This is a genomic window from Bacteroidota bacterium, assembly GCA_019637975.1.
Taxonomy (GTDB): Bacteria; Bacteroidota; Ignavibacteria; order UBA10030; family UBA6906; genus CAADGV01.
In genome coordinates, this window is record JAHBUR010000021.1 from 1 (window position 1) to 57671 (window position 57671).

Sequence of the window (57671 nt, forward strand, 5' to 3'; positions counted from 1 at the left end):
TGCGATGGGACTCGGTTATGGATTGCTGGAAGAATTCGATTTCGAAGACGGGATTCCCAAGCAACTCAATTTTGACGAGTATTTGATTCCCACATCCATGGATGTTCCTCCTATCAAAGCAGTTATTGTTGAGAACGAGGATGCCGCCGGTCCCTTTGGCGCAAAATCCATCGGCGAGCCGGCAAACGAAATTGCTGCACCCGCGATTGTCAATGCAATCTACAACGCAACAAGAATCCGTGTGTATGAGTTGCCAGCGAACCTTGAACGAGTGTTGCTCGGACATAAGCTGACAAGAAAAGGCGAACGAGGTTCTGCAAAGAAAGCAGCGGAAGAAACGTGGACAGAGGCATCCTGTAAAATCCGCCACGAGGTGAAGAACGAATGAAAGCGTTCGGCTACATTCGCGCATCAACTCTTCACGAAGCCATCGGCATACTGGCACATCACTCGCCGAATGCCTGCCTGCTTGCCGGCGGCACGGATTTGCTGATTGAATGGCGTCGCCCATCCGGACACGTTCCGGCAACCGTCATCGACATTTCAACGGTTGCAGAATTAAAAGGAATCGATGCTCAAAATGGAAGCGTTTCGTTGAAACCTCTGACCACGCATGCAGAGCTTGTGAGATCTCCAATCGTTCGCGAGCACGCTTCACTTCTCGCTTCAGCGGCTGGTGTGATTGGGTCTCCCCAGATTCGCAACCGGGGAACAGTAGGCGGTAATATCATGAACGCTGCTGCGTGCGCGGATACTGTTCCTCCGATGATTGCGCTCAATGCGGAGGTCGTACTCCAATCCGCTAGCGGAAAACGGACGGTACCCCTGCAGGAGCTTTTCCTGAAACCATATGAAACCGCCGCACGACACGACGAGATTCTCTGCGAAATCCGGTTCGAGAAACTGGCGGCGAGGGCTCGTTCCTCATTCATAAAATTAGGAAGGCGCAATGCCCTTTCCATCTCGCGGCTCAGTGTTGCTGCTGTCGTCGCACGCGATGAGGCAGGTGTCATTACGGATGCGCGCATTGTTCCCGGCGCAACGTTCCCCCGATGGCGAAGAGTTTTTGAGGTCGAAAAGATGCTGCTTGGCGAAAAGGCTACGGCAGAGTTGTTCAAGGCGGCAGGCCGGAAAGTCTCCGAGTTGATGATTGCCGAAACAGGCCGCCGGTGGTCAACAGAATACAAAGAGCCGGTCATTGCCGTGCTTGTGCAAAGAGCGCTGGAGCAATGCTGCAGATGAACACCATCACCGTCACAACGACAATCAACCGTCGCAACTACACTCTCAACATCAGTCCAAATCAGACTCTCCTTGATGTTCTGAGAGAAGAACTGGGACTGTCGGGAACAAAGCGAGGCTGCGAGATTGGCGAGTGTGGTGCCTGTACAGTTTTGATGAACGGGAAAGTCGTTAACGCCTGTCTTGTTCTCGCTCCGCAAATGGATGGACAAGAGATTCTCACGGTTGAACGATTGGCAGAGGGAGAGCGGCTCCATCCATTGCAGGAAGCATTCCTCGAACATGAAGCTGTTCACTGCGGCTTCTGTACACCGGGCATGTTGCTGAGTGCAAAGGAATTGTTGGATGAGAATCCCAATCCCACAGAAACAGACATCCGCCTTGCCATTTCCGGGAACCTCTGTCGTTGCACGGGCTATGTGCAGATTGTGGAGGCAGTCGCCGCCGTTGCGAACAGTCAGTTGACAATTGATCGTTGAACGTTGGACATTGATCGTTTCATAAGGAGCAGAATGCAACTCACTTTTCAACAAGGCCGTACCGAAGCTGAACGCTGCTTGTATTGCTTTGATGCGCCATGTACGCAGGTCTGTCCCGTCCACATAGACATACCGAAGTTCATTGCGATGATCAAATCCGGAAATCTTATCGGGGCGGCAGAGGTTGTCAGGACATCGCACGCCTTGGCAAACATTTGCGGCAAAGTCTGTCCCGAGGAGATATTCTGCCAGTCTGTTTGTAATCGTATGAAACAAGATTCTCCGGTTCGGATTCGTGAGTTGCATTTCTTCGCAACGCAACAGGAATGGAAGGAGGGCTACTCCGGCACACTGCCTTTTCCAAAGAATGGAAAATCGGTTGGCGTCATCGGCGGCGGACCTGCAGGGCTTGGCTGCGCGTTTGAGTTGGTCAAGATGGGCTACGATGTTCATGTGTACGATGCAAAAGGCTTCGGCGGTGTTCCGCAAAACAGCATTCCGACGTTTCGCCTCAACGATGATGAACTCCGCAGTGACATCGAGTTCCTCTCACCTTTCGTTCATTCTCATCAAAAGATGATAAACACTGAAGCCTTTGAGAACATTCGCAAGCAGCACGACGCAGTATTTATCGGAATTGGTCTTGGGCTCGATAAGCCGCTTGGAATTCCGGGCGAACATCTCCCCGGCGTTGTGCCCGTTCTCCGGTTCCTTGAGCGTGCCAAGAGGAACGCAGCTCGTATCGGCAAGCGTGTTGTGATAGTCGGCGGCGGCAATGTCTCTCTCGATGCTGCGGCAACAGCCAAACACCTCGGCGCCGATGAGGTGATCCTTCTTTACAGAAGAAGTGAGATGGAGATGAAGGTATGGAAAAGCGAACTTGAAGAGGCAAAGAAGCACGGCGTGCAAATCCAATTCCTGACAATTCCTATTGAGATTGTCGGTGAAGAACGCGTGGCCGGGGTACTTTGTCGCAGGACTAGACTTTCCGGGCAACGCGATGCCTCCGGCAGGCCGATTCCGGTTGAGATTCCCGGATCGGATTTCGATCTCGAAGCCGACTGCATAATCATTGCTATTGGGCAGGTTATTCAGGCGGATTTTGTTTCTCTCTTTGAAAGAACGCCTCAAGGGTTCATCAGGGTAGATGAAGGCTTTCGTACTTCGCTTGACGGAGTGTTTGCGGGGGGAGATGCTATTCAAGGAGAGGGGACAATCGTACAATCTGTCGCGCACGGAAAGACAGCGGCTCACGCAATCCATGACTATCTCACTGCCGAGACGCGGAGGGAACAGAGATGAATACCAGCAATATTGAACTCTACGCAGCAAGAGACCTATCGTACAATTTTCTGGAATTGCGATTCGAGAATCCCTTCATTCTCGCCGCTGCTCCTTCAACGGACAATCTGGAAATGGTTCGTCGTGCGTTCCAAATGGGATGGGCGGGAGCAATCCTAAAGACTACCTCGGTTGAAGGAACTCGTGTTGACCTCGCCTATCCGATGATGAGCACGTTCAATCACGATGGGAAGAAGTTGTTCGGCATGGGGAATATCGATCTGATTTCCGAACATCACATCGACAAGGTCGAACACAACGTCCGAATCCTGAAGAGAGAGTTTCCCGAAAAGATTGTTGCCGCAAGTATCATGGCGGGACGAAAAGAAGATTGGCAGCGCCTCGTCGAGCGTCTTGAATCGGCCGGAGTGGATTTCATCGAATGCAGTTTCTCGTGTCCGCAAGGGAACATCGGCGAAGACCCCGGCAAGATGTTGGCGCAAAGTGTTGCTGCAACTGAACTTACAGCCCGATGGGTCAAGGAGGCGGCAAAGCGAGTTCCGATCTCCATCAAGATTACGCCGCATGTTACAGACATCGTCGAAATTGCGCGAGCAGTGAAGAGAAGCGGTGCCGACGCCATTACAGCTTCGAATTCGTTGCAAGCGCTGATGGGCATTGACATCAGAACGTTCGTGCCGTATCCGCAACTCGGCGGCCGCTCAACGTACAGCGGAATGACGGGGCCGGCAATCAAGCCCATCACGCTCAAGACAATCTCCGAGATTGCACGCAATGTTGATATTCCGATTCTCGGGACTGGCGGTGCGTCCACGTGGAGCGACGCGGTGGAATTTATGGCGGTTGGTGCAGGCGTCGTTCAATTCTGCACCGCAGTGATGCATCATGGTTTCCGTATTATTGATGATTTGAAAAGCGGGATGTCGCACTATCTCGACGAAGTGAATTTCGGCTCCGTGACGGATATCTGGCGCAAAGCGTTGTCCCATCTTGCTACACACGATGAGTTGGCGCGACGAACAGTTTGCAGTTCCATTAACGAGGCGTTGTGCATCGGATGTGAAAACTGTTACGTTGCGTGCCGCGACGGCGGACACATGGCCATTGACCGGCGGCCGGACAAGGTTCCTGTTGTTGCGGAAGAGCGGTGCGTTGGCTGTGGACTGTGCGAGTTCGTTTGTCCGGTGGAGGGGTGTATTGATATGAAAGTACTATCAATTGAACATTGACAATTAGCCGTTGACCATTGATCGTTGGGCCACGGGCAAACGCTCAATGGTTGACGATCAACGGTCAATTGTCAATTACAGTATCATTTGCGATTACCAGTTCAGGAGAACAATGTCATCCATCATCAAACAAATCAATCACGAAGTCGTTCACAAGACGGCAAAACGTTGCCGCGAACGCGGTATCACCATTCCAACTTTCGCGCAAATGCGAAACCCGGCTCTCATTCCTCAATCCGTCACCAAGCAACTCGCGGGCATCGGTTTGTGGGATTTGAATCCGCTGAATCTTTTCCGTATCACGTGGAAAAACGATGTGAAAACGGGACTCTTCGGAGGGGTCAACTATCTTGAGATTCCGCAATGCATCACCGGCGTCAAGGCCCGCATCGTCGGGCTCGTCGGCAAGTATTTTCCGACGGGGGCGCACAAAGTCGGTGCAGCGTTCGGATGTCTCGTGCCGAGGCTTGTGAGCGGCGAATTTGACCCGACCCGCCACAAAGCGGTGTGGCCGTCCACCGGTAACTTCTGTCGCGGCGGCGCGTTCGATTGTGCGCTGCTCGATTGCACAGCCGTCGCAATCCTCCCCGAAGAAATGTCGAAAGAACGATTTGCATGGCTGAAGGAAATCGGTGCCGAAGTGATCGCAACACCGGGCTGCGAATCGAATGTGAAAGAGATCTATGACAAATGTTGGGAGTTGAAGCGTGATCCCATCAATGTCATCTTCAATCAGTTCGAAGAATTCGGAAACCCGATCTGGCATTACACTGTTACCGGTCCGGCAATCGAAGAAGTATTCGATGGACTACGTGAGGAGAAGAAACAACCTGCGGCATTCATTTCCGCTACCGGCTCGGCGGGGACAATTGCAGCGGGTGACTATCTGAAAAAGCAATTCCCATCACTCAAGATCGTCGCCAGCGAAGCACTGCAATGTCCTACGCTGCTGATGAACGGCTTCGGCGGACACAGGATCGAGGGCATCGGCGACAAACATGTGCCGTGGGTGCATAACGTACGCAACACAGACGCTGTCGCCGCGATTGACGACAACGACTGCATGCGCGTGCTGCGTCTGTTCAATGAACCGGCGGGGCGGGAGTATCTCAGCTTCTGTGCTGTCAACAAGCACGTGATTGACAATCTGCCGCTGCTCGGCATTTCGAGCATCGGGAATCTGCTGGCGGCCATCAAGACTGCAAAGTATTTCGAGTTGGGTGAAAACGACGTTGTGTTTACCATCTTCACTGACTCAATGGATCTGTACAAGTCTCGCGTCGAAGAGTTGCGAGAAGAACAGGGAGATTACACCGTCGTGCAAGCGGCAAAAGATCATGCCGCCGTTCTCGAGCATCAGGGAATTGACTACTTCAAAGAACTCACCTACTACGACCGGAAAGCACTCCACAACTTGAAATACTTTACGTGGGTCGAGCAGCAAGGTCGGACGGTCGAAGAACTGAATGCGCTATGGGAGCCGGAGTTTTGGCAGAAGATGTTTGAAGAAGAGGTTGTTGTTTTTGACAGGATGATTGAAGAATTCAATGCAAAAGTCGGGATAATGTAATTCCATAAGGGAGAAAGCAAAGCATGTACGACAAAATTCTGAAAGCGGCAAAGAAGAACGAACGTCATGTGACAAAGTTCCTGCGTGATCTCATCGCCATCAAGTCGCTCAGTTCACAGGAAAAACAGGTCATCTACCGCATCAAAGAAGAGATGGAGAAATGCGGGTTTGACAAAGTCACGATTGACAAGATGGGAAATATTCTGGGACGCATAGGCAAAGGCAAGCATGTCATCGCCTTCGATGCGCATGTTGACACGGTTGATGTCGGCAATCCGGCAAATTGGAAAGTCGATCCGTTCAAAGGGGCAGTGAAGGACGGCATCATTTATGGTCGTGGGGCATGCGACATGAAGGGCGCGCTTGCGTCAATCGTTCATGGCGGGAAACTCATCAAACAATTGGGATTGGAAGATGACTACACGTTGTACGTCGTCGGCAGCGTGCAGGAAGAGGATTGCGACGGGTTGCCGTGGCAGTACATCATCAACGAAGACAAGCTGCGGCCGGAATTCGTGGTCATTACCGAGCCGACAAATCTCTCGATCTACCGCGGACATCGCGGCAGGATGGAAATCGAAGTACGCACGAAAGGAATTTCATGCCACGGCTCTGCGCCTGAGCGCGGCGTGAATGCCGTCTACAAAATGGCACCGATCGTGGCGGACATCGAGAAGTTGAATGAACGGCTGAGGGGCGAGCCGTTCCTCGGCAAGGGTACAGTGACAATTTCAGAGATTCGCTCCACTTCGCCATCACTGTGCGCCGTTGCTGATTCCGCAACGATTCATCTCGACCGGCGACTTGCCGCAACCGATACGATGGAATCGGCGGTGCGTGAGATTCAAGAGTTGCCGAGCGTGAAAGCAGCCGAAGCGGAAGTTGTCGTGCTCGATTACGCTGTCCCAAGCTGGCGCGGACTCGCTTATCCAACCAAGAAGTACTATCCAACATGGCTGCTTCCGGAAGATCATCCGTTGCTTGATAGCGGCGTGAAGACGTATGAAGAGTTGTTTGGGGAGAAGCCACATGTCGGCCGCTGGGTCTTCAGCACGAACGGCGTAGCAGTGATGGGCATGCATGGCATTCCCTGTATCGGTTTCGGACCGGGGAATGAAGTTTACGCACACATGGCGACGGAACAGATTCCAATAGAACACTTGGTAAAAGTGAGCGCGTGGTACGCGGCATTCCCGAAAACGTACCTTGGGAAATGTGATTGAGCGATGAGAAAAGAAAACCACGAAGACGCAAAGACGCGAAGTGATTGTTGAGGTCATCCTTTGTGGAACTTTGTGCCTTCGTTGAAACTACTTTGCAAGCAAATAGACAAAACGTTAAGGTGAAGAAGTATGGCTGCCAAACTCCAAAAGCTCCCGAATACTGTCCGAGGACAAGATTACATTGAAACCAAAGACTGGTCGGTCAAAGAAATCGAACTTGCGCTCAAGACGGCGGACAATCTGAAGAAGATGTTCAGAAAGGGAAAGCCGCATCGCTATCTTCCCGACAAGACGGTGTTTCTGTTCTTCTTTGACAAATCTACCAGAACACGAAACTCGTTTGAAGCCGGGGCAACGCAACTCGGCGCTCATGCACATTTCATTTCGTCGGAAACGTCGCAGGTTGCGCACGGCGAGTCGCCAAAGGACATGGGCATTATTCTCTCAAGCTACGGGCACGCAATTGCAGTCCGGCATGACCTTGTACCCGGCGAGGGAAACAGCTACATGCGTAAAGTGGCGGATGCAGCAAACGTTCCGGTGCTGAATATGCAGTGCGATATTGACCATCCGTTTCAGGTTCTTGCTGATCTGATGACGATTCGGGAAGAATTCGGCAAGAACTTGCGCGGGAAGAAAATTGCCGTCTCGTGGGCATATGCGCCAAGTTATGTCAAGCCGATGTCAGTGCCCCAAGGATTGATTACGCTGATGCCGCGTTTCGGACTCGATGTCGTGCTCGCCCATCCGCCTGAGTACACGCTGATGAAAAGTGAAGTTGAGTACGCAAAAAAAGCGGCGGCAGAAAGCGGAACGAAGTTCGAAATCGTTGACGATATGGATGAGGCATTTAAGGATGCCGACATCGTCTACCCGAAGTCATGGGGCATTGAGTCGCTCTTCCACAATCCGAATGAAGCGTTGGAGATTTCCAAGAAGTATAAGAACTGGATCTGCGACGAGCGACGCATGAGTTTGACGAAGAAGGACTCGATCTACATGCACTGCCTCCCTGCCGATCGCGGCTACGAAGTGGTTGACTCCGTGATTGACGGGCCGCATTCCCGTGTGTTTCCCGAAGCGGAGAACCGACTGCATACGGCGAAGGCGATAATGGCGCTGACGATGTAGAATATTGACAATTGAACATTGATAATTGGAAATTGATCGTTAAAGCGGGCCCCACGCCAACGGTTAACGGTCAATGGTCAACTGGTAGAAATGAGAATATGGTGGAAGGTATTGTACTCGCAGCAGGCTCCTCCTCACGGGCAGGATGCTTCAAGATGGAGCTTCGGCTCGGCGACAAGACGTTGATCGAGCGAAGCATTGAGGGGATGTATGGTGTTTGCTCGCGTATTATCGTAGTGGGCGGATATCGTATTGAACGAATCCGCCAATTGCTTTCATCCTATCACAACATTGAAATTGTCGAGAACAAGAATTGGCAAAGTGGGATGTTCGGTTCGGCGAAAGCCGGCGTACGACACGTCGCCACCGAAAGGTTCTTCTTGCTGCCTGCCGATATTCCGCTTGTCCCGCAAAAAGTGTATGATGAATTGGCCCGACATCAGGCCGGGATTGTCGTTCCTACGTTCAATGGCAGAAAGGGACATCCGATATTGCTGAGCCGGACGATAATTCATGATATTCTTGCAGAACCCGACAACTCCTCACTGCGACATGTGATCCAACGAAAAAGCTGTAAACTTGTTCCTGTACAGGATGAACACATCCTTCTGGACATCGATTCGATGAGTGACTACGAGGATGCGATAAAACGGTTTTCCGTTGATGCTGTCTCGATGGCAACGAAAGAACCACAATGAATGTAGTTTGGGAATGCAAACATTTCGACAAGCTCACGCCCGCTGAACTCTACGCCGCATTGCGTTTGCGCAACGAAGTGTTTGTAGTAGAACAGAACTGCGTCTTTCAGGATGCCGACGATAAAGATCAGGCAGGATGGCACGTTATGGGGTGGCGCGACAATATGTTGGTGGCGTATGGCAGAATACTACCTCCCCAGATCTCATTTACCGAAGCATCAATCGGGAGAGTCGTGACATCGCCGCTTGTTCGGGGTTCGGGCATGGGAAGAGAACTGATGCGAAAATCCATCGAACATCTGTACGCCATGTTTGGCAAGGTGCCAATCCGTATGGGCTGCCAACTGTATCTGAAGAAATTCTATGGGTCATTCGGCTTCAGGCAGGCGAGTGACATCTATCTTGAAGACGGCATAGAACATATCGAGATGTTCCATGATTAGCGTGAAGAAGATCAACGCAACAACGTTTGAAGTGTTGTAGACAACGCAACGCGAACAGCACACACCGTTACGTTGTCCACACACTACTATCAGAAACTCACAAACGGGCAAACCACACCGGAGGAGTTCATCACCAAGTCATTTGAGTTTCTCCTTGAGCGGGAGCCGAATACAAGCATTCTCCGCTCGTTTGATTTGCCCGTAATCGGGAAGTACTTTCCGGAGTATGAAGAGACAATGATAAGGGGATGAATCTCCATCTCCATCCCTCCTATTGATCAGTCTGCTCCGTTGAGCCAAGCCCTTCGCCCATTTGTTCAGCACTCTGCAACACCTTCAGCCCGTATTTCTCGCTGATATCCAACGGCGGCATGGGTCCGTCAAGAGGTTTCAGATCCCGCACGTACCAGTCGTACCAATCAAGTGTTCGATGCATAACGTCGATGCGGCCCGGCTGCCTCGTGTTGCCATGCTGTTCGCCGGGATACTGAACAAGGCGTACAGCGGGATGTCCGTTCACTTTCATCCTTCGGAACAATTCAACACTTTGCGTCGGGTGAACGCGTGTGTCCGCCAATCCTCCCATAATCAACGTAGCGGTTTTGCTTTTGTGAGCGTGGTAGATCGGGCTTCGTGCAAGGGCTTCGTTCCACATCTCTTCGATATGTTTTCCGGCATGAACGTAGTATTCTTCCCACGGAATATCCGTTGTCCCAACCTTGCTGATATTGTTGCTGATGCCGACGAACATGCAGACAGCACGGACAAGCGAAGTGTAATAGGTTGCGAACCACGCCGATGCAAATCCGCCGTACGACCCTCCTCCCAGTCCGACGCGCGTCCGGTCAACAATTCCCTGCTCGGCGAGATAATTGATTCCATCGGCTATATCGTCGAATTCCTTTCCGGCGGCATCGCCGTAACCCATTGCGGCAAACTCAACGCCATACCCCGTACTCGCCCGATAGTTGGGGTAGAACACGACGTAGCCTTTGTTGGCAAGAACATGCGCCGGCGCGCCATACGTCGAGAGCCATCCGTTCGAATAGTGAGCTTCCGGTCCGCCGTGCACAACAACAATGAGCGGATATGTCTGACCTTTGCTGTAGCCGACGGGATGTATGACCAGCCCTTCGATTTCCAATCCGTCTCTCGCACTGTATCTGACAGGTTCCTGCTTGCCGAGCGATCGCTCCGACAACCATGGATTGTGAGAAGTCAGCCGGGTAAACGATTTTCCATTCCAATTGTATACTTCCCCCGGCATTGACGGCGACTCACCAACGCAGGCAATATGTTTCATCCCTTTTGTAAATGACAACCTGTCGAAAACCACCCCAGCTTTTTCGGAATGCAGAACAACCGTCCGTTGCTTCCCGTTCAAAGGCGTTGTGCTGAAGGTGGTTTGAATACCTTCGGCAGCGCGATATGCAACAGTGTTGTTGTCTTTCCAATCAACCCAGCTCACGTGACCGCGGAATCGGGGCGGAGTCAGATTTGTCGGGTTCCCTCCCGCAACCGGAATGACAAACACCTGGCTTTCCTTATGATCACCTCGGGTCAATGCGGCATTGTACGCGAGATATTTGCCATCGGGACTGAACGCGTAGTTACCCAACTTGCCCGGATTGTCTGTGAGTTGCCTCTTCGCTTTCGATGCAATGTCAAGAAGGTATATCTTTTGGAACATGTACTCATGATCGACCAGATTTTGAGGACTGCCGCCAAACGCTATCGACGCCCCGTTAGGCGAGTACTCAAACGCCCACACTGTTATATCATCCGTAAGTTGTTCCGGCTTGCCCGATTTTCCTCCACCCTCCACCTCGACTTGATAGAGATTGCGATGTTTCAGGTTCTCCTCAAAAAACACAAACTCATATCCCGCATCTTTCAGAATCTTTTCCCGTTGCGTCGGAGGAGCAGGCGCCACATATGCAAGTCGTTTCCCGTTGGGACTCCACTTGTATGTCGTTATCGATGTTGCGGCATCCGTGATCTTGACTGGTTCGCCGCCGGCAATCGCCACCATCCACACTTGCGTCTGTTTCTCCCCCGCGCGTCGTGAGAGAAACGATACGGCAGACATGCCGGGACGCCATGCAAGCGAAGAGGCTCTTTCTTTCCCTGTAACAAGCGGACGGATTTCTTTTGTAGATGTCGAAACAAGGAACAACTCAAGATACGCCGTGCCCGCCTCCTCGTTCGCTTCCCGTTGTGATTCAACTGTATAGGCAATCCAGCTGCCATCGGGACTGATTGCAGTACTGGTAACCCGCTTTGTGTTCATCACGTCTTCCGGCGTAAACGGCTGCGATGCTGATGCTGTGCCAATCACAAGCACGTGCACTATGATCGAAAAAATGAGAGTTCTTTTCATGATATCGATGCTTCCTTATATATTTAGTCTGATGACTCGGATTGAAATGGCGGGTTATACAAAAGGTGATTGTGTAAGCAATATTCGCCGCACCGAAGAAGGGATTGGAAATAGGCTAAGAAACTGTCACCGGAGCGGGACTTGGTAAGATGTTTGGCAGTAGCCTTAACGGGAATCGAACCCGTATTTCGGCCTTGAGAGGGCCGCGTCCTAAACCGTTAGACGATAAGGCCAACGTATTCCTTTGATTGCTGCCCCGTAAGGATTCGAACCTCAATAAGCAGATCCAGAGTCTGCCGTCTTGCCATTAGACGACGGGGCAAATTATCGTGTAAAAATCTAAAGAAAACGGCAGGTAAAGTCAACCAGCACCCCGATTGCCCGTTCAAACGTGACGCACTTCACTGTTTCTTAAGGTGATTCTCTGTTTCGTTGATTCGGCTAACAGATTTGGGACTCTTTCATCAATCATCAATAGAGTTGCGATTCCAATTCTCAAATGCTCCACCGAATTCCATTGAATCGGGATCCGGCTTTCAGGCATGATGAAGTTAGCGACCACACAGTTCAGGGGAAATCTTACAAACAAAGAACCCGTCTTAGAGGGACATCCAAAGAACCTCTTATTCCACAAATGAGGAGATTGTAGATGGATTGGATACGCATTGCGCAGGGACTCGTGTTTCTCGGTGCATCATTCTTGGTCGTTGTGGTGGGTATGCGCGGCATTGACCCAGAGGCAATCTCGCTCGATCTGGTGTATTCAGCGCTATATCTCGAATCGGGTATGCTCGCCCTTCTTGCTTTTTTGTACATGTTTACCAATTCGAGCGAACCGAACAAGGCAAAAGCCCTGCGAACGACCATCACTGAGATTGATGGATCATTGAAAGCGGTTGTGGAAAACCTCAACGCCAACGGGCGAAACAGCCTGCCGCCGGGAGTCATGGACCAACTTTCCGAAATCAAAGGAAGAGTCGGCTACATGAAAGGGATTATCAACTAATGACAGATATGCCGGCACCAGGTGTCTCATGAGACAGTCTTTCCTCATCGTCTACTTTGTCCTATATCTTGTTGCAGTTGTTGCACTGCTCGCTGGGTCCGGAGGAGGCAGAATCCCATGCGCGCAACTGGCGGACAGTATGTCTGTTTCGTTGTCCGAAGATATCTACGTCACAGCCCCGCGCATAGTACAAGTACAGTTGTATCGACTCAAGATGGGGAGCATGATCGTCGAAGGGCGTCCGCAAACAACGAGTATCCCTGTGTATGCAACCGGCTTGGTGTCGCCACAGGAACGTGAGAAGATCATTTACCAGGTAACAGCACACGGAAACGCGCCTCTTCTCGAATGTGTGACGGACCCTGAAACGGGCATCGGGCTCATTGCTCACCGGTTCACACAAGTCGGAAAATTCCGCTATACAATTACCGGCGAGGTCGATCGGCACATTCCCGATAAACTCCCGCTCTGCGTACGGGAGATTCTCTCCGGCTTGCAGGGAAAAATGCTTACAAGCAGTACCGACATTGAAGTGATAGTTGAATACGATTATATCGAACCGCCAATCCGATGAAAAGAATCCTGCTTGCATGTTTGCTGACGGCGAGTCTGATCCCTCCGCTCGCACTTTCGCAGAAACCAGATTTCCGCCGTGAGTTCAATTTGACCTTGCTTGTTCATCGCGACACCATATCGGCGCTTGCCGGAGAGTATGTCACACTATCCGATCCGGAATGGGATTGGCGGACTCCACCTACATGTACGATTCTCGTGTACCGCAGGGATCGAACGATTCGTCCGGACGATCAAATGTGCAACACATTATACGGAGTTAATTCCAACAACAATTACACGGTGTATTCCCGCGTTCGGTTTGACACTGCCGATACGCTTACAGTTCTCAGAATTCTTGAGGGACAGGGACGAGACAGAAGAATGTACCGCTACGGTGATGAATGGCAGATTCATGTCCGCTGGCCGTCTCTCCATTCGCTGGTCAATCGTGAATACTGGTACGGAGAATCGGCGGTGTTCAGTTTTGCAGCGGGCCACGAAGATTACTCCGGCTATTCGTATGACATCGAATCGCGTAATCGCGTCCTCTATTCAGAACAGGGTTCGACTATTCGAATCGAACGCATTTGGAGAACCCTGCCTCCCGCAGAGCTCAATTCGACAATTACAATCAAGGGGAAACACAAGGGCAAAACCTTCAAGTACTTCGACCCGGCAACCAAGCAGGTATCAGAATCTGTCTGGAACATTGAATTGAAAAGCCCGAGTCGTATTGAAGATGTGGCGTTGTGGGCCGTAGATTCAACCTACGACCGGCTGAAGGCAGCCAACCGCATGGATCTACTGCCTCCAATTCCTCTCAACATAAACCAAGAGGGTAAATACAACCCGCGCGAATTCCGGTTTTCAAGCTATGCTGTAAGTCGCATGAGTTTCTTCATGTTCATGCCTGATGTGTGGGATGTGACGGTTACGAGTGCTCCGTCCCAGTTCCTCTCGCGTGTCGAATGGCGGGCGGATGATCCGTGGCGCGTGCTGGTAATCGTCCCTAACGAGGACTTTCTTCGGGATCGTTCCGTACGAAACGCGCCTGAAGTGAGTTTGAGAATTCGCTTTCGCGATCAGTTCGGCACTTCATTCAGCCGAGTGTACAAAGCTCGTGTGTATCAGGCCCAGTAATCAATTATTTGGTAGGTGTTGTAGATGGCGTGCCGGAAAATTGCAGTTCTGCTGTTGATGAGTTGGTCGATTGTCAGCATCGGGCGGGCAGATTCATTGGATATAGAATTCAAGAGGGTCCTCACGGCCGTCGCACAGGATTCCGCCTATTCCCGCCTACATTTCATGGACATGAAGCGCCCGAGCCTGCAAATTGGCGGGCTGCGACACAAAGATATTGAAAGGACTTTTTCATACGATACTATTTCGTCGAGCGGATCACTCCGGGAGTATGTCTATCGATTCGTCTACGTTCCTGTGCGATTTTCGTTTGGCGGAGTAACACTGCCTCTCGTTCCGTTGATAGCGGAAGAGATGACAACGGAAGGCGAGCGTGCACCACAAGGATCAGTCCGGCCCGTAACACACAGTAGACCCATCTTTGACCTGCAGGATTTCGCTGCAATGAAAAGAGACTTCTCGCCTGAATTTATGATGTTTGTCCAACAACTCAACCGCTATCATATTGAAGGGCGGGGCGTTCCGCTGGGAAGTAAAATCAGGGGCAACCCGGTTCAGGACACTGCATTGGTTGCGGAAGGAAACAGGGATTACTTCCGTCACATCAGGTTGAGCAACGGCTACGTCGGCAATCCCCACGGAGACGAACCAATCTCCATCGATCTAACTTGGTCAGCACTTAAGCTCTCTCTCGATTTTGCATCCGAAGAGCAATGGATCGGCGTTCACAGCTTTGGCGTTGAAGTGGGCGTTGGCGACCGCGTACTGAGCCTCCTCTCCTATCAATCACCATACATCTCCTGGGGAGGACGATTGCTCGTATTTTTCGGAGGGGAGTATGCAAACATAGACACCAGCTTTTTCTTTGACCTCCGGATCCTCGGCCGCACCGCAGTCAACACAAATAATCTGATTCAAAGATGGAGATTGGACAACAAAGGGGCGTTAGCTACTCTTCAACGCAGCGTACTCAATGTTACATCGGGAGCCGGTGTTGAGTTGCGAACAGGAAGGCCCTTCAGCAACAGGCTTCCCTTTTTCACATTCTATTATTCAGGCGGAGCTACCGAGTTTGAAAAACCTTTTGTGAAGCTCAAGCAACGAAATCGAGACATAGCATACTTCTCAACGGTGCAGTGGGAAGTGTACATGACCCACTACTGGAACCTGGAACGCGAGGCACACAATACGATAAAGCTGGATCTCGGCGTCGGGTCGTACGATATTTGGGAAGCGGTGTACGACACCTCAGGCAAGCTCCGTTCATACGATCAAAATGTTCTCCTGAGTGCCATGAAACCGCTCATCGTTTTCGAGTACATGCACGATTCAAAGGCCACGCGATTTGGTGCCAGCGCGCGGTTCTTCGATAACCGTCTCATTATTCATCCCTGGATCAAGATATTCCGAAGTGAGCCGCATGAAATCAGGCTTGAATCCATCTGGCTGACACGGGTGTTTGGTCGCACTCCGCAACCATGGGAGGTGGAGAAGGCGTCAATGATGCAACTACGATATCGTTTCGGTTTGTGATGATGAAAACGACCTCGACATCTCTTCCTCTTTTGATACTCCTTATCGGAGTATCGTGTTTTCCTGCAAGCCCGGCTCAGGCACAATCCAAACAGGAGTTGCGCGCTTTGTACGACAGCCTTCGCGTAGATACCCGTGCATTTGATGGAATCAAGGAACGATGGGTGATCGTCGACCCGATAATCGTCAGGGAAGTGTTCACACAGCTCAAGCGACGGGCATCAACGGCGTTGGCTGCCGATTCCATTCTCAAGCTCATTGACAATGCCGAACAACTTGTCACCGCCACGTCGGGCAGCGAAGTACAAATCACGAGCAGAAAACGCTACTACGACGATGAAATTGAACTGCTGGAGTTCGAAGCCGAAGGCAAACGTTTGGGCAGCATTCGTGACTATGTTCTTATTCTTGACGCCCTGGGTTACGAAACGTACACGCTCGTAAAAACCATGCGTTACAAAGACCGGTTTGATGCCACACAGGGAAAACGCTACGACATTTATCTCAGCCCTCTGTACTCGAGTATCATGCTCTGGTCGACGTCACCAACGTTCGAGTGGTGGCGCATCTCTCTGATAGGAAGATTGGGAAATGACCATATCAATTTGCCCTTCTGGTTCAGATCAAGTGTTGTGGCGGCACTTGAGCTTCTCTACCTTGATGATGTAACTGTCACCGACCGGAATTACAACAAGTTCAGCATAACTGCCGGAGCCGAAGTAGGCAACAACTTTTCAATCCCGAATCAAAACGAACACTCTGCAAATTCAATTCTGAAGAAGCGGATCCTTCAGGGGTCCGGAGAGAATTTCTTCCTGAGAGGGACATGGACACCCGAAAAGAGGCTGAACCTGCTCAGCAACAACCCGACCGAACGCCTCGAGCTGACGTTCGAAGGATCAATGGCGATCAATGAGAAAACCGAATATTCAAAAGACGTTGACACCTTCTACTCGGTGAGAAACAGTATTCTTCTCATGGCACAATTGAAGAATGTCGGGCTGCTTCATTTTGGCGCCGGACTCGCCTGGCACGACGTACACCGCATTACCCGCATTCTTCGAGGAACGGCGTACCCCGGCCGGGTAGAACCCGTCCGGAACAATTTTCTTCCCTTCCTGGAGTTTGGATTGTCACAGGATGGCAAGTTGCTTCAGTTCGACATTACGGCCTCCATCAACCACAACATCGATGATGGGTACGGCTTCCTCGGTGTGAGATCAAAGCTGATCTTGAGCAACAAGGTGGGTCTGGATTTCCGGTACTATAAGGCGTACCGCCCTTCACTCCTGCCGGCATGGCAATATCAAAGCTATATTCTCCCCTCTGTAATTATCAGGATAAATTTCTGACAGATGGCATGAATTGTTTCCGTATTCGACTCCCCCGATACCGTCATGTACAGCCAAAATTCTGATACACAGCACAGTTTTTCGATCTCTCGATATGCATTCCGGCATATCCATGACTCCCTCGTTTCGCCGGAAGTTGTCGGACTTCCGTTGACATTTGCTCGTAAATACAATATCTTGCGGGCACTGTTTTCCACCAATCCTGCCTCCCCTGCTGATGCGATGCCAAATCGGATCTTCTTGCATATTTCTTAACGCGTGAAGGAGAATTCTTTGATGATGAAATACTGTACTGCTTTTGCCATGCTTGTGGTATCCTGTTTAGTCGCGGTACCCGACAGCACTGCCCAAAGCACCGCAGGAAGATGGTCGCTGGGATTTCATGGTGGTGCAAACCTCTGGGTCAACGACATGAACGTGCGCAAAGTTGGAATGGGGGGAGGAATGTATGCACGCTACGGCCTATCGCCGTTTTTCTCCGCCGGCCTTCAGGGAGGTTATGAGGATTTAAAGGCTTATCAAGATCCGACTTACAAAGAGTTCGCTGACAACTACCTCAAGCTGCGAGCGACCAATCTCGACTTCGTCGGGTGGGTACACCTTTCTCCGGGGCGTATCATTGCCCCCTATATCTACTTCGGCGCAGGAATGATGGCCTACAAACGAAGTAACAGTCTCAGACATATCCCAAAAAACAAATACTATACATCCTTTCACTTTCCCTTTGGAATCGGGTTCGAAGCATTTGTGGGTCAGCAAACATCCATTGTGCTTGAGGCGAGCGCTCGCCTCACTGATGACAAAACGGAAGACTTCAAATACAAAGCCCCCGACTGGTACGGCACGCTCAAAGGCGGAGTCAATATCTATTTTGGCAGCAGTGACTCCGATGATGATGATAATGACGGGCTTACCAACGCCCAGGAAAGAATGTTGGGCACAGACCCCGACAATCCTGACACCGATGGCGATGGGCTGAAAGATGGCGAAGAAGTCCGCCGATACAAAACCGATCCGCTCAACCCTGATACCGATGGCGACGGCCTGAATGATGGAGATGAAGTCCTGAAATACCGGACCGATCCGACGTTGTGGGATACCGACGGCGACGGCTTAAGCGATGGTGACGAGGTATTGAAGTACGGAACAGACCCTCTCAGAATTGACACGGATGGCGACACACTCTCAGACGGAGACGAGGTGCTGAGATACAATACTGACCCGCTAAAGGTTGATACCGATGGTGACGGACTTTCCGACTGGGAAGAGGCTCGTATTCACAAAACCGATCCCAACAATCCCGACACCGATGGCGACGGCCTGCTCGACGGCGAAGAGGTGCGACGATATCAAACCGACCCGACGAGAGCCGACACGGATCGCGGAGGTGTAAGCGATGGGGCGGAAGTACTGCGCGGAACGAACCCGTTAGATCCGCGTGATGACGGGAAAACACCGCCGCCTGAGAAATTGATGGAGGGTGGAACTCCGGTTACACTTCAGGGGCTTAATTTCGTTTCAGGAAGTGCGCGACTGCTCAAGAACGCTGAACAAACATTGGAACGCGCATACAACGCCCTTGTTGGCGACCCGACAATCCGAGTTCAAATCGCTGGCTATTCAGATAATGTCGGGCCGGCATCGGCAAACAACAGACTGTCCTTGCAACGCGCCGAAGCCGCAAAAGCGTGGCTCGTCAGCAAGGGAATTGATCCAACACGGCTCGAAACCGTTGGCAGAGGGATGAACGATCCCGTCGATTCGAATGGTACGGCAGTCGGCCGTGCAAACAACCGGCGGGTTGAGTTCAATGTGATAAGATAGCCGGAGAAGAATTTCAGGAGTGAGAGATCCCGCTTCCGCGAATCGCAGAGGCGGGATTTCTCTTTGGGAGCAACGCAGATAAAATTGATCTTTTACTGAGAATTGAAAATAAAGAGAGAATTGGTTAGATTGGCTGTGCAATTTTTGCGGCCGTAGCTCAACTGGATAGAGCACCAGCCTACGAAGCTGGGGGTTAGGGGTTCGACTCCCTTCGGCCGCACAAAAGAATCCCGCCTGCAACAAGGCGGGATTTGCGTTTCTGACCCCGAAGAACTCCCACCTTTGAATGGGCGGGAGCTGTTTAAGTCGACAGTTCCTTTCGAACAAGCGCACTCGCACCAAGAATCGCAGCATGCTCAGTCAACACCGATGGCAGCAACTTTACTTTGTTCTTGAAGATGTTCAACAGGTTCACCTCCATATAGCGACGCGTCGGCTCAAAAATAAACTCGCCCGCTTGTGCCAATCCTCCAAAAAGAAAAATCGCCTCCGGACTCGTATGCGCAACAGCATCAGCTAGTTTCAATCCGAGTATTCTGCCGGTCATATCAAATGCCTCCAAGGCAAGAGCATCGCCTTGCGCGGCCGCGTCCGTGATCATCATTGCCGTCAAATCCGCATAGCTGACTGACCGCAACAAGCTGGGAGTTGTTGTTTCTGAAAGAAGCTCAAACACTGTGCGCTTGATACCCGATGCCGAGGCATACGTTTCGAGGCATCCCTTTCTACCGCATCCACACTGCCTGCCGTTCGGATCAACGATTGTGTGTCCGATTTCGCCCGCAAAGCCGTCATGACCGTACACGAGTTCACCGTTCACCACAATGCCGCTTCCCAACCCGGTTCCAAGCGTGATAACTACGAAGTCCCGCATACCCTGTGCACCGCCATAGATCATTTCCCCCATTGCCGCTGCATTAGCGTCATTCGTCAGCACAACCGGAATGGAATAGTATTGCTTCATAAGATCGACAAGGTGAACAACCCCATGCCACCGCAGGTTCGGTGCGAATTCAATTGAACCTCGATAGTAGTTTCCATTGGGGGCACCGATGCCAATCCCATCAATCGTGATTGAACCCCGCGATTCTCCTTGCAATGTTTCAATCTCGCGATGAAGCCGCTTCACGAATTCTTTCGGGTCATCATACTCAGCAGTCGAGAACGATGACTGAGCGAAGCAATTCCCTGCTTTGTCGACAATACCAACGAGAGTGTTGGTTCCGCCAATATCGATTCCGGCTGTACAGCGTTTCATATACGTAGATGAAGGCAGGTATTGTGATTTGAGAAGTGCATCAAATAGTACTATGTCCACGAGGTAAAGTAAGAATTATCCTGCAACTTTCCTCACGTGAAACGTGACGGACTTTTGCAACTCACAAGCTATTTTCTTAACATAGTCAGGATTTTCGCGCACCCGTAGCTCAACTGGATAGAGCATCAGACTTCGGATCTGAGGGTTGGGGGTTCGACTCCCTCCGGGTGCACAAATTCTTGATTCTCAATCCAACCGCTCGTCATCACAACGCGGACCCGATTCTGTGAAGACAACCTCACATAACCCTTCCATCACCGAACATGAAAAGTGGATGGAATTTGCCCTGAAGGAAGCAGAGCAGGCGTACAGTAGGAAGGAGGTTCCAATCGGCGCCGTGATCATCCACGACAATCGCATCATCGGGCGAGGATACAATCAGATAGAAACGTTGCGCGACCCGACGGCTCATGCAGAGATCATAGCCATAACTGCGGCGGCAAGTCAGATCGATAATCATCGACTGGAAAACTGCACGATGTATGTAACTCTTGAGCCGTGTGCGATGTGCGCCGGCGCGATTGTGCTTGCTCGTATTCCCACGCTTGTCTTCGGTGCAGCAGATCCCAAATCCGGAGCATGCGGGACACTCTACAATATTGTGCAGGATGATCGCCTAAATCACAGAGTGGAGTTGATTCGAGGTGTTCTTGAACCGAAATGTGGAGGAATTCTGAAGGAGTTTTTTGGAAAGGTCCGAATAAACGAGATCAAGAAGCCAAGGCCCAATTAGCCTGCCGAATCCGCTTTGAGCTTCTCCGCCCGGTCGGCAATTTTCAACGCCTCAACAAGCTCATCCAACTTACCGTCAATAATCTCGGAGAGATTATAGAGTGTCAAACCGATGCGGTGGTCGGTAACACGATTTTGTGGAAAGTTGTAGGTTCGAATCTTGTCGCTGCGGTCGCCGCTTTTGACTTGAGCCTTGCGTGTTGCTGCCACGTCCCCGACCTGGGCAAGGACGGAATTCTCATACAACTTCGCCCGTAACATCTTCATCGCTCGCTCACGATTTTGAAGCTGTGAGCGTTCCTGCCGGCAGACCACCACAATGCCTGAAGGCTTATGCGTGAGACGAACGGCCGTTTCAACCTTGTTAACGTTTTGCCCCCCTTTTCCTCCCGAGCGGAACGTATCCATCTCGATGTCGGCAGGATTGATCTGAATATCAACCTGCTCGACTTCCGGCAACACAGCAACTGTTGCCGCGGATGTGTGGACTCTTCCCTGCGCTTCGGTTTCAGGCACTCGCTGAACGCGATGAACGCCGCTTTCGAACTTCATCGTACCATACACATCTTCGCCAGTTAGGCTGAACGAAACTTCCTTTATACCGCCCAATCCCGTATCATTTACGTCAAGCAGGTCAACTTTCCATCCCTGTTTCTCGGCGTAGCGTGAGTACATTCGCAGAAGATCTCCGGCAAATAATGCCGCTTCTTCGCCCCCTGTCCCGGCACGAATTTCGACAATAACATTCTTGCTGTCGTTGGGATCTTTCGGGATCAACAGGATCTTCAGTTCCTCTTCCAATTGTGCAAGCTTCTCTTTCCCCTCATTCAGCTCATCGTATGCCAGTTGCTTCATTTCGGGATCGGAAGAGGTTTCGGTAATCTCCTTCAGTCCTGCCAGGTCGAATTTTAGTTTGCGATAGCGTTCATATGATTTGATAAGAGGTGTGAGATCGCTATGCTCTTTGCTCAAGTCACGTAACCTGTCCGGGCTGGAGATCACAACCGGATCACTCAACAATCGGCTGACTTCCTCGTAGCGTTGCCGGACCTTCTCCAGTCTATTTAGCATCTCAGTTTACTCTAATCCCGTCTACGAACTGTGGACTGACAGACTCATAGTCTTCACCCAAAGCACAACGCAACGCAATCACCGCCACTTCCAATTGACTTTCGTCAGGCTCTTGTGTCGTGATCTTCTGCAACCATAGGCCTGGCGCGACAATAACCTTGCCGAACGGAGTCTCACTTCGCTTTGCGGACCACCGAATGAACTCGTAGGAAATTCCTCCGACAACCGGAATCAAAGGAAGGTGGGTGGCAATTCTGATAAGCACATTCAACTCTCCAAGCCACCGCATCAGAAACACATCAAGCACACTGAACAACACGATGGCGGTACACATAACGATGAGAAGAAAACTTGTGCCGCACCGCGGATGAAAGCGGGATTGCTTTGCAGCAGCCTCCACACTAAGCTCTTCTCCCTTTTCAAAAGCAAACACTGCCTTGTGTTCTGCACCATGATATTGGAACAATCGCTTGATGTCTCTCAACATCGAAATCACGCCGAGATAGGCAAGTAGCAACGAAATGCGTACGCCTCCGGCAATCAGATTAAACCAGAACGGATCCTGCTCGACATCAAACAAAAACGTCGTAACAGCAAGCGGCGTCACGAAGAACACTGCAACTCCCAATGCAAGGGAAAATGCAACCGTGAGTCCGAGCTTCAGGTTCTCCTTTGATGGAGAATGCGGCTTCTTGAGGTTGGCGTTCCCATTGGCATTGTTTTCTTTGTCCGCGTCTTCCATTGCGACTTCTGCCGAGAAGTTGAGCGTCCGGATTCCAATCACCATCATTTCGACAAGGCCAACGGCTCCCCTCAAGACAGGCAACTTGAGCAGAGGATATTTGTCCGATAGAGGCATTTGCGACTCTTTTTTGACGGTAATGTCGCCGCCAGCCCGACGGACTGCTGTGGCGACCATACCGGGAGCACGCATCATCACGCCTTCCAATACTGCTTGTCCACCCACCGCCATTGGCTTTGCTGCATCGAACTTCTTCACTACTTTCCTTTCATAAATTCGTAACAAAATAGAAAAAAACGCGGTAACATTCCATGCAGGTTGAAACAGCAAGATGATGGAAGTCGCTACAACTTCCCGGCACCAGGCCCGGGTGATTGGCGGGATAGCAGTCTTGCAATGCGCGCAAGCTCGGAGGGATCGAAGAATTTCATGAGATAGATGAGAACAACGAACAGAATCAGCAACGCTGATTTCCATAGTATAGCAAACGAATCAGCCCTGACAAACTGGGCAAGAAGATACACTGCCAAAGATGCGACGGCAATCTTGAACAGCCGGGAATACTCGTATCGAATCGGGTAGATTGTTTGAACGATAACATACAGAACCACAGACATGCTTGCATAACTTGCCAAAGTCGCAACGGCTGCCCCCGTGATTCCCAGCGGCGGAATGAGAAGATAGTTCACTAGCACATTCATTGCCGCCCCTGTGAAGGCAACTATGGAGAGCTTTCTCGTCTGCTTCTCAATGTACACTCCTGCCCCGATAGTATTTGAGATGCCAAGAAACACATACGCAAGCAACACTATCGGAACGATGCCGAGCCCTCCCCAATATCGCGGATCGATGATCGACTTGCCGTCGCAGATGGGCACGGTAACAATATCACTGATGAAGAAACTCAGAACAAGAAAACTCCCCATCATCACGAGAAAGAAATATGTTAACACGCGGGAGAACATCTGTTTTGCGTCCGCTTCATTCGCATTCGACATGAAGAACGGACGCCATGCAAAATCAAACATCGATACAATCAGCATCATGAATATGCCAAGCCGGTAGTTTGCCTGATAGATGCCCACAGTTGCCATATCCGTTAACGATTCAAGAATAGGGCGGTCGATAACTTGCACCATCATTGTTGCCAAATATGCTGGTACTGTTGGGATACTGAATCTCAACAACGCCTTGTACAGAGGAGCGTTCCACTCGGCGGAAATGTTGCGGAGAATTTCGGGAAGAAGCAACAGCAATGTCATTGCCGATGCAATCAGGTTGCTCAGGAAGATTCCTTCGACTCCCCATCTGAAGACCAGCAAGAATATCAGGTTGCAGACAACGGTAAGGACGATGTTCAACAACTTCAGCGAAGCAAACAGTTTCGCCTTTCTTTCCATCCGCAAAGACGCAAACGGAATGATCGCCAACGCGTCGAGAAGGAGAATACACCCGCTGTAGGTAATAATGGAAGCTTGATCAAGCGGCACACTGATCAACGTCGCGATCGATCCTCCTCCCCCAACAATACAAAGGGAAAACACAAGCGAGGTCGCCGCCACAGAGAAAAACGGAACGCTGAACACCTGTTTCTTCGTCCCGATTTCCAACGAAGCAGTGTATCGCATGAACGCCGACTCCATACCATAACCATAGAGGATGTTCAAGAAGGCGATGTAGGCATAGACGGTTGCTACGATGCCGAGATCAGACGGCGGCAGGATGTTGGTGTAGAACGGTGTGAGAAGGAAGGTAAGTAAACGCCCGACAACCGTGCTGACACCATAGATGGCCGTGTCGGTGCCGAGACTTTTGATTTTGTCAAACATGTCTACCGGACATGTTTATTGCACATGATGGAGTTCAAGCGAAATGTCGAGGCCCTTCACGGAATGCGTCAATGCCCCAACGGAAATGAAATCAACGCCTGTTTCTGCAATGGATCGTACCGTTTGCAGCGTTACGCCGCCGCTGGCTTCCACTTCCACTTTGCGGGCGACAAGTTCAACCGCCTTTTGCATCTGGTCGAGAGGGAAGTTGTCGAGCATAATGCGTTGAATGCCTGTGCATTGAAGGGCCTCACGCACTTCATCCATTTTCTTCGTCTCGACCTCGATCGCCACATCTATTCCCTCGGCTTGAAGATATGTTCTGCACATCTCAACGGCTTTCGTGATGCCGCCAGCGGCCACAATATGATTGTCCTTGATCAGAACCATGTCATCAAGTCCGAATCGATGATTGAATCCACCGCCTAGTCGTACCGCCCACTTGTCGAGTACGCGCAGGCCGGGCGCAGTCTTTCTTGTATCGATAACTTTTGCGCGTGTTCCCGCCACAGCATGAACATATTTGTGCGTGGTCGTTGCAATGCCGCTCATCCGCTGGAGAAAATTGAGCGCCGTCCGCTCGCCCTTTAGGATGCTTCTTGTACTGCCGTCGATTGCCGCAATGGATTGCCCTTTTCGTGCAATCTCTCCGTCCGGAACGAGTTGTTGCAGTGTAATGCTGTGGTCACAATATTGGAACACGAGTGCTGCAACTTCAAGACCTGCCACAATTCCATCCTCCTTGCACAGCAAATCTGCACGGCCCAATTGCGATTCGGAGATAATCGCATCGCTTGTCACATCCCCCATGCCGATATCTTCCATCAGCGCAAGCTCAATGAGCCTGCTTACCCGGCTGTCATGCAGAATGCTGTGTGTCATCGCCTCTCCGTTTCGTTCATAGTTGCTCCTTCATTTTCTTCTCCAGCGTTTCAAGAAACCGGCCCGGAGCGCGAGTCGGCTTGCCTGTTTCTGCGTTCATGAACGTGTGTATGGTATAGCCCTCGGCAAGCAGGTCGGGTTCACCTTCTTTGTAGACTTCGTATTCAATTCTGATTCGTGCGACAGGCATTTCACGGAACAATGTCACAACGTGCAGAAGATCGTCATAACGTGCTGCACGTTTGTATCGTGCGTGCGCCTCGATAACAGGAAGGAACAATCCCATTGCTTCAATACTGGAATACGAGAGCCCGATGTCACGCAATAGATCTGAGCGGCCCTGTTCGAAGTACTCAAAGTATTTTCCGTAATACACAAACTTCATCTGATCCGTATCGGCGTATCGGACACGAATATCGGTAACGTGCTTGATCATGTTCCACCGGCGCTTCGCATTTCATTTACGAGATTGGCGTTTCCGACACACGGCATAGATGTAGTCGCTGTCGATTTCGTTGCGACGTAACAGCTCATCTTCTATATCGAAGATGAATTTCAACATGCTGACTGTCTCTCTATCCTGCTCGACGAAATGATGGGCAATATTTTTGAAAACAAGAGGGAGAAGAGTTCCCCCGTACGGTTTCCATTCCACAATCTCAAGCATCTCCCGAAGCAGCTGTTGAATCAACGCAGACTCGGCTGCTTCCGAGGGATCGTTGAGATACATACTGAGACGTCCGGGCCTATGAACCTTCCGTTTGATATTTCCGGAAGGCAAGGTTGTCCGATACCGTTCAGGAATCACCGCCAGAATACCGTTTACGATCTCCAACTGACGATCGGACCATTGAAACCGTGACGGCCCGACAAACTCGTTGACAATCACATAGCCCGCCGGTTTCAGCCATCGATTCACCGATTCGAGAATCCGGCGCACGGGCTTGAAGTGGTGTAACGAACTCTCCAGCAACACGACGTCGTACGATTCCGGCGCAATGTTGAGGTCAAAAACATCGGCAACATGAAAGTGAGCGCACTCTCCGAATCCGCTTTCCGCCGCTTCAGCACGAGCGTGGGCAATTCTTTCCTGCGAAATATCATACGCATCAAGGCACTTAATTGATCCGGTAGCCAGCCACTTTAATTCTCTTCCCCCTCCTCCACACCCGAGCGACAGCGCGTTGAGTCCGCCTCTACCTGTAAAGTACTTGTTCGCGACATACACATACGGCTCAGTGTCACGATCTCCTGTAATCAGCAGATTGCAGCGCTGCTCTACCGCCGGAATATCCCACCAATGCGCTGGCACGTTGTTCGTGTGGCTCCACGAGTGCCGGACACGGTTCTTCTCCGAACGGAATACCTTCCGGAGCACGCCGGCGTTTCCCCGTTCACGAATCTTCTCGAACAAAACGACGAGATCATGAGGGTTGATGAGATTGCTAAACACGTTGATAGCCGAACGTTGTGCTTTGTACCGGCAGGTGTGATGACGAAGTGATGCGCGAATCCGGTCCTATCCCGAATACTCCCCCATCTTCGAGAATTTCTCGATCCGTTTCTCGATGAGTTTTTCGATTTTGATTTTCGAAAGATGTTTCAACTCGGCAAGCAGTTGTCCCTTCAGGATTTCCGCCGCCTTTGCATGATCACGATGCGCTCCGCCGAGTGGTTCAGGAACAATCTCATCAATGATGCCTTGCTTTTTCAAATCCGGCGCAGTGAGCTGCAACGCTTCAGCGGCCTGTTCCTTATAGTCCCAACTTCGCCATAAAATGCTTGAGCACGATTCGGGAGAAATGACGGAATACCAGGCATTTTCCAACATCAGAATTCTATCTCCAACGCCAATGCCCAACGCACCACCTGAAGCTCCTTCACCGATGATGACTATAACAATCGGCACTTTAAGATGTGACATCTCATAGAGATTGCGGGCAATAGCCTCCGCCTGCCCCCTCTCCTCGGCCTCAAGTCCCGGAAAGGCACCCGGCGTATCGAGCAGGGTGATGACGGGTTTCCTGAATTTTTCTGCAAGCTTCATCAGCCGCAGGGCTTTCCGGTAGCCCTCCGGATTAGGCATGCCGAAGTTGCGGTAGAGATTTGATTTTGTGTCCCTTCCCTTCTGATGCCCGATCATCATCACACTGTGCCCGTCAAGCTTGGCGAATCCCCCGACAATGGCTTTGTCATCTTTGAACGTCCGGTCTCCATGGAGTTCGAGAAAATCCGTCGTCATGAGGTTGATGTAATCGAGCGTGTAAGGTCGTTCCGGGTGTCGGGCAAGCTGCACTTTTTGCCAACGGGTCAAGCCGCTGAAGATGGTTCGCTGGAGATGATTGACGCGCTTCTCAATCTTTCCGATTTCCTGCGCAATATCGGGATTGTCGGCGTACTTGCGCATTTCCTCGATTTTCTGTTCGAGCTCGAAAATCGGTTTTTCAAATTCGAGAGTAACCTTTGCCATGCCGTTCTCCTATTTCTGCAGCCGAAGGAGGAATGACTTTGCCATGATTTCCAGATCCAAGATCAATGATTGGTTCTTAGCGTAATACAATTTGTAGCGCTCGATTTCGTCGGTTCCAAGGTCCTCGCGCTGATTGATTTGCACAAGTCCTGTAAGACCCTTGGGCCCCAGCAACGGGCGGCCGCCGGTGGGAAGGGGTTCGTCCACATCGGAAGGTGGCCTTCCGACCAGACTTATTCTACCCAAAAACACATCCGGAAGCAAGCGGACGTTTTGCGCAAATGTACCGCGTTTTGCCCGTACGATCCTCACCAACGGATACAGCAGCAGAAGTCCGACACCTGACACGACAACGTCAAAGACGCGCTTTGACAGTCTGTTGCCGGGTCTGTGAATGTTGTATTCGATCTCGACAAACGGCAGAGTCCCGAGGTCATCGATTTGCGTTTTGCCGATAATGGATTCGAGACTGTTGGGAACGAGACGGAAGTTCACGCTACGGTCGTTGCTGCGGGCAATAACCGAAAGAATGTCGGTGTACGCGATACCGTCAGTTGAGAAAATCACTTCACTTACTCTCCGCTCCGCGATCACCTTGCCGACATTGTCGATGCTCCCGATGATCTCAACGCCTGAAATTTTTTCTCCCAAATTCTTCCGATCGAGCGCGATGAAACCGACAACGTCGTAACCTTCAACAACGAGGGCGCGAAGTCTTCTGAGCAGTTCCTGTGCCGAGGGCCCCGTTCCGACAATTACCGTTGGACGGCCAAAGAGACTTTTTCTCGGGCTGCCGTGCTTTCCTGTTAGCATCTCAAACAGCAACCTCCATCCGGGCACAACGAGCAGATTGATGAAACCCGAAATGAGGACAACAGCACGGCTGAATGCAAAATCTTTGAAGAAGAAAACAGTCGCCGAGACAATGGTGTAGCCGATAATAACTGCCAGCGCGGCGCGTGCAACGGAATGGCGGCGGGTCGTATACACGCCGAGAAAATACATCGACAGAATTACTATAAGCGCCGGTATCGTCCACACAATCGGGTATGCGTAATCCGGGAATTTCAACAGGTACCCGAAGTACAGATACTCACTCGCAATCAGCGCAGTATCGATGAGAACGAAATCCATCAGCGCAATCAACAACGGGCGGCTTGCCTTGGTGAACATCGCGAGAGATGCCCGCACAACAATGCCGATCGTCAGGAACACTTCAACGAACACCGAACTGCTGAGATGCTTCTCGACAAACAACTGCATTGCCTGGTAGAACGTCCGGATTTCGTCTATCTCGCTTCGTCGCGTACTTTCGCCTTTGAAATGGATGATCTTTGTCGAGTGAACATAGTACACTTTGTATCCCGATTGCGAGACTCGGTAGCACCAATCCAAGTCCTCTCCGTACATGAAAAACGTCTCATCCAATCCTCCAACCTTCTCATACGTTTCTCGACGCAAAAACATGAATGAGCCGCTGATTGCATCCACTTCGTAGGTCTCATCTTCATTCAAGTATGTGAGATTGTACTTGCCGAACAGTTTGGATTTCGGGAACAGTGCGCTCAGTCCGAAGATTTTGGTGAATGCAACCCACGGTGTTGGAAAGCTGCGGCGGCAGGGAAGCTGAAACGAGCCGTCGGAGTTCAGGATTTTGCATCCGGCAAGTCCGGCATCGGGATTCCCGTCAAAGAACTTCGTCATCACCGAGAATGTGTCCTCCTGGACAATCGTGTCGGGATTCAGAAGCAGAAAGTAGCGCCCTTTTGCTTTCTTCAATGCCGCATTGTTTGCCTTCGCAAAACCGACGTTTGCTTTGTTTTCGATGAGCTGAACGGCAGGGAACTTTTCCCTCACCATCTCCACACTCCCGTCATCGGAGGCGTTGTCAACCACAAATACTTCGCCCTCCACACCTTCCATCGCACGATACACAGAGGCTAGCGCGTTCTCGAGAAACTGGCGGACGTTATAATTGACAATGATGACCGAAAGGTCCATTTCAGGAAAGACGATTACAAGCGATTGAGGATGCTGCGAATTCTTAACTTCCACAGCATGAATACGGCTTCGTAGACGATGCTTCTCGACATCTTGGAAACCCCGGAGCGCCGGTCAAGGAAGATGATGGGAATCTCGACAAGGCGATAGCCTTTCTTCCACACTTTGAAGCTGATCTCGATCTGAAATGCGTAGCCGTTGGACTTGATTTTGTCGAGGTCGATCGTTTTAAGTGCTGAAACCCTGTAGCATTTGAAGCCGCCCGTGGCGTCACGAACCGGAAGGCCGGTTATGATTTGGGTGTACACGTTTGCCGAATAGCTCAGCAGAAGGCGGTTCATGGGCCAGTTGAGCACTCGAACACCGTTGATGTATCGTGAACCAATCACCAGGTCGTAGTCCTTGATCTTCTCCAGGAATCTGGGGAGATCGTTCGGATCGTGCGAGAAATCGGCGTCCATCTCAAATACGAAATCGAATCCGTTCTGAATTGCATATTTGAATCCCGCCACATACGCGGTTCCCAATCCTTGCTTCCCGGCCCGCTCAAGTATGCTGACTTGCGGATTGGTAGTCATCATGTCTTTGACCAATTTGCCCGTTCCATCCGGAGAGCCGTCGTCAACAACCAGAATGTTGATGTTCGGTGCCTGACGAAGCACGGCAGGAATCAACCGCGGGATGTTCTCGGCCTCGTTGTATGTCGGAATGATAACGAGAACCTTCTCCGCGATTGTTTGCGGTGCCTCAGCGGGTTCGGTAGAATTCCTTGATTGCATCCGTAATATAAACGAGTTGTTCTTCAGTCAGTTCTGTGTGGATCGGAAGAGAAAGAACCTCGTCCGCCGCGTACTCGGTAACGGGGAAAGCGCCGCTCTGTTTTCCGGCAACGGCAAAGGCTTTTTGCAGATGCAGCGGAACAGGATAGTAGATGGCGTGTGGGATTCCCTTCTGCTTCAAATAGTCTGCAAGTTCATTTCTCTTCGGAGCCCGAAGTGTGTATTGATGAAAAATATGCTCACAGTCCGGCGCAACAAATGGAATTGTAACGGGCGTTTCCTTCAAAAGCTCGTTGTACGTTTCCGCTGCCGCCCGACGGGCAGCATTCCAGTTGTCAAGATGGTTCAACTTGACGGAGAGGATCACGGCTTGCAGCGTGTCGAGCCGGCTGTTCACGCCGAGAGCTTCGTGGTAGTAGCGGACCTTCGAGCCATGCGCGCATATCATTCTCACCTTCTCGCCGAGGGCGACATCGTTGGTGACAACCATTCCCGCATCACCGAATGCGCCGAGATTTTTACTGGGGAAATAGCTAATGCACGACAGATCACCGAATGTGCAGACCTTCCTGCCTTTGTACGAGGCACCGAGAGCCTGGGCAGAATCTTCAATCACCTTCAGCCCATGTTTGCGGGCAATCTCCATAATCGGATCCATGTCAGCCGATTGTCCGTACAAATGCACGGGGATGATCGCTTTCGTCTTCGACGTGATAACAGATTCGATTTGTGAGGGATTGATATTAAACGTCTTCGGGTCGATATCAACATACACAGGTTTTGCGCCGAGCAGCACAATGGTCTCCGTTGTCGCAACAAACGTAAATGGCGTCGTAATCACTTCGTCTCCGGGGCCGATGTCCAGCGCCATCATCGCCACCTGAAGCGCATCAGTGCCCGACGCACACCCGACGGCATATTTGACGCCAAGATATCCGGCGATCTGACACTCGAACTCTCCTACTTCTTTTCCGAGAATAAACTGGCCTGAATCCAGAATCTTATGAATTGCCGCATCAACATCGGGTTTGATTTTCTGATATTGGCCGACAACATCTACCATGTGAAGTTTCATGCACATTCCTTTTCAGAGTTAGTGCGTCCCTCGTCCGCTCAGCGCAACGATGATTGTCCTGAGGATGATCTTCAGATCAAGCGTGAGAGACATGTTTTCAAGATAATACAAATCGTACTTAATTTTTTGTTTTACATCGTCAAGCGATGCGTCGTAGCGATGCTTCACCTGTGCCCAGCCGGTAATGCCCGGGCGAACAAGGAGTCTGCGTGTGTAGAATGACACCTCCGCCTTCAATTGCTCCACAAAGAATGGCCTCTCGGGTCGAGGTCCAACCAGGCTCATTTCTCCCTTCAGCACATTAATGAATTGGGGAATTTCATCAAGGCGCAGTTTGCGGAGAACCCTGCCTACTCTCGTCACCCGCTTGTCGTCGCGTGCCGCCCACACGGGTCCGGTGTCCCGCTCCGCATCGTGGATCATCGAACGGAATTTGTAGAGATTGAATAACCTCCCCTGCTTTCCAACACGTTCCTGCGCGAAGAAAATCGGACCGCGCGAATCAAGCTTGATCGCTATTCCTATCAGAATCCAGAGCGGAAGGAACGGGATAAGAACGGAAATGGCGACGATGAAGTCAATCCACCTCTTCGCGATGCGCTGCCACGTATTCAGGTTCGTCGGATACAACCGGATGAGCGGGTGGCCGATCACCTCCTCGGTTTTGAAGCCGCTGAGAACTTGCATGCTTTCCGGCGCAAGTTTCACAACGGGAACCATGCCGTTGCAATGTGCAATAATATTGAGAATTTCCTCGCGTGAATCATATCCGGTGGCAATCAGCACTTCTTCGATGTTGTATTTCTTGACCAGTTCGGGGATTGCATCAGGGTCGCCGAGGATGGGATACTGTTTGAAATGTTCCTGCTTCGGCTCCTTGTCAACAACTCCTATCAGCTTGTATCGTAATCCGGGTCTGTCGGTAATCTCTTCAACAAGCTCGGCGGCAACGGGAGTTGTGCCGACGAGAAGTGTGCTGCGCTTTCTGAATCCAAGAATTTCGTGCTTTCTCTCAAAACCGACGATGAACATCCGGACGAGCACAACGACGAATGCGATTGCAGCGCCGTACATCAAGGTTGTGATACGCCCTTCGACCGTCACGCTGCTGAAGTCAAGCGTGACGATGAAAAGAAACAGTGTGCCGATCGCAACAGTCTTGAAAATCAGCAAGCCGTAATCAACCCGCGACACATCCCATGGAATCTCATACAATCCTGCCAGCACAAACAAGACGAGCCAAAACAGAGCAAACAGAAGCATCACCGGATTGATGAGGTAGGCCTCCAGCGGTACATAGACCGTCACAGGCACGAATCCCGAATGAAATCTGAACCAGTACGAAAACACAAATGCGGCAAAGATTGCCGCAATGTCCCCGCAAACGAGAACCGCTTTGTCAATCAATCGGGCAACGCTCAGAGGCTGAATCGGCGGCTTCGTTTCATTCAGGCGGCGGCGCATTTCTTCAACGTAGCCCAACCTCCGGACACCGAAAAAGATCGATCCGAACACAACAACAAGGAGAATTGTCGAGTAGAAACTCTCCATCTGCACAAGCAGAAAGGCAACTATGCCGTTGAAGATCGAAAGCGCGTAGATGGTGACAACAGTCTGCCGGTGCGTGAGGCCAAGATCCATCAACCGGTGATGGATATGTTCTTTGTCCGGCTTGAGCGGATGCATGCCCTTGCGGAGGCGCCGGAAGAAGGCGACAGACGTGTCGACAATAGGAACGGCGAGCGTGACGACCACTATCAGGAGTGAAAGGGGCGTCATTCCCGGCGAGGGATGCTGAAGAATCCGAAGCGAGATACACGCAAGCACGAAACCCAGGAACAAACTGCCGGTATCACCCATGAAAATCGATGCCGGATGAAAGTTGTAGCGAAGAAATCCCAGGCATGAAAAGAACAGGCTTGCTGTTACAACCATCGTGAACGCATCCTGCTCATAGGCACCAATGGCAAAGAATGTCGCCGCAACAATTGCGGAAACACCGCAGGCAAGGCCATCCAAGCCGTCGAGCAGATTTACCGCATTCGTAACACCGATGAGCCAGAGGAATGTAATCGGAATGCCCCACATGCCCAACTGAACAGGGCCGATGAACGGAAGCGAAAGGTACTCAAGCTGAAGCCCGCTGTACACCACAAGGCCGCTTGCGGCCGTCTGCACGATTAGTTTGCCGAGCGATCCGATGCCGTAGATGTCATCGAACACGCCGAGCACAACGATAAACAGCGTGGCAATTGCAAGAACGGGCAAAGAGATTGAAGGAACTACAAACGTCTCCGGATTCAGCAGCGACGCGGAAGTGAGCGCGGCAGCGAAGCCGGCAATGATAGCGACACCCCCAAGGCGAGGAATGAACCCCGCGTGGATTTTGCGTTCGCCGGGGTGGTCGCCAATGGAAAACCGCAACGCCAACTGTCGCACCCGCGGAGTTGTCAAGAGGACAATGAAGGCAGCAAGACTTGATATTAGGAATACCGCAAACATATTCTAAGCTCTATCATCCCCCCATTTCGATGTTAGCTCACGAACAAGTCGGTCATACTGCTTCCCAACAACCTCCTTTGAGTATTCGGCACGAACAAACTCAAGACCACGCATTCCTTTCTCTTGCAATGAGTCCCGATTTTCATATGCTTCCCGGACAGCTTCAGTGAACGATCGGGCGTCGTCCGGCACGGCAACGAATCCGCAATCCACTTTCTTCATCAGCCATTCAAGCTCCGAATTCGGGTCTGCTTGAACAATCACGGCCTTTCCGCAAGCAAGGATAGTATATATTTTCGAGGGGAATGTGTCAATTGTCGTGTTTGATTTCATCGGAATCATACAAACATCGCAACTCGCATTTGCCATCGCCATCATCTGTCGTGGCTGATAGCCAAGAAATCTGATATTCTTCAATTGACGCGCCTCGACTTCCGCCCTCAACCACTTCGAGACCGCCCCATCTCCCACGAGAACAAACTCAACCGGAAATTCGGCCAATTCACGGGCTGCATGAAGCAGAGCCTCCCAATCCTGGCTTAACCCAATGTTACCGCCGTAGAGGACGACGAACTTGTCGAGAAGTTTATGTTCTCTCGCAAACGAATTGTCACGAGGCAGCGGGTGATAAAGTTCCGTGTCAACAAAATTCGGAATGACATGCAGTTTTTCCTTCGGGACGTTCCGGCGGGCCACAATGTCATTGAACCATTGGGAAATTGAAACAATCCTTGAGCTTTTTGCATACACAACAGACTCAATCCATCGGAGGAATTTGACGAGAAATGGATTGCGTATGAGTCCCTGATTAATTGCAAAGTCGGGATAGATTTCCTGAATGTTGTACACGTACGGGGCCTTCATCTTCCAACCAAGCAGCCAACCAACGAGCCCCATCGTAAGCGGTGGCGACGGAGTAAAAACAATGTCGTGCTTCCCCAGCCGGAAGAACCCGATAACCAGCGACATCTTGTGGAAATAGATGTAGTCAAGCACGCGGGAATAGACGCGTTGCCCCTTCATTGGAATTCTCACATGCCAAATATCTATTCCGTCAAGATTGCTGCGTCCCAACAATCCAAGCCATGTTTGCTTCATGTTTTGGCGCTTGACCGCCTCTTGATCAATATTGTAATGCGGTGAAGTCGTTAACACAGTAACCTCATGACCGATGCTCTTCAATTGCTTTGCGAGGTCGGTCATCAGATATGACGTTGATACTGAATCCGGAGAAAAGACGAGTGAATGAAAAAGTATTCTTGCCATTAATGTCGAGAGTGTCCCTTGGTCAAATATACATGAGAGGTTCAGTTGAGCCCGCTGAGTCGTTTCTCCTCTGCACGGATCATTTCTGTAGTGATGTCGCGCAGATTTCTTGTTATTCCCCATTCAGGGAAATGAGATTTCAGTTTGCGCAAATCTGACATGTAGCAAATATGATCCCCGATCCTGTTGCGTTCCTGGTATGTCCATTTGACTTTGTAACCCGCGATTCCTTCAATCATGTCAATACACTCAAGGACGGAGGCAGCGTTCTCACGTCCGCCGCCAAGATTGTACACTTCTCCCGGCTTCGGATTTCTTGCAAAAGCCTCGAATGCCATGATGACATCGTGGCTGTGGATTTGATCTCTGACCTGCTTGCCCTTGTAGCCGAAAATGGTGTACGGCTTTCCCGCTACTGCAACATGAACGAGATACGAGAGAAATCCGTGCAACTCAACACCGGAATGAGAGGGCCCTGTCAAGCATCCGCCTCTAAAGATGCCGACCTTCATGCCGAAATATCTGCCATATTCCTGAGCGACGACATCACCCGCAGTTTTTGATGCGCCAAAAAGCGAATGCAAACACCGATCAATCCGGCAATTCTCATCGATGCCGTGATAATCTTCGGGGCGGGCATAATCATATCGCTTCTCATTCTCGACGAGCGGCAATTCATTTGGCGCATCGCCGTACACTTTGTTCGTGCTGACGTGGATGAACACGGCGTCCGGGCAGAATTGCCGTGCTGCTTCAAGAAGATTCACTGTGCCAACCGCATTCACATCAAAATCATCAAATGGGATAGCGGCCGCCCTGTCATGCGAAGGCTGGGCAGCGCAATGCACAACCTGATCGAAAGGGTTCTCTTTGAAGAAGTTCAAAATGCTCTGACGATCGCGGATATCAATATCGTGATGGGTGAAGTTCTTCGTGACAGATTTCAACCGGTTCAGGTTCCACGTTGTGTCGCCCTGCGGGCCGAAGAACTCCATCCGCATGTTGTTGTCAATACCGTGTACCGCATGACCTTGTGCATCATAATATTCAACTGCTTCCGAGCCGATTAAGCCGCTGCTGCCGGTTACTAAGATGTTCATGATTTTAGCCTTCATTTTTGTCTTTTTTAAAGAGCTGTACGTTTACTTGACTAGTATGTTGTGAAGAGAGTTTTGTCATAGCAGTTGGTGGATGATTCGAAGCTTTCAGTCCATCAATGAAACCCCTGGCCAGCGCTTTCCACTGCTTGAAGGTTCCCCTGCAATCATGCAGTACATTGAGTGAAATTATTGCTGCCTTCGCGACTGAATTCATAAAAGTGAAAAGAACGACGTATATCCTGTACCACAAAGGTTCATGTTGAAATACCCATATCCTGTTTCTTGTATGGTAGTATAGATAGAGTTCCGTGTACGAACGCCATCCTTTTCCGCCTCCGCTTTTGTGATAGGCCACAGCACGCGCAGTATACGCAAGACTATACCGCACCTTAACTCGACGGGAAAACTCAATATCCTCGAAGTACATGAAGAATCGGTCGTCTAGCAAACCAACCGAGAGGAACACGTCACTGCGCACCAGAAGAAGGACGCCACAGATATAATCAACCTCGCACTCGAGCGTCGAGGATCTGCACACATCTTCGTTCAAGTTTTTGTTTAAGCCGGTACACAGAATGCGGCTGAATTGGCCTGCGGCCGAAAACACTTCATCAGGCTCTGAAGTATAGAATACTTTTGCATTCACTACTCCGATTTGTTGATCGCGGTTCATCAATACCAACATCGGCTCAAGGAAGCCGTGTTCCACAACAACATCGTTATTGAGTATCAGGACATAGTCGGCCCGTTTTCCCAGCGCATAACGAATACCGGTGTTGTTCCCGCCCGCATACCCAGTGTTATGCTTCTCCCGAATCAATGTGATATCTGGAAAGGCTGATGCAAGGATGTCGGAACTTCCGTCAGGAGAAGCATTATCTACTAGTACAATTGTCAGATTCGCATATCCGCAACCTTGCAGAGACTTCACGCACTGAATTGTATCCTCAGCTCCGCAATAGTTCAAGACGATGGCATACACGCTTGGATGATCCACGGTCGCATTCATTTTTTACATAGCACTAACAGAACATGACAAAACATGCTGCAAACACTGCTGCATTGCCGACATTCTACGCTTTCGCTGGAAGCAAGAAACCTCTGATTTCACCGATCGTCACACAACGTAGAACCAGCAGTGATGCGAAGTAAATCAGAATGCCACTAATCAACATCAAAAACAGATTCAAGTTCAGGCACATGATAGCTACCCCCATAATCACTCCGGCTAGCAACGGTCTCACGCTAACTTGTAGTGCATATGACCACCTTATGAACTTGCATGACAGAGCAAAATAGGTAAGCAAAACGAGCTCAGACAATAACCCCACGATCGATGGAGCAATAATTCCGAGTATTGGAATCAGGGCGATATTCCCAACAATTGTTATCCCACCAGCCACAATAAACCCTGTGAAATAGCGACGCCGTTTCTGCGATGCAATGAGCGCATTTTCAAAGATCACCCTATACAATACAATTGCCACGACCCAGATGGAGATCTGGAAAACTATAATGCTTTCACTAAAGTCAGATGAATAAAGATAGTTCATTATCGGAGCTCCTAGCACTGCGCCTCCAATTGCGACAGGTAAAGCCAACAAGACAAATACGCGGAAGAGGTTTTTCAGCACACCGCTAAATTCTGATGTTGACCTCTTGTATGCCGTGGCAAGAGCAGGCAGAATTGCATTGGAAGCCGCAACTACGGCAAACGCCCATAAAAACAATATGACTTTGTGAGCAGCCGAGAAGATCCCGACTTCTTCGTCGGAGACAAAGAAAGCCAGTGCGAGCATTCCAAAGTTGTAGTTAATCTGCGTGATGATAGACCCCGCCCCTAATGGAGCAGCAAGAACAAATGTACGCTTGATGCTCTGCCAATCAGTTTTTGCAAAGGACGGCTTGAACTTCACGCAATAGATGACGAGAAGAGTCCCTGCTGCAACCACAATTGCCGCAGAGTAAGATACAACTGAATAGATCAAGTGTTCGGGTTCACGAACAAATGCAAAGACCAACCCCGCAAAAACGACGCCTTTGAGAACTCTCCCGACGCCAACATACTCCATCCGTTCAACACCCTGAAATACCCACTCAAGCAAGACGGCAGATGGGAGCAACGATATTCCAAAGACAACGATCAAGGTTTTTACGTCAACTGGCTTTGGAAGCACAAGCGTTAGGATCAAAAGCACAAGAAACCAGCCGACAGCCAGAATAATCCTCAACAACGTTATGGTGGCAACATGCTCAGCAACTCGCCCTCTTTCTTGCGCAACCGCTCGCGTACCATGCGTTTGTAAACCAAATTCCGAAAGATGGAGAAAGTACAGAAGAATGACTTGGGCAAATGAGAATTTCCCGAAGCCCTCAGGACCGCTCACGCGAGCGATGTGAATAAATCCCCACAGCGTAAATACTTGGCCGACAACGCTTGACAGAAATAGCGAGAAGAAATTTCTGGCTATCTTCCTCTGAACCAACGTCAACTCCCCACACTTGTGGTAGATGGTGTTCCCATCGATGGCACCATGGTTAACCGCAGGATCCAATACATTGCGAGCAGGTTATACTGAAACCATAGAAAGGAGATCGGAAAAACGAAAAACGAAATGAGCATTACGAACACCATGACACTGTACGCGGTAACGCTCTTGATGGACGGTGCGATCCGCATTTTGTAGTACAGTGTTCCACTAACAAAACCCAATATCAAAGGAACGACAGCGAGGCCGATAACTCCAAAGTCTCGGTAGAATGGCCAAAATGCTGTATATGTATTATAATAGCTAGTGATGTATGGTGTTCTATCAATATTGAAATACTGAGCAGACCATCCTTCCAAGCCCGTTATCGAGACGATGAAATCAAAAGTGAAATAGCCAAACGTGTGATGATCGAGGAGATGCACCGATCGTGCGAAGTTCTCCATATTGGTTACAATATACATGTACGGCTCTGTAATGAACGCAAAATCGATGGGGATTGTCATCTTCGAGACCCAATATGTGTAGCTTGCAACAAGACTACCGAGCCTGAGCGACATAATCCAGTAGAAGAATCCGGTGACGGCCATAAGTAACGGCACAACGGTGCGAACTCTAATATGGTGAGTGGCATAATATAGAAACGTCAGGCACATAACTGCTGCCATGATAACCTGAAATCGCTGAAGCAGAAGGAAATACGATCCCATGGTAAGCACAGAAAGCACAATCAAGACTGCTTTTCTGCGCTTTTGGTCTGGTACAAGGAGAGTATAAAGCAGCGTGAAGAATACGATGAAACCGGCAGAATAGAGCAGCACTGTAAAACCGATTACGTTGAACTCAACCCGAGAGGTCTTTGTCCCTACAACAAAAATGGGAAGCCAACCCTTTGCAAGGAATATCACCAAGTACGAAATTGCATACGCGGCAACAGCAATACAGATCAACAAGAACAATAAGCGCTCCCGAACTTTCTCCCTCCGCAGGGATTGGCGCATCTCGGAAATCGGCACGAGGCGCTTGTCGAGATTCAAAACAAAAGCACCAAAAATTCCTATAAGGAATGCACCAACCCCCGTAAGCAGCAAAACCCAGCCTTCGATTCTCCATTCGTGCTGTAATGCGCTAAACTTGAGTTCAGTAAGGCCAATTGAAAGGCACCAAATGAAACCAAACAATCTCCCGGGAGACAGGATGTCGCTCCCGCGCTTAAGAAACGAAACGAGGATACCAGCACAGACTGCAAAACATACTACCGATACCCAACTCATGACATGTAATTCATGCTCTGTTCCGCCAAAACCGTAAGCCAAACCAGTCATGCACTAATAGCCGGATCGTGCCATTATAAGATGTACCGTAATGATTCCGTAAGCGGTTGTTCAACTCCATCAGAAACACCACCAAAACGGAAACCAATGCTGACGATACCAGCGCTATCAACCCCCACAAACTCGCCTTCGGCTTCGATTTCCTTTCCGCCGGTCCCGCTGTATCCAACACAATCACCGATGGGGTTTGGCGCCGTTCCTCTACTTTCGCCTGCTCGTACAGTGGCGTGATGAACTGGAGAATCTTGTACTGAATCTCCACATCACGATACCGGCGCAGGTACTCCATTCCCAAATCGGGGACTTTGCTGAACGGGACAAATACTTTCATGTCCGGTCCAACGCCAACTCCCGACGAACTCATCTGTGCCAGTTTGTTCCTTAGTTCATCAATTTCAATCTGTCCCGCTACAACAACCGGGTTGTCCTTCGATTGCGTGCGGCGAAGAACGCCCACCTGAACTTCCTTCAACGCAAGTTGTGCCGTGATCTCCGCTGCTGCTTTGATGGATGCCTCTGTCTGTTCCGGCATGGCGATGATGCCGTACCGCTTCTGAAACATGCGAAGCGAATCCTCCGCAGCGGCAAGGTCCACAAGATTCTTGTTGTAGCGCTCTTCGATAAACTTCCTGTTCCCCCTGGCATTCTCGGATTGGAGAACTGTATTCGTCCGGTTCAACAACTCCACGAAGTAATTCGCCATGTCGGCTGCCCGCTGGGGATCCTTGTCATATACAGTGATCGTGATGTTCCCTTCCGGCTCAACGGAAAACTCGGTGTTACCGAGAAGTTCCTTCGTGGTTTTCTCCATCCTATAATTCGTGATGTCGTACACACTGTCGAGTTTGAATTTTTCTATCACAGCGCTCAGAACTGTCCCGCTCTTCAAAATGGCCATGTAGCGATCGGCTTCGGGGTTCGACCCGAGAAGAGCTCGGGCAGGAGAAAGATTCTTCGCCAACGAGGAAATCCCCTCCAATCCGAACAAATCCGCCTTTTCTGCAGGAAACACGGAGGAGGTGGACTTGTACCACTTCGGCATAAGCAACGTCACTACCGTCGTTATGACGGTCACAGACAGGACAAACCGCGAGATGAACTTCCGGTACTTCGTGACTATCGTAAGAAACTCGATAATCGTGGATGCAGGTGTCTCGTGTTGTGATGGGTTCTCTGCCATGTCGCTCAGTTTCTTGAAAGATTATGAATCAACAGCGCCACGGTTGCGGCCGTTCCGACAATCCCCGCAACCTGCGCCCACACATTCAAGTGGTAGGCGAACGGGTACGTACGCTCTTTGGGCACCCAGATGTAGTCGCCATCTTCGATGGTGGTCTCATCGGGGTCAAGCCACACACGCGTGCTGCCTTTGATGATTTTCACGTCACCTTCCCGCGCATCCTTCGCGTAACCATCGGCTTTCCGGATATAGTAACGGTAGTCTGCTCCTTCGATGTATTCAGCATGACCGGGTGAAAGGACTTGCCCGAACACATAAACGGTTTTGGTTCTTTTGGGAACGAAAATCCTATCGTGGTTTCTCAGTGTAACATCCTGCGTCGAATCGCCTGACACAAACAACTTGTGGAAATCCACCGACACCAGTTCACCCTTGAGACGAAGCGCAGTCTCTGTAAAATAGTACGATGTATCCTGGACGCCGAGATTGCTGCGCGAACTGAGAAGCTGCTCCATCGCGATCTCCTCTGCCGAGCTTTGCGGAGAAATGCGGGACCGCGTCAACGTCGCCCCTTTGATATTAGCCTCCGACGAAAAACCACCGGCCGCCCGTATCACCTCCGAGAGTTTTGTCGAGTTCTCCGTCAGCGGGTACTGACCCGGATAGGCAATTTCGCCCTGTATGTCGACGATATAGGCTTTTCGCGGGTCGGGAATATTCTTGATCACAAGCCTGTCGCCGGGTCTGAGCGCTATATTCGCCTCCCGGCCTGATACAATGGCTGCGGGATTTACGAAGACTTTTTCCATCGCAATTGCATCGGGGGAGAGACGGGTCAGAATACCGTTCGTCGAGTCGGCCTCGCGACGGAATCCGAATCCCATCGAAATGAGATCGGAAAGACTGTCGCCGGATACAAATTCGAAATTACCCGGCTGACGAACTCCACCCGTAACACCTATCGCAATATCTCTGCGTGCAGGCACGAACACCTGATCTCCTTCCCGCAGATAGGGATTGTGTATATTATCGCCCGTTGCCCTGTACTTGATAAGATCGGCGCGCAACCGTCTTCCATTCTTTCGCTGAATGATGATGTTGCGCACAGAAGAACTTCTCCGGATATACATGGCCTCGCGAAACACGCCGGCATCGGTAACCGTTCGGGGCGGGTCGTTGGCGATATCGATGAGATTGTCGACCCGTTGCAGTGAACTGATTTCGTGCTTCCCTTCGAAGAACACATCGCCGGTCACCTGCACAACAATTCTGCGCGCCGAAACAAGCGACAATGTTACTTCTGCCGACGGGTATTTACGTACGACCAGTGCAGACACGCTCTTCTTTACGGTTTCAAGCGTTTGTTCCTTCACATCAACAACGCCGACGTTCGGAATCAGGAGGGTTCCTTCGGGTGTGACTGTCAATTGATGAGCAACGGGCATGCTCGACCAGATATTGAGTGCCAGCAGGTCGCCGGGTCCGACAAAGTACTCGGCAGGATCCACCGGCGCATCCATCGGGACTTGTTTGCCGCCGGCATCTTTTGCATCTGATGCAATTTCAGGGCGCATCTTCAACAAATCCGGCAGAGAAATGCCCGACGAGACCTGGCCGTGGACCGGACAGCTCAACACAAGCATCACTGCAATCACAAAAAACTTTGTACACGCACCGTTCATGATTTTGCCACCTCATCGTACTGCTTCTGATAGTATTCCTGATATTCTCCTGTCATGACCCTGCTCCACCAATTTCGATTGTTCAAATACCACTGAACGGTCTCCTCTATCCCCCGTTCAAATGTGTACGACGGAGTCCATCCGATTTCGTTCTTGATTTTTGCGGCATCGATCGCATAACGCCGGTCGTGGCCGGGACGATCTTTCACGAACCGAATGAGCGACTCCGGCTTTCCGACCTTCTGCAATATCAACTTCACAATGTCAATGTTCTTCCATTCATTGTTGCCGCCGATGTTGTACACTTCGCCGGGCTTTCCCGACTGCAATACCGCCTCGATTGCACCACAATGATCAACCACGTGAAGCCAATCTCTCACATTCAAACCGTCTCCATACACAGGCAGAGGTTTGTCATTCAAGGCATTGATGATCATGAGGGGAATGAGTTTTTCGGGGAACTGGTACGGCCCGTAGTTGTTCGAGCATCGGGTGACAATCACGGGAACCCCGTGCGTGTGATGATATGCAAGCGCCAGCAAATCCGAACCCGCCTTGCTTGCCGAATACGGACTGTTGGGGTGGAGCGGTGTTTCTTCGGTGAATTTCCCCGTTGAACCGAGCGAACCGTACACTTCGTCCGTGGAAACATGAAGGAACCGCCGAATGCCGCACTCCTTTGCAACATCGAGCACGACATGTGTTCCTGCAACATTGGTCTGCACAAAGACGGATGAACCCAGAATACTCCGGTCGACATGCGACTCGGCGGCAAAGTGAACAACAGAGTCAAAGCCGAATTTCTTGAACACTGATTCAACTTCGCTTCGTTCGCATATGTCGCCCTTGACAAAATGATAGCGCGTGTTGCTTTCAACATCCGCAAGGTTCTCGAGATTGCCGGCGTACGTCAGTTTATCAAAGTTGATGACGTCAACGTCAGGATTACGGGCAAGAAAATAGCGGATGAAATTACTGCCGATGAATCCGGCACCGCCGGTAACTAGAACACGTTTCATTAATCGAGCTTGAACATTGAATTGGGATCGTCTTCATGCCGGACTTCATCGACAGGGCCTGTTTTTCCGGATCCGGCAAACAACCGATTCGGAGAGTTTACGACCATGCCTTGCTTCCCGCCGACATTCTTGTAGGCATGAACAATGCCCGCCGGAATGATAACGGACTTTGGCGCGTCTTCGCCGGCATACACAATCTGCCTGACCATGTACGTTGGCGAGGATTTCCTGTTGTCCCACAAATATACTTTGAAGTTAGATGGCCCGAGGAACGCAAAATGATCGGCCTGATCAACATGCTCGTGCGGGCCGCGGGCAACCCCGGCATTCGTCATGGAAATGTACCCCATGACGGGAAAGAACAGTTCCTCAAGTTCATCCTGTCGGAATGTTTCAACAAGCCATCCCCGTTCATCAACGAACTTGACGAGATTCGTAACACGAACACCTTCGATTTTTCCGGTTTTGAACATACATCTCTGACGATTAAATGAAGAATCAGTCACGCTTGCGCGAGCACGGACGCTGAACAAGAAGCACTCGGCATTCTCAAGAAATGCAGGAGGGACAACAACACAACTAAGACTTCTCTGGTAGCAAATGCGGTGAGTTGACTTCCTTTCGAGGCAAAAAACACGACAAATTGTGAACAAAAGGTAAGCATTCCGGCCCAAAAAGGCAACGAAACGTACTACTGCCGCCGGTCAGGAATTACAACAAAAGAGCCCTGAAACGGATACTCTTCAGCGGTTTTCGCCAACCCTGCCTTGACGGGCATATGAAAAATGGTGCCTGCGATAAGCTTCGTATCTTCCTTCTTGCGCAACACACGCTCGAAGTATTTCTTCTTCCATACAGGATGACCAAGTTCTGCCTTGAGCGCATCAGTTGACGACGATCTGAACTCCCTCAAGAACGCTTTCATATCGGCATGCTCGTCCTTCCCTCTCACAATCATGACCAGTTGATCGGGCAAGAGACAATAGGCATACACGTCGAAGTGGTTTTTCATGGCCGAATCGCTAAGGTAATTCAGTACGCCGACGACGATATGCTGTTGCGTGAAGACCTTCTTGGACGCGTACACCGGCAAGGTAATCAGGTACCGGTGCATTCCTTTATAGTCGAACCGGTAACGATCGGGAGGTTCGGGGTCGATCAAACTCACTACATCTTCTGACATCATCCAGCCATGATTTTCACAGAACACACCGGCGCGGGCGACTACACATCGATGCCGTTTTGCTTGAGGTTTGCCTGAATCTTCTGCAATGCTTCCTTTTCGGGTATCAGGAGACGTGCCCCTGCATTGTGAACGGATTGTTCAAGCGAGTCCTGACGTTCTTTCAAAAATCGCCACACGCTGTAGCCGAGACGATCCTGGTCGTGCGGCTCGACGGTGGGAATGGACGCTACCGACGCGTAGGCGATCCGCTCGAGTACGTCTTCCGGTGCAGGTTTTACGGTTGAAGGAGCTTTTGTTGTCATAATTGACGTTGCTGTTTGGGAGATTGTTTCTTGCACAATATACTCATTCCATATAAAAAAAACAGGGTGCCGTGATTGCCGAAACATGCAGGCAACCCGGCCCCCTGTTGATGTGGGTGGCGAAAAAGGAATCAGATCGTTCTGCGAACCCGGGCGGGAACACCGGCAACAATCGTATCGGGCGGAACATCTTTCGTGACAACGCTGCCTGCGCCAACTATGGCGTTCTCGCCTATTGTCACACCGCACAGGATCGTTGTGCTTGTACCGATTGAGGCACCCTTTTTCACAATCGTCGGAACCACATGCCAATCCGCCTCCGTCTGCATCGAGCCATCGGCGGTTGTTGCGCGAGGCATCTTGTCGTTGATGAACGAAACGTTGTGCCCGACAAACACATTATCCTCAATCGTCACCCCTTCGCAAATAAATGTGTGCGAGGAAATTTTACAGTTCTTCCCGATCTTGACACCTTTCTGGATTTCGACGAAAGCGCCTACCTTCGTATTGTCGTCGACTTCACAGCCGTACATATTGACGAAATTGAAGATGCGGACTCCTTTGCCAAGTTTTACGTCGGGGGCAATACTCTGAAATAGCGTGTTCATGCGGTTCAATTGGAGAATGTTGGTATTGAGATAAGAGAACGATTGTTCGATTTCGAAAGATAGGAGAGATCAACCCGACGCCCTCCCGCCTTGATGGAAATGTTCGCTGCTTCGAGCACTTTCACCACGTTCACGCCGGCCTGGCCATCGGAAATGGAGGGCTTGCCCGTATTGATACAATCAACGAATTCCGCAGCCATTCGTGCAAGCGCCTCGCCAGTATCAATGTTGGGTGAATACATATTTCCGGTGCGGTACTGCACGAGTTTTTTGTACACGGCGTCTTCTCCTTTCATATCAACACCCTTGTCGTACACTTTTATTTTCTCGCTCGCTTCCATGTCGTCGTACACTACCATGAGTTTTGTTCCGCCAAGCAGGATCTTGCGCACCTTTACCGGTGAAAGCCAATTGACATGGAATTGCGCCATGAGCTTTTCAGCGAAATGGACTGTAACGTAGGCAACATCTTCATACTCGCTGAAATGATTGACGCCTACGCAGGAAACAGCAACCGGTTTGCCGTCTATGAGGTAGTCCATAATAGAGATGTCGTGCGGTGCAAGGTCCCAGATAACGTTGGTATCGTGCTGGAACAGCCCGAGGTTCACGCGCACCGAGTCGAAATAGAGAACGTCGCCGATATCCCCCTTGTTAATGAGTTCTTTCATCTTCTGGACGGCGCTCGTGTACACGAATGTATGGTCAACCATAAGTGTCAGCATCTTCGCATAAGCCAAGTCCAATAGCTCTTCCGCCTCCGTCGTTGTCGATGCCATTGGTTTTTCGAGAAGAAGATGCTTGCCTGCCTTCAGCACTCTCATACCGAGCGGGTAATGGGTGGAAACGGGCGTTGATACGACAACCCCCTCAATGTCATCGCGCCACACAACATCGTCGAACGACGATGTTGTTTCTACAGTCGGAAACTTCTTGCGTATGTTCTCCAAACGCCTCGGCAAGGTGTCACAAGCAACAACACCATCAATCCCGTCAATACTGAGGAAGTTTCTGACCAAATTCGGGCCCCAGTAACCCAAACCGACGACCGCTATTTTCATATTCTGTTCCTTTAGAAAACTATTTTGCCCCTGTTCCGAAAAGCATGACAGGAATCGTCTTCAGCATGACTCTCAGATCAAGAACTAATGATGCATTCTGGATATAGTGCAAGTCAAGAACAACCATATCGTCAAAGCTAACAACACTGCGCCCCACAACCTGCCACATTCCCGTCAGGCCCGGCAGAACACTCAACCGGCGTTTGTGCCATTCTTCAAACTGCTCCAACTCGTATGGCAGGCACGGCCGTGGGCCGACGATACTCATTTCCCCTTGAAGCACATTAATCAATTGGGGAAATTCATCAATGCTCAGCTTGCGGAGCCATTTGCCGACAACCGTTACCCGCTCCTCATTGACAATTTTCGCCGATGATTGGTGGCTCGGTTGCCCATTCCTCTTCGTTCTGATGAATGCAGCCATTTGCTTCTTCCGTTCTTCATCGTCACCCGAGTTCGCGGTCATCGAGCGAAACTTGTAGAGGTTGAAGAGCTTGCCGTTTTTGCCGACCCGTACCTGACGATAAAAAACCGGGCCCTTGGAATTGAGTTTGATCAGCAATGCAACAGCCGCGAACATTGGTGACAACAGAATCAATGTGAGTATGGAAACGAACATGTCGAAACCGCGTTTGTACAACTCCTTCCTCTCGGACATTCCGAACTGGAACACGCCAAGAACGGGAACGGTACCATAATGCTCAATTGCGCGCCGCAAGGGAACAATGTCATACAGGGGCGAGGAAATCTTCACAAAAACCTTCAGGGGCAGCGTCTTTTCCATTAGATCTATCAACTGTCCATGATCGATCTGCTCAAGGCATATCAGAATCTCCTCCGCTTCAAGTCGCTTTACACATTCCGCTAAATCGCCTGTACGGCCAACAACCCTTGCCGCATTGAAAACGGGAGTCCCTACTTCAACGTGATCATCGAGGAATCCAACAACACGAAGTCCGACATAGTCGTGCAGAAAGAGGTTTACAGCAACATTTCGTCCGTTTTCGCCTGCGCCAACTATCAAGACCTTCCGCTGAAGGATTTTGTTGCGTGAAAGAAACAAGTACGCCTGCCGGAAAGCGATAATACGGACGACAATGAACAGTGCGAGTGCTGTACACGCGAAGTACAAAATGAGCAATCGGCTGTCAGCAATGAACTCTGCTTTGGTGAAGAAGGAGATCACAGCAATGCTCCCCACCAACACAGCGAGGCCCTTTACGATCTGCGAGAGATGGCCTGCCATTGTTACAAACACATGAATCTGGTACAAACCGAGATAGTGAAAGATGAACACACACAGCGTGGCTATCGCCACGATGTAGGCTGCCTCGACCGCATAGAGGGCGTTCAGAATGTGCAGATGGTTATGGTCAATCAGCCAGCGTTGTTCCAAAACCAGTGCTATAATATATGCCGCGGCAATGGTTGATGTGTCAACAGTCGCGAGAATGTATTTGTACAAGGGATATTTCTTTGCGCTTGGCATAGGCTGTTCGCCTCCTTGTTATAGTGTCCGGTGCAGGAAAGTATGTTCGTCCGAAGAGCCGAAAGAATCGGACGGAGTTGACAGGTGGATGAATCGTCTGGGGGAATTCTGAGGGGGTTTGATCAGGAGACTGTGCCGGCCTGCACTTACGCACACTGTAACAAACTCAGGCTGTTGCATAATACTCCTTTTTCCTTGCCATTCCTGTGAGAACCCACACAGAGTTGTCCGTGCGTCTGCACGCACGGCAGTTCATCTCACAAACTATACTGAGAGGGGTTACGAGCGCGCGCGATGCTTCCCCGTAACCCCTGTGCAAACATCCTTTCCAACGTTTGTTAGTCAAAAAAATCTCCTATTGACGAGGCAACGTATGCAACTTGTTCATCGGTCAATTCTGCAAACATCGGCAGTGAAATCCCCCTTTCTGCCACTTGTTCCGTTACGGGAAAATCGCCGCGCGTGTAACCAAGGTTTTTGTAGGCATCCTGCAAATGGAGCGGAAGAGGATAGTGCAGACCGGTAAGAACCTCGCGTGAGGTGAGATGTGCCTGGAGCGCTTCCCTGTGCCGGGTCTGAACGACAAACAAATGATAGACGTGCTTTGCGCGGCTGCTTTCTTCCGGCAAAACCAAATCGCCCAACCCTTTGAGCAAGCGCGTGTAGTGCGCAGCATGTTTTCGGCGCGCCTCAGTCCACTCATTCAAGCGGGGCAGCTTCACTCCCAGCACCGCCCCTTGAATTCCGTCGAGCCGGTAATTGTGTCCCCACACCGCATGATGATATTTCTTCTCCGAACCATGGTCGCGCAGCATTCTGATTTTCTTTGCAAGCGCATCGTCGTTTGTGGTGACGCCGCCACCCTCGCCGTACGCACCAAGGTTTTTTCCGGGGTAGAATGAAAATGCGGCGGCGACACCGAACTGCCCGACGAACTTCCCGTCATATTGTGCGAGATGCGCCTGACATGCGTCTTCGACAACCGGTATTCCGTGCCGTTTGGCAATCTCCATAATGTCGGTCATAGCGGCAGGCTGGCCGTACAGATGGACGGGAATAATCGCCTTCGTCTTCGGTGTGATTGCCTTTTCAAGCAAAGCGGGATTCATGGTGTATGTTTTCGGATCGATGTCAATGAAGACCGGCTTCGCCCCGGTAAGCGAGATTGCCTCCGCCGTGGCAATGAAGGTATGAGAAACGGTGATCACTTCATCACCCGGCCCGACGTTCAGCGCCCAAAGTACAACGTGGAGAGCGTCCGTTCCGGTCCCGACTCCGATGCAGTGCTTCATGCCGTGTGCTGCCGCGAATTGCTTTTCGAAGTCCTCCACAGCCTTGCCGAGAATGAACTGCGAGGTTTCCATGATTCTTTCAACAGCGGGAAGCATTTCGTGTTTCAAAGACTGGTATTGTGCGTGTAAATCGACAAATGGTACTTTCATAGAATGCTCTGATTGATAGTGATATTTGATGTGTTGATCCTTCACGGATTGGTTGTGTACTCTACTCCCGTTTTGCCCAATGACGCCCATACAATGATGCCCCGATCGCATGCAGGGCCATCGATGACCGGCTGATTCGGATTCGTAAGAATGACGTTTGAGTGCGAACGATTCCGCCACCATTGTGCAACATCTTTCGGCAATGCAAACCACAAGTTCTCTTTTGATGTGATGAACCGGAGAAACTCCTCGTAGTACCGGAGATTTTCGTCCGAAAGCATATAATCGGGGTGGATGATGATGTTCACCAGTCCGCGATTGCTGATAATCCACTCAGCCTTGTCTTTCCATAAGGTGATGTCGGATTCCCGGAGAATTTCAATAAGCGTATGATCCTGAACAAGCGTGATAGGCAGTTCGACGATACTGTCAAGAAAGAACGGGAAAATGGAACAGCATCCCCCCGATTGCGGCTCGAACGGATCGGTATCGGGAAACGACGAGTCGTACTCGGCAGCAATTTCCGGTATCCAATCCGGATTGCGATGCGTGGCCGGCGAACGGAAACCGGCAGCGCTCCACTCTTTCAGGTACGCATTGATCTTCGGTAGACGTTCCTCAAAAATTGCGCGAGAGGAAAACTTCTTTCCGTCATGATATATTCCGTGCAAGCCAATCTCACATCCTTCCCCCCTCAGATCATTGAATATTCTCTTGTCAAACGGATAGCGTTCAGCAACGAAGTTCCATGACGAGACAACCCCGTATTGTCGCTCAAGTTCTCGTACACGCGGGATGTTGCGCACGCCGACATCCCACTCAACATCATGCGTGAGAATCACGGCTGCACGATACGTTCCCGGCCAGAAATTGATGATCGGAATCTTTTGTGCAGGGCTTCTTTCGATGTCGGCTCTCATTTCCTGCTCGGCTCTCTCAACAAGAATCGGTTCTATAGGCCAACGCGGAAATGCAACCTGCGCTTGCTTTTTTGCATACAGACGCCTTAACGCAAGTTGCAGCCGTCGCGGTATGAACGACCGTAGCGCATAGTAGAGCTTGAGCATTCCGCCTTTGTTGCGGGTCTGTTTGTAGCGCTCCTTCAAATAATACTCGGCGGCAAATCCGTTTCCCCCATGAGAGAAGTTTCGGGGACCGGGCTCGCTGTGAATCGGTTTGGTCATCATTCACGCAAAGTGCTTGTACAATAGTTCACCTGTTACCCTGCACACGAATGCAGGCGAGTTACGGATAACAGCTCCTGCAATTGCATCAATTCTCGATGGTCCGTTTCGCGGAGGCTTGTCGGCAAGAATTGTGTAGGCAAGATTTGTTTCTTCAGAAGACCAACCCGACTTGAATCTTCGCAATCCTTCGTTATTTTTGTCCGATCGTCCGAAATCGAATTTGGTGCAGCCTTCCGCACGGGCTCTCTTGATTGCGTTCCACATGAACGCGTAGTTGGGCTGGAGTGCCTTATGGCTCAAGTCGGATGCCCCGTATTTGTAGAACATGGTCCTGTTGAACATGAAGAATACCCCGCCGCCGATGGGCGTTGTTTCGTCAAATGCAATCAAAGCAAAACCTAATCCCCCGCCAATGATGTGGTCCCAGACGCCTTTGAAAAAGGCCTTAGGTTGGGCAGGTACGCCAAGGCGCTTGCGCGTCAGAACAAGGAGCCGATAGAACAATTCAAACTCCCCGAAGGTTGTACATTCCTTTACTGTTACTCCTGCCTTCTCGGCTTTGCGGATTGATCGTTGCGCCTGCTGGTTGAATGACTTGAACAGCATATCGTCATCCCTGTCCGCCAGTTCGAGTGAATGAACCACAAAGCCATCTTGCTGAAACACCGAGTCCGTATGCCCTGCTCCCCAACGGATTTCGATCTTGGGAATCTCTTTGCCTTGTTGTCGTTTCAAATATCCCAGCAATGTATCGATAGCTTCCGGATTTCCTCGCGGAAGCAGGGGCTGACAATGATCAGAAAACGGGAGAGAAACCCAACGCCTCCCCGTTATGACGCTGCGGACATCGGCAAACGGTATTCCCGCGGCAAGGGTTTGCCCGTCTTTCAAGCAGACTGCAAAAACCCGGTAACCGTAGTTGTCGCGCAGCATATTCATCCACGCGGGATGATGGAAGATTCCGGCATCAGGATGCGTGTTGATGAATGTCAGCCACTCATCTGATGTACAGGGATCGAGTATGGAGATATTGCCGCTCATTGTCCGATCAATTCACGAACGATGTTCAAATATCGCCGAGCCATGATGTCCCAGTTGTATACCGCGTTGAAGGCCCGTAATCCGTCAATGCGTGATGCAATGAGATTTCTGTTTTGGTAGATGGATCGGATGACGTGTGCAAGCGCATCCGCATCATCCGGCTCGTAGAAGAAAGCCGATGACTCGTCAAAATAGCGCTCCAAAATCTTGAGACGCGGGACGATCGTCGGGATTTCCATCGCGGCGTACTCAAGCATTTTTACAGGCAGCATATAATTCTTCTTGTCTTCGGTATCACGACGATTTCCAATGATCCCGACGTGAACTCGTTGAAGTATCGCCGGCAGCATCTCGACATCGACAAAGGGTTGCCATTCAATCATGCCGGAAACGCCCTTCCCGGCCGCCCGTTCTTGCATTTCCTGCAAATCGTCTCCCTCCCCAACGCAGAGAAACCGCACATTGGGGCAGTCGTCTTTTACTTTGCCAAGGGCATCAACAATCAGAAAAATGCCGAGCCGTTTCGCGATTGTTCCGTGATACCCGAGCCAGAGATGCGCCCCATTCGGGGATTGCAGACGCGGCGTGAAGAGCTTCCCGTTCCCGACATTGTAGATAAGGTCTATTTTCTCTTCGGGGATGCCGTGACCCGAAAGCACTTCCTTGTGCATTCTGTTTGTGGTAATCACCTTGTCGGAACAGGCGGCGGAAAGCAGTTCTTCACCGACAAGGATTTTCACGGGCAGACTATCAAGCGAATAATCAAACTTTGTTGCGTAGGCTTCCGGCATCGTGTCGTGAACGTCGAGGATGACTTTAGTGCCGGCAATCCTCAACGGCAGCGCCGCCAACGAGAGAATATCGGGCATGTTGTGAACATGAATAACGTCATACCGGCCGTGCAGCGAATGTGCCAACAACTTCCATCCTGCCAAGCAGAGAAAGAGCATTTGCCGTGCAAGATACCGGAGGGGACTTGAACCTTGATACTTGGTTGCAAGATTGTACACCGTCAGCCTGCCCGTTCCTTCCGTTCCGGCTTTTCTGCCGAGAGCGAATACATCAACCGTTGCTCCGTCGTCAAGCAGCGCATCGACGTAGTTCTTGATGCGCGCATCGGTGAAGTAATGAGCATATGCCACCATGGCTATGCGAAGCGGACGTTTCATACGAACACCTTCCGCCACGCTTCAACAGAAAGCAGCAGAAAGAGAATCCTGTGATGATCGTACTTCCCGCTGTTGTGTTCTTGCTGCAGTTGTCCCACATACTCCGGATTGAGCATTGTCCGCGTCACGGAGTCGGGACTTGAGGTCAGGTCCGTCAGCAACGTGTCAAGGTGTTGTCCCATCCATACTCCCATTGCTTCGTTAAACCCGACTTTTCGGCGGTGGACAATATGTTGCGGCAACCACCGTTCACACGCTTTCTTGTGAACGACCTTGTTCTTAAAATCACGAACTTTGAAATCGCCGGGGATTCGTTCGGCCACTCTCATCACTTCGAGATCCAGGAAGGGAACGCGCATTTCCACACCGGCAGCCATCGCCATCTTGTCGCCGCACAAGAGGAGATTATCGCTCAATGATGTACGGGCATCGATATACGCCATTTTCTCCAACGGCGATCCCAACGGTGCACGAGCAAGTTGTGAGCGGACGTAATCCGATAAAACGTACGGATTGCTTTGCACAACAAAATCGGGGTTGAAAAGTCGGGTCCGCATATCCCGTGTTGTGATGCTGTATGTACTCAGGAATTGATGAATCTCATCTGCCTGTGAGAGCCGATCTATCAACCGTCCCGGAGATTCATGCCGGAAGAATGGCCTGATCAGGCCACCAATCGCCCCTACGAATCCTGATGGAAGCCAACGCAAATAGGGTAGATACTGGGCAGCAAGGTGTCGACCATAGCCGGCAAAAGGTTCATCGGCACCCTGACCGCTGAGCAATACCTTCACTTTCTCGCGAGCAAGTTTGGCGACAAAGTAATACGCGGCGGCCGATTCATTGCCGATTGGCTCCTCAAGGTGCCACAGATACGAATTCATGAATGCCACATAATCCGTCTCGCTCACGCGGCGGCTTGCAAAGTCTGCATCGTATTCGCGGGCTGCTTCACCGGCAACACTAACTTCATCATCACGATCTGCCGATCCCTCAAAGCCGATAGTGAACGTGTGTACATGATGCTGATGCTGACTCATCAATGCCAACAGGGTGTTGGAATCAACGCCGCCGCTCAGGGAAAGGCCAATGGGCGTATCGCTGACCATTTGCCTGTGAACAGCTTCCGGGTATGCTTCAACAAGCTCCTCGACCCAGTCATCTTCCTTCTTGTGCCGGTCAATCACCGGAGCCTGATTCCAATAGCAGGACACATGCACTCCATCAGCATCAACCACCAAATAGGATGAAGGGGGGAGTTTCCTGATGCTCTTGAACAACGTCCACGGCGACGGGGTGTGTCGGAACGTAAGACAAAAATGGAGGGCGTCGTAATCCAACGCACGCGGGATGTTCTTGTCGCACAGAATGGCCTTCATCTCAGACGCAAAACTGAGCGTTTTGCCATTCTCGCAGTAATACAACGGCTTCACTCCGTAGTGGTCACGCGCCAGATAGAGCGAACGTTTTTTCTCATCCCAAATTGCAAAAGCAAAGATGCCGTTGAATTTTGTTGCGCAGGCGTTCCCCCATTCTTCGTACGCGTGAATGATAACCTCGGTATCACTCGCTGTTTTGAACCTGTGGCCGCGGGCCTTCAACTGCCCGCGCAACTCCCGGTAGTTGTAGATTTCACCGTTAAATGTGATCCACACTGTGCCGTCTTCGTTGCACATCGGCTGGTCGCCGGTGGCAAGGTCGATAATGGCGAGACGTCGATGCCCGAGGCCAAGCGTTTGATCGCTGGAAAAATAGAACCCTTCCCCGTCAGGACCCCGATGGCTCAGACTCATCGTCATCCTCTCAACCAAGCCGCGGTTCACGGGCTCACGGGATTTGAAGGAGAATATGCCGGCAATACCGCACATTAGCGTCTGACACTTTGTCTAATTGGAAATGCAGTTCGTGACAATTGTTTTTCACTCTTGCGCGACCGGGCAGCTGCGACAACGTTCTCATAGATTCGTTCAAGGTTCCGGGTCTTTGCCTGCACATCAAGTTCACGCGACGCACGACACGATGCTTCCCGGCCGAGCTTTCTCCGCATTTCCTCATCGTCGTACAATGCAAGAAGTGAACGGGTTATTCCCGCTACATCCTTTTCATTGAGCAGAATTCCGTGAACCCAGTCATGAATGACTTCGGGAATGCCCGCATGTTGTGTTGTCACAACAGGCAGTCCGGATGCCATTGCTTCGACAATAGTTCCGGGAATTCCCTCCTTGTCGCCGCAGGCCTGCTTCGTGCTGAAGTGCACAAATACATCAGCATTTCTGTAGTACTCCAACAATTTCGGATCGAGATGCGGAACATATCCTGCGAAATGCACACGATCCCGCACGCCTGATGCATGCACTATACGCGTACATTCATCCAGCATCGGGCCCCTGCCAACAAGCGTCAGGCGGGCATCAATATCCGGCCTTTGCTTTCTCAGTTCCGAAAATGAACGAATAAGGTAATGCTGCCCCTTCTTCGCCTCAAGACTTCCGACACAGAGGATGTTGAATGTTGGTTTGCGATTATATGTTCTTTGCTCAAAGAGGAATCGTGTTACATTGATGCCGTGGTAGTGTACGACGATCTTCTCCTCGGGGACTCCCTGTACAATTGCATCACGCTTCATATCTTCCGACATCGCGAGGAAGCAATCCATCGTATTGAATGTTCGCTTCAGATACTGACGACCGAGACCGCCGTACATCTTCGGAAAAGCCGAGATATCATACCCGTAAAGAGACACCACGGCAGGGATGCCTGCTCTCTTGTAGATTCGTGCAAAGAAGGCCGCATCCACACCGAAGTGGAAGTGAAAGAGAGCCGGTTTGAAACCGGCAATCCACTCCGTCGCCGCAACCACTTCGTGATGAGTAAGTTTGCGCAGCCCAGAGTAGGCTATTTCGCCGACCGCTTTTCGAATCCCTTTTTCGTTCTCATCGATCACATACATGGGAGAAATGTCGAATTCCCTGTTGTCGCTGCGGTGATGGCACAGAACCACCGGCCTGAACGTTTGAAGCGTAGCAATCTGATTGCCGACGAACGTCTCCGTCGGCGCAAGGTATCCACGGATGCCGTGAACAACAACCGGCTGTCCCGAGCCGTCCATACGTTATTCCCTCATCATTGTTCGGTAAACACTTACAGTCGCTGCGGCAACTGCTTCGGATGAATATGTGGCGAGGGCTTTTGCCCTGCCATTACGTGACAGTGAGTTCCGCAGATCTCCGGATCGCAAGACGTCAGTCATCAATCGTGCCAAAGAATGCACATCTCCACATTCGAAAAGAAGGCCGTCCGTCCCGTTGTTTATCATGTCGGGAATTCCCCCCACCTTCGACGCAATTACAGGAAGTCCGCTTGCCATTGATTCCGCAACGACCATCGGCGTATTCTCTTGTACCGACGTCAAGACAAGCATTGCCGACTCGCGCATTAAAGCGGCAACGTCTTCTTGCGTACGCACGCCGAGGAACTCCACACCTGTGATATGCGCATCACGAATGTATCGCCGGATCTCGCGTTCGTATTCTTTGTCCTGGGTTTCGCCGACAAGAGAGAGCGTAGCGTCGGGAAAGTCCCGGATGACAATCTCGTGAGCCTTTATT

At 50.7% G+C, this 57671-nt stretch carries 51 protein-coding genes, 4 tRNA genes and 1 pseudogene (1 of these 56 running past the window's edge); 20 read left to right on the plus strand and 36 right to left on the minus strand.

Annotated elements, in window-relative coordinates; translation table 11 throughout:
• The 11 genes and pseudogenes from KF749_12125 to KF749_12175 all read left to right on the plus strand — a co-directional run.
• Window positions 1–388: xanthine dehydrogenase family protein molybdopterin-binding subunit (locus KF749_12125; GenBank protein ID MBX2991899.1), on the plus strand; the 388-nt coding region annotated here is incomplete at its 5' end.
• Entirely contained in the window at window positions 385–1242 is an 858-nt protein-coding gene (locus tag KF749_12130; protein MBX2991900.1) for a xanthine dehydrogenase family protein subunit M, read from the plus strand. The genes KF749_12125 and KF749_12130, both read left to right, overlap by 4 nt.
• Window positions 1239–1721: a (2Fe-2S)-binding protein gene (locus tag KF749_12135; GenBank protein ID MBX2991901.1), complete on the plus strand. Its 483-nt coding sequence runs from the start codon at window positions 1239–1241 to the stop codon at window positions 1719–1721. Before KF749_12130 ends, KF749_12135 begins: the two co-directional genes overlap by 4 nt.
• A 33-nt stretch (window positions 1722–1754) precedes the next feature.
• Window positions 1755–3023 (plus strand): FAD-dependent oxidoreductase, encoded by a 1269-nt coding sequence (locus KF749_12140; protein ID MBX2991902.1) that lies wholly within the window; start codon window positions 1755–1757, stop codon window positions 3021–3023.
• Window positions 3020–4252: an NAD-dependent dihydropyrimidine dehydrogenase subunit PreA gene (gene preA, locus KF749_12145; GenBank protein ID MBX2991903.1), complete on the plus strand. Its 1233-nt coding sequence runs from the start codon at window positions 3020–3022 to the stop codon at window positions 4250–4252. Before KF749_12140 ends, preA begins: the two co-directional genes overlap by 4 nt.
• A gap of 112 nt (window positions 4253–4364) precedes the next feature.
• Window positions 4365–5822, plus strand: coding sequence for a pyridoxal-phosphate dependent enzyme (locus tag KF749_12150; protein MBX2991904.1), 1458 nt, complete (start codon window positions 4365–4367; stop codon window positions 5820–5822).
• A 23-nt stretch (window positions 5823–5845) separates the two neighbouring features.
• Window positions 5846–7045 carry a YgeY family selenium metabolism-linked hydrolase gene (locus KF749_12155; protein ID MBX2991905.1) on the plus strand — a complete coding sequence of 400 codons (1200 nt, stop codon included), beginning with the start codon at window positions 5846–5848 and terminating at the stop codon, window positions 7043–7045.
• A gap of 129 nt (window positions 7046–7174) precedes the next feature.
• The gene (locus KF749_12160; GenBank protein ID MBX2991906.1) at window positions 7175–8176 is read left to right on the plus strand and encodes an ornithine carbamoyltransferase; all 1002 of its coding nucleotides are present in this window, start codon (window positions 7175–7177) and stop codon (window positions 8174–8176) included.
• 98 nt (window positions 8177–8274) lie between these two features.
• Complete coding sequence (locus KF749_12165) at window positions 8275–8874, plus strand: nucleotidyltransferase family protein (protein ID MBX2991907.1); 600 nt, start codon at window positions 8275–8277, stop codon at window positions 8872–8874.
• Window positions 8871–9317, plus strand: a complete 447-nt coding sequence (locus KF749_12170; GenBank protein ID MBX2991908.1) for a GNAT family N-acetyltransferase — start codon at window positions 8871–8873, stop codon at window positions 9315–9317. Before KF749_12165 ends, KF749_12170 begins: the two co-directional genes overlap by 4 nt.
• Window positions 9310–9569, plus strand: a pseudogene (locus KF749_12175) (hypothetical protein). The gene KF749_12170 and the pseudogene KF749_12175 overlap by 8 nt, the downstream one beginning before the upstream one ends.
• 19 nt (window positions 9570–9588) lie before the next feature.
• Here KF749_12175 and KF749_12180 read toward each other — a convergent pair.
• From KF749_12180 to KF749_12190, 3 genes are all read right to left on the minus strand, one after another.
• Window positions 9589–11697 carry a S9 family peptidase gene (locus tag KF749_12180; GenBank protein ID MBX2991909.1) on the minus strand — a complete coding sequence of 703 codons (2109 nt, stop codon included), beginning with the start codon at window positions 11695–11697 and terminating at the stop codon, window positions 9589–9591.
• A 160-nt stretch (window positions 11698–11857) separates the two neighbouring features.
• A tRNA-Glu gene (locus tag KF749_12185) sits at window positions 11858–11930 on the minus strand.
• An 18-nt stretch (window positions 11931–11948) separates the two neighbouring features.
• Window positions 11949–12019: transfer RNA gene (locus tag KF749_12190), tRNA-Gln, on the minus strand.
• A 327-nt stretch (window positions 12020–12346) separates the two neighbouring features.
• Here KF749_12190 and KF749_12195 point away from each other — a divergent pair.
• The 7 genes from KF749_12195 (at window position 12347) to KF749_12225 (ending at window position 19327) form a co-directional block, all read left to right on the plus strand.
• Window positions 12347–12703, plus strand: a complete 357-nt coding sequence (locus tag KF749_12195; GenBank protein ID MBX2991910.1) for a hypothetical protein — start codon at window positions 12347–12349, stop codon at window positions 12701–12703.
• A gap of 28 nt (window positions 12704–12731) precedes the next feature.
• Window positions 12732–13277 (plus strand): hypothetical protein, encoded by a 546-nt coding sequence (locus KF749_12200; protein MBX2991911.1) that lies wholly within the window; start codon window positions 12732–12734, stop codon window positions 13275–13277.
• Window positions 13274–14398, plus strand: coding sequence for a hypothetical protein (locus KF749_12205; protein ID MBX2991912.1), 1125 nt, complete (start codon window positions 13274–13276; stop codon window positions 14396–14398). The genes KF749_12200 and KF749_12205 overlap by 4 nt, the downstream gene beginning before the upstream one ends.
• Window positions 14399–14422: 24 nt before the next feature.
• The gene (locus tag KF749_12210; protein MBX2991913.1) at window positions 14423–15931 is read left to right on the plus strand and encodes a hypothetical protein; all 1509 of its coding nucleotides are present in this window, start codon (window positions 14423–14425) and stop codon (window positions 15929–15931) included.
• Window positions 15931–17283 carry a hypothetical protein gene (locus tag KF749_12215; protein ID MBX2991914.1) on the plus strand — a complete coding sequence of 451 codons (1353 nt, stop codon included), beginning with the start codon at window positions 15931–15933 and terminating at the stop codon, window positions 17281–17283. Before KF749_12210 ends, KF749_12215 begins: the two co-directional genes overlap by 1 nt.
• 276 nt (window positions 17284–17559) lie before the next feature.
• Window positions 17560–19107, plus strand: a complete 1548-nt coding sequence (locus KF749_12220) for an OmpA family protein (protein ID MBX2991915.1) — start codon at window positions 17560–17562, stop codon at window positions 19105–19107.
• A gap of 146 nt (window positions 19108–19253) precedes the next feature.
• Window positions 19254–19327: transfer RNA gene (locus KF749_12225), tRNA-Arg, on the plus strand.
• An 81-nt stretch (window positions 19328–19408) separates the two neighbouring features.
• Here the strand turns inward: KF749_12225 and KF749_12230 are convergent.
• Window positions 19409–20365: an ROK family protein gene (locus tag KF749_12230; protein MBX2991916.1), complete on the minus strand. Its 957-nt coding sequence runs from the start codon at window positions 20363–20365 to the stop codon at window positions 19409–19411.
• Window positions 20366–20523: 158 nt separating this feature from the next.
• Here KF749_12230 and KF749_12235 point away from each other — a divergent pair.
• A tRNA-Arg gene (locus KF749_12235) sits at window positions 20524–20597 on the plus strand.
• 81 nt (window positions 20598–20678) lie between these two features.
• Window positions 20679–21158, plus strand: a complete 480-nt coding sequence (tadA, locus tag KF749_12240) for a tRNA adenosine(34) deaminase TadA (protein MBX2991917.1) — start codon at window positions 20679–20681, stop codon at window positions 21156–21158.
• On the opposite strand, the gene prfA is transcribed toward tadA, so the two are convergent.
• The 32 genes from prfA to KF749_12400 form a co-directional block, all read right to left on the minus strand.
• Window positions 21155–22228, minus strand: coding sequence for a peptide chain release factor 1 (gene prfA / locus KF749_12245; protein MBX2991918.1), 1074 nt, complete (start codon window positions 22226–22228; stop codon window positions 21155–21157). The genes tadA and prfA overlap by 4 nt on opposite strands.
• Before the next feature lies 1 nt (window position 22229).
• On the minus strand, window positions 22230–23201 hold the full coding sequence (locus KF749_12250) for a DUF1385 domain-containing protein (GenBank protein MBX2991919.1): 972 nt from the start codon (window positions 23199–23201) through the stop codon (window positions 22230–22232).
• Window positions 23202–23314: 113 nt separating this feature from the next.
• A complete protein-coding gene (locus KF749_12255) occupies window positions 23315–24799 on the minus strand; it encodes a polysaccharide biosynthesis C-terminal domain-containing protein (protein MBX2991920.1) in 1485 nt (494 codons plus the stop codon).
• A 15-nt stretch (window positions 24800–24814) separates the two neighbouring features.
• The gene (nadC, locus tag KF749_12260) at window positions 24815–25681 is read right to left on the minus strand and encodes a carboxylating nicotinate-nucleotide diphosphorylase (protein MBX2991921.1); all 867 of its coding nucleotides are present in this window, start codon (window positions 25679–25681) and stop codon (window positions 24815–24817) included.
• A 16-nt stretch (window positions 25682–25697) separates the two neighbouring features.
• The gene (locus KF749_12265) at window positions 25698–26117 is read right to left on the minus strand and encodes an acyl-CoA thioesterase (GenBank protein MBX2991922.1); all 420 of its coding nucleotides are present in this window, start codon (window positions 26115–26117) and stop codon (window positions 25698–25700) included.
• 21 nt (window positions 26118–26138) lie between these two features.
• Window positions 26139–27134, minus strand: a complete 996-nt coding sequence (locus KF749_12270; protein MBX2991923.1) for a class I SAM-dependent methyltransferase — start codon at window positions 27132–27134, stop codon at window positions 26139–26141.
• 66 nt (window positions 27135–27200) lie between these two features.
• Window positions 27201–28151, minus strand: a complete 951-nt coding sequence (locus KF749_12275) for an acetyl-CoA carboxylase carboxyltransferase subunit alpha (protein MBX2991924.1) — start codon at window positions 28149–28151, stop codon at window positions 27201–27203.
• Between the two features lie 9 nt (window positions 28152–28160).
• Window positions 28161–30206, minus strand: a complete 2046-nt coding sequence (locus KF749_12280; GenBank protein MBX2991925.1) for a glycosyltransferase — start codon at window positions 30204–30206, stop codon at window positions 28161–28163.
• Window positions 30167–30931: a polyprenol monophosphomannose synthase gene (locus tag KF749_12285; protein ID MBX2991926.1), complete on the minus strand. Its 765-nt coding sequence runs from the start codon at window positions 30929–30931 to the stop codon at window positions 30167–30169. Before KF749_12285 ends, KF749_12280 begins: the two co-directional genes overlap by 40 nt.
• Window positions 30900–32006 carry a DegT/DnrJ/EryC1/StrS family aminotransferase gene (locus KF749_12290; protein ID MBX2991927.1) on the minus strand — a complete coding sequence of 369 codons (1107 nt, stop codon included), beginning with the start codon at window positions 32004–32006 and terminating at the stop codon, window positions 30900–30902. The genes KF749_12285 and KF749_12290 overlap by 32 nt, the downstream gene beginning before the upstream one ends.
• An 18-nt stretch (window positions 32007–32024) precedes the next feature.
• On the minus strand, window positions 32025–34508 hold the full coding sequence (locus tag KF749_12295) for an exopolysaccharide biosynthesis polyprenyl glycosylphosphotransferase (GenBank protein MBX2991928.1): 2484 nt from the start codon (window positions 34506–34508) through the stop codon (window positions 32025–32027).
• Window positions 34509–34511: 3 nt separating this feature from the next.
• The gene (locus KF749_12300) at window positions 34512–35774 is read right to left on the minus strand and encodes a glycosyltransferase family 4 protein (GenBank protein MBX2991929.1); all 1263 of its coding nucleotides are present in this window, start codon (window positions 35772–35774) and stop codon (window positions 34512–34514) included.
• A 41-nt stretch (window positions 35775–35815) separates the two neighbouring features.
• A complete protein-coding gene (locus KF749_12305) occupies window positions 35816–36874 on the minus strand; it encodes an NAD-dependent epimerase/dehydratase family protein (GenBank protein MBX2991930.1) in 1059 nt (352 codons plus the stop codon).
• A gap of 4 nt (window positions 36875–36878) precedes the next feature.
• Window positions 36879–37871, minus strand: a complete 993-nt coding sequence (locus KF749_12310; protein ID MBX2991931.1) for a glycosyltransferase family 2 protein — start codon at window positions 37869–37871, stop codon at window positions 36879–36881.
• A gap of 76 nt (window positions 37872–37947) precedes the next feature.
• Complete coding sequence (locus KF749_12315) at window positions 37948–39360, minus strand: flippase (GenBank protein MBX2991932.1); 1413 nt, start codon at window positions 39358–39360, stop codon at window positions 37948–37950.
• Between the two features lie 2 nt (window positions 39361–39362).
• Window positions 39363–40637, minus strand: a complete 1275-nt coding sequence (locus KF749_12320; GenBank protein ID MBX2991933.1) for an oligosaccharide repeat unit polymerase — start codon at window positions 40635–40637, stop codon at window positions 39363–39365.
• A gap of 10 nt (window positions 40638–40647) precedes the next feature.
• Complete coding sequence (locus KF749_12325) at window positions 40648–41877, minus strand: hypothetical protein (protein ID MBX2991934.1); 1230 nt, start codon at window positions 41875–41877, stop codon at window positions 40648–40650.
• Window positions 41878–41882: 5 nt separating this feature from the next.
• Window positions 41883–43559, minus strand: coding sequence for an SLBB domain-containing protein (locus KF749_12330; protein ID MBX2991935.1), 1677 nt, complete (start codon window positions 43557–43559; stop codon window positions 41883–41885).
• Window positions 43556–44578, minus strand: a complete 1023-nt coding sequence (rfbB, locus tag KF749_12335; protein ID MBX2991936.1) for a dTDP-glucose 4,6-dehydratase — start codon at window positions 44576–44578, stop codon at window positions 43556–43558. The genes KF749_12330 and rfbB overlap by 4 nt, the downstream gene beginning before the upstream one ends.
• On the minus strand, window positions 44578–45051 hold the full coding sequence (locus KF749_12340) for a dTDP-4-dehydrorhamnose 3,5-epimerase family protein (GenBank protein MBX2991937.1): 474 nt from the start codon (window positions 45049–45051) through the stop codon (window positions 44578–44580). Before KF749_12340 ends, rfbB begins: the two co-directional genes overlap by 1 nt.
• 218 nt (window positions 45052–45269) lie before the next feature.
• Entirely contained in the window at window positions 45270–45746 is a 477-nt protein-coding gene (locus KF749_12345) for a hypothetical protein (GenBank protein MBX2991938.1), read from the minus strand.
• A gap of 56 nt (window positions 45747–45802) precedes the next feature.
• On the minus strand, window positions 45803–46066 hold the full coding sequence (locus KF749_12350; protein MBX2991939.1) for a hypothetical protein: 264 nt from the start codon (window positions 46064–46066) through the stop codon (window positions 45803–45805).
• 131 nt (window positions 46067–46197) lie between these two features.
• Window positions 46198–46674, minus strand: coding sequence for an N-acetyltransferase (locus tag KF749_12355; protein ID MBX2991940.1), 477 nt, complete (start codon window positions 46672–46674; stop codon window positions 46198–46200).
• A gap of 5 nt (window positions 46675–46679) precedes the next feature.
• Window positions 46680–47735, minus strand: a complete 1056-nt coding sequence (locus KF749_12360; GenBank protein ID MBX2991941.1) for a Gfo/Idh/MocA family oxidoreductase — start codon at window positions 47733–47735, stop codon at window positions 46680–46682.
• A gap of 19 nt (window positions 47736–47754) precedes the next feature.
• Window positions 47755–49224 carry a sugar transferase gene (locus KF749_12365; GenBank protein ID MBX2991942.1) on the minus strand — a complete coding sequence of 490 codons (1470 nt, stop codon included), beginning with the start codon at window positions 49222–49224 and terminating at the stop codon, window positions 47755–47757.
• Between the two features lie 338 nt (window positions 49225–49562).
• The gene (locus KF749_12370) at window positions 49563–50666 is read right to left on the minus strand and encodes a DegT/DnrJ/EryC1/StrS family aminotransferase (protein ID MBX2991943.1); all 1104 of its coding nucleotides are present in this window, start codon (window positions 50664–50666) and stop codon (window positions 49563–49565) included.
• 41 nt (window positions 50667–50707) lie between these two features.
• Window positions 50708–51853 (minus strand): hypothetical protein, encoded by a 1146-nt coding sequence (locus tag KF749_12375; protein ID MBX2991944.1) that lies wholly within the window; start codon window positions 51851–51853, stop codon window positions 50708–50710.
• A complete protein-coding gene (locus tag KF749_12380; GenBank protein ID MBX2991945.1) occupies window positions 51854–52894 on the minus strand; it encodes a peptidoglycan bridge formation glycyltransferase FemA/FemB family protein in 1041 nt (346 codons plus the stop codon).
• Window positions 52891–54063, minus strand: coding sequence for a glycosyltransferase family 4 protein (locus tag KF749_12385; GenBank protein MBX2991946.1), 1173 nt, complete (start codon window positions 54061–54063; stop codon window positions 52891–52893). Before KF749_12385 ends, KF749_12380 begins: the two co-directional genes overlap by 4 nt.
• Window positions 54060–55931 carry an asparagine synthase (glutamine-hydrolyzing) gene (asnB, locus tag KF749_12390; GenBank protein ID MBX2991947.1) on the minus strand — a complete coding sequence of 624 codons (1872 nt, stop codon included), beginning with the start codon at window positions 55929–55931 and terminating at the stop codon, window positions 54060–54062. The genes KF749_12385 and asnB overlap by 4 nt, the downstream gene beginning before the upstream one ends.
• A complete protein-coding gene (locus tag KF749_12395; protein ID MBX2991948.1) occupies window positions 55931–57172 on the minus strand; it encodes a glycosyltransferase in 1242 nt (413 codons plus the stop codon). Before KF749_12395 ends, asnB begins: the two co-directional genes overlap by 1 nt.
• 3 nt (window positions 57173–57175) lie before the next feature.
• Window positions 57176–57671, minus strand: partial view of a glycosyltransferase family 4 protein gene (locus KF749_12400; GenBank protein ID MBX2991949.1) — the end only. It continues 695 nt past the right edge of the window; only the last 496 of its 1191 coding nucleotides appear in the window; the start codon falls outside the window, past its right edge; the stop codon is at window positions 57176–57178.

Excerpts from the sequence above, each read along its gene's own strand:
- KF749_12130 (MBX2991900.1), top strand. The coding sequence starts at position 385 with ATGAAAGCGTTCGGCTACATTCGCGCATCAACTCTTCACGAAGCCATC.
- KF749_12135 (MBX2991901.1), top strand. The coding sequence starts at position 1,239 with ATGAACACCATCACCGTCACAACGACAATCAACCGTCGCAACTACACT.
- KF749_12140 (MBX2991902.1), top strand. The coding sequence starts at position 1,755 with ATGCAACTCACTTTTCAACAAGGCCGTACCGAAGCTGAACGCTGCTTG.
- preA (MBX2991903.1), top strand. The coding sequence starts at position 3,020 with ATGAATACCAGCAATATTGAACTCTACGCAGCAAGAGACCTATCGTAC.
- KF749_12150 (MBX2991904.1), top strand. The coding sequence starts at position 4,365 with ATGTCATCCATCATCAAACAAATCAATCACGAAGTCGTTCACAAGACG.
- KF749_12155 (MBX2991905.1), top strand. The coding sequence starts at position 5,846 with ATGTACGACAAAATTCTGAAAGCGGCAAAGAAGAACGAACGTCATGTG.
- KF749_12160 (MBX2991906.1), top strand. The coding sequence starts at position 7,175 with ATGGCTGCCAAACTCCAAAAGCTCCCGAATACTGTCCGAGGACAAGAT.
- KF749_12165 (MBX2991907.1), top strand. The coding sequence starts at position 8,275 with ATGGTGGAAGGTATTGTACTCGCAGCAGGCTCCTCCTCACGGGCAGGA.
- KF749_12170 (MBX2991908.1), top strand. The coding sequence starts at position 8,871 with ATGAATGTAGTTTGGGAATGCAAACATTTCGACAAGCTCACGCCCGCT.
- KF749_12180 (MBX2991909.1), bottom strand. The coding sequence starts at position 11,697 with ATGAAAAGAACTCTCATTTTTTCGATCATAGTGCACGTGCTTGTGATT.
- KF749_12195 (MBX2991910.1), top strand. The coding sequence starts at position 12,347 with ATGGATTGGATACGCATTGCGCAGGGACTCGTGTTTCTCGGTGCATCA.
- KF749_12200 (MBX2991911.1), top strand. The coding sequence starts at position 12,732 with ATGAGACAGTCTTTCCTCATCGTCTACTTTGTCCTATATCTTGTTGCA.
- KF749_12205 (MBX2991912.1), top strand. The coding sequence starts at position 13,274 with ATGAAAAGAATCCTGCTTGCATGTTTGCTGACGGCGAGTCTGATCCCT.
- KF749_12210 (MBX2991913.1), top strand. The coding sequence starts at position 14,423 with ATGGCGTGCCGGAAAATTGCAGTTCTGCTGTTGATGAGTTGGTCGATT.
- KF749_12215 (MBX2991914.1), top strand. The coding sequence starts at position 15,931 with ATGATGAAAACGACCTCGACATCTCTTCCTCTTTTGATACTCCTTATC.
- KF749_12220 (MBX2991915.1), top strand. The coding sequence starts at position 17,560 with ATGATGAAATACTGTACTGCTTTTGCCATGCTTGTGGTATCCTGTTTA.
- KF749_12230 (MBX2991916.1), bottom strand. The coding sequence starts at position 20,365 with ATGAAACGCTGTACAGCCGGAATCGATATTGGCGGAACCAACACTCTC.
- prfA (MBX2991918.1), bottom strand. The coding sequence starts at position 22,228 with ATGCTAAATAGACTGGAGAAGGTCCGGCAACGCTACGAGGAAGTCAGC.
- KF749_12250 (MBX2991919.1), bottom strand. The coding sequence starts at position 23,201 with ATGGCGGTGGGTGGACAAGCAGTATTGGAAGGCGTGATGATGCGTGCT.
- KF749_12255 (MBX2991920.1), bottom strand. The coding sequence starts at position 24,799 with ATGTTTGACAAAATCAAAAGTCTCGGCACCGACACGGCCATCTATGGT.
- nadC (MBX2991921.1), bottom strand. The coding sequence starts at position 25,681 with ATGACACACAGCATTCTGCATGACAGCCGGGTAAGCAGGCTCATTGAG.
- KF749_12265 (MBX2991922.1), bottom strand. The coding sequence starts at position 26,117 with ATGATCAAGCACGTTACCGATATTCGTGTCCGATACGCCGATACGGAT.
- KF749_12275 (MBX2991924.1), bottom strand. The coding sequence starts at position 28,151 with ATGGCAAAGGTTACTCTCGAATTTGAAAAACCGATTTTCGAGCTCGAA.
- KF749_12285 (MBX2991926.1), bottom strand. The coding sequence starts at position 30,931 with ATGCAATCAAGGAATTCTACCGAACCCGCTGAGGCACCGCAAACAATC.
- KF749_12290 (MBX2991927.1), bottom strand. The coding sequence starts at position 32,006 with ATGAAACTTCACATGGTAGATGTTGTCGGCCAATATCAGAAAATCAAA.
- KF749_12295 (MBX2991928.1), bottom strand. The coding sequence starts at position 34,508 with ATGTTTGCGGTATTCCTAATATCAAGTCTTGCTGCCTTCATTGTCCTC.
- KF749_12300 (MBX2991929.1), bottom strand. The coding sequence starts at position 35,774 with ATGGCAAGAATACTTTTTCATTCACTCGTCTTTTCTCCGGATTCAGTA.
- KF749_12305 (MBX2991930.1), bottom strand. The coding sequence starts at position 36,874 with ATGAACATCTTAGTAACCGGCAGCAGCGGCTTAATCGGCTCGGAAGCA.
- KF749_12320 (MBX2991933.1), bottom strand. The coding sequence starts at position 40,637 with ATGAGTTGGGTATCGGTAGTATGTTTTGCAGTCTGTGCTGGTATCCTC.
- KF749_12325 (MBX2991934.1), bottom strand. The coding sequence starts at position 41,877 with ATGGCAGAGAACCCATCACAACACGAGACACCTGCATCCACGATTATC.
- KF749_12330 (MBX2991935.1), bottom strand. The coding sequence starts at position 43,559 with ATGAACGGTGCGTGTACAAAGTTTTTTGTGATTGCAGTGATGCTTGTG.
- rfbB (MBX2991936.1), bottom strand. The coding sequence starts at position 44,578 with ATGAAACGTGTTCTAGTTACCGGCGGTGCCGGATTCATCGGCAGTAAT.
- KF749_12340 (MBX2991937.1), bottom strand. The coding sequence starts at position 45,051 with ATGTTCAAAACCGGAAAAATCGAAGGTGTTCGTGTTACGAATCTCGTC.
- KF749_12350 (MBX2991939.1), bottom strand. The coding sequence starts at position 46,066 with ATGACAACAAAAGCTCCTTCAACCGTAAAACCTGCACCGGAAGACGTA.
- KF749_12355 (MBX2991940.1), bottom strand. The coding sequence starts at position 46,674 with ATGAACACGCTATTTCAGAGTATTGCCCCCGACGTAAAACTTGGCAAA.
- KF749_12360 (MBX2991941.1), bottom strand. The coding sequence starts at position 47,735 with ATGAAAATAGCGGTCGTCGGTTTGGGTTACTGGGGCCCGAATTTGGTC.
- KF749_12365 (MBX2991942.1), bottom strand. The coding sequence starts at position 49,224 with ATGCCAAGCGCAAAGAAATATCCCTTGTACAAATACATTCTCGCGACT.
- KF749_12370 (MBX2991943.1), bottom strand. The coding sequence starts at position 50,666 with ATGAAAGTACCATTTGTCGATTTACACGCACAATACCAGTCTTTGAAA.
- KF749_12375 (MBX2991944.1), bottom strand. The coding sequence starts at position 51,853 with ATGATGACCAAACCGATTCACAGCGAGCCCGGTCCCCGAAACTTCTCT.
- KF749_12380 (MBX2991945.1), bottom strand. The coding sequence starts at position 52,894 with ATGAGCGGCAATATCTCCATACTCGATCCCTGTACATCAGATGAGTGG.
- KF749_12385 (MBX2991946.1), bottom strand. The coding sequence starts at position 54,063 with ATGAAACGTCCGCTTCGCATAGCCATGGTGGCATATGCTCATTACTTC.
- asnB (MBX2991947.1), bottom strand. The coding sequence starts at position 55,931 with ATGTGCGGTATTGCCGGCATATTCTCCTTCAAATCCCGTGAGCCCGTG.
- KF749_12395 (MBX2991948.1), bottom strand. The coding sequence starts at position 57,172 with ATGGACGGCTCGGGACAGCCGGTTGTTGTTCACGGCATCCGTGGATAC.